General features: G+C 59.7%; 52 protein-coding genes and 1 pseudogene (1 of these 53 running past the window's edge). 40 read left to right on the top strand and 13 right to left on the bottom strand.

Annotated elements, in window-relative coordinates; genetic code table 11:
- Positions 1-1281, top strand: partial view of a hypothetical protein gene (locus tag AC2FIR_RS17025; RefSeq protein ID WP_496744853.1) — the 3' portion only. The gene continues 366 nt to the left of window position 1, outside the view; only the last 1281 of its 1647 coding nucleotides appear in the window; its start codon lies beyond the left edge, outside the window; the stop codon is at positions 1279-1281.
- A gap of 52 nt (positions 1282-1333) precedes the next feature.
- Here AC2FIR_RS17025 and AC2FIR_RS17020 read toward each other — a convergent pair whose 3' ends face one another.
- The 5 genes from AC2FIR_RS17020 to AC2FIR_RS17000 form a co-directional block, all read right to left on the bottom strand.
- The gene (locus tag AC2FIR_RS17020) at positions 1334-1717 is read right to left on the bottom strand and encodes a carboxymuconolactone decarboxylase family protein (protein WP_170613638.1); all 384 of its coding nucleotides are present in this window, start codon (positions 1715-1717) and stop codon (positions 1334-1336) included.
- 28 nt (positions 1718-1745) lie between these two features.
- Complete coding sequence (locus AC2FIR_RS17015) at positions 1746-2486, bottom strand: sulfotransferase-like domain-containing protein (RefSeq protein ID WP_496762784.1); 741 nt, start codon at positions 2484-2486, stop codon at positions 1746-1748.
- A 52-nt stretch (positions 2487-2538) separates the two neighbouring features.
- Positions 2539-3357: an aspartate racemase/maleate isomerase family protein gene (locus AC2FIR_RS17010; RefSeq protein ID WP_496744851.1), complete on the bottom strand. Its 819-nt coding sequence runs from the start codon at positions 3355-3357 to the stop codon at positions 2539-2541.
- A gap of 64 nt (positions 3358-3421) precedes the next feature.
- Positions 3422-4510 (bottom strand): aromatic ring-hydroxylating oxygenase subunit alpha, encoded by a 1089-nt coding sequence (locus AC2FIR_RS17005; protein WP_496744849.1) that lies wholly within the window; start codon positions 4508-4510, stop codon positions 3422-3424.
- On the bottom strand, positions 4507-5394 hold the full coding sequence (locus AC2FIR_RS17000) for a MurR/RpiR family transcriptional regulator (RefSeq protein ID WP_170613630.1): 888 nt from the start codon (positions 5392-5394) through the stop codon (positions 4507-4509). The genes AC2FIR_RS17005 and AC2FIR_RS17000 overlap by 4 nt, the downstream gene beginning before the upstream one ends.
- Positions 5395-5462: 68 nt before the next feature.
- Here AC2FIR_RS17000 and AC2FIR_RS16995 point away from each other — a divergent pair, with 68 nt between their 5' ends.
- The 10 genes and pseudogenes from AC2FIR_RS16995 to AC2FIR_RS16950 all read left to right on the top strand — a co-directional run bounded on the left by AC2FIR_RS16995 (position 5463) and on the right by AC2FIR_RS16950 (position 14857).
- Positions 5463-7916: an FAD-dependent oxidoreductase gene (locus AC2FIR_RS16995; RefSeq protein ID WP_480911682.1), complete on the top strand. Its 2454-nt coding sequence runs from the start codon at positions 5463-5465 to the stop codon at positions 7914-7916.
- Complete coding sequence (locus tag AC2FIR_RS16990; RefSeq protein ID WP_480440651.1) at positions 7916-8998, top strand: alcohol dehydrogenase family protein; 1083 nt, start codon at positions 7916-7918, stop codon at positions 8996-8998. Before AC2FIR_RS16995 ends, AC2FIR_RS16990 begins: the two co-directional genes overlap by 1 nt.
- Positions 8995-9573, top strand: a complete 579-nt coding sequence (locus AC2FIR_RS16985) for a dimethylsulfonioproprionate lyase family protein (protein WP_496744846.1) — start codon at positions 8995-8997, stop codon at positions 9571-9573. Before AC2FIR_RS16990 ends, AC2FIR_RS16985 begins: the two co-directional genes overlap by 4 nt.
- On the top strand, positions 9570-10676 hold the full coding sequence (locus tag AC2FIR_RS16980; RefSeq protein WP_480812568.1) for a mandelate racemase/muconate lactonizing enzyme family protein: 1107 nt from the start codon (positions 9570-9572) through the stop codon (positions 10674-10676). Before AC2FIR_RS16985 ends, AC2FIR_RS16980 begins: the two co-directional genes overlap by 4 nt.
- Entirely contained in the window at positions 10673-10957 is a 285-nt protein-coding gene (locus AC2FIR_RS16975) for a cupin domain-containing protein (RefSeq protein ID WP_170806027.1), read from the top strand. Before AC2FIR_RS16980 ends, AC2FIR_RS16975 begins: the two co-directional genes overlap by 4 nt.
- Entirely contained in the window at positions 10954-12060 is a 1107-nt protein-coding gene (locus AC2FIR_RS16970; RefSeq protein WP_496744844.1) for a mandelate racemase/muconate lactonizing enzyme family protein, read from the top strand. The genes AC2FIR_RS16975 and AC2FIR_RS16970 overlap by 4 nt, the downstream gene beginning before the upstream one ends.
- Positions 12057-13160, top strand: a complete 1104-nt coding sequence (locus AC2FIR_RS16965) for a mandelate racemase/muconate lactonizing enzyme family protein (protein WP_496744842.1) — start codon at positions 12057-12059, stop codon at positions 13158-13160. Before AC2FIR_RS16970 ends, AC2FIR_RS16965 begins: the two co-directional genes overlap by 4 nt.
- Position 13161: 1 nt before the next feature.
- Positions 13162-14433 carry an aspartate aminotransferase family protein gene (locus AC2FIR_RS16960; RefSeq protein WP_170613616.1) on the top strand — a complete coding sequence of 424 codons (1272 nt, stop codon included), beginning with the start codon at positions 13162-13164 and terminating at the stop codon, positions 14431-14433.
- Positions 14434-14475: 42 nt separating this feature from the next.
- Positions 14476-14652 (top strand): annotated as a pseudogene (locus AC2FIR_RS16955) (hypothetical protein); the annotation flags it as partial.
- A gap of 43 nt (positions 14653-14695) precedes the next feature.
- On the top strand, positions 14696-14857 hold the full coding sequence (locus AC2FIR_RS16950) for a hypothetical protein (RefSeq protein ID WP_496744920.1): 162 nt from the start codon (positions 14696-14698) through the stop codon (positions 14855-14857).
- An 18-nt stretch (positions 14858-14875) separates the two neighbouring features.
- Here AC2FIR_RS16950 and AC2FIR_RS16945 read toward each other — a convergent pair whose 3' ends face one another.
- Positions 14876-15709: a prephenate dehydratase gene (locus AC2FIR_RS16945; RefSeq protein ID WP_170613612.1), complete on the bottom strand. Its 834-nt coding sequence runs from the start codon at positions 15707-15709 to the stop codon at positions 14876-14878.
- 119 nt (positions 15710-15828) lie between these two features.
- On the opposite strand from AC2FIR_RS16945, the gene AC2FIR_RS16940 reads away from it, so the two are divergent.
- The 5 genes from AC2FIR_RS16940 to AC2FIR_RS16920 all read left to right on the top strand — a co-directional run bounded on the left by AC2FIR_RS16940 (position 15829) and on the right by AC2FIR_RS16920 (position 22200).
- Complete coding sequence (locus tag AC2FIR_RS16940; protein WP_170613798.1) at positions 15829-16338, top strand: c-type cytochrome; 510 nt, start codon at positions 15829-15831, stop codon at positions 16336-16338.
- A 174-nt stretch (positions 16339-16512) separates the two neighbouring features.
- A complete protein-coding gene (locus tag AC2FIR_RS16935; RefSeq protein WP_496744841.1) occupies positions 16513-18423 on the top strand; it encodes an extracellular solute-binding protein in 1911 nt (636 codons plus the stop codon).
- A 1-nt stretch (position 18424) separates the two neighbouring features.
- Positions 18425-19519, top strand: coding sequence for a microcin C ABC transporter permease YejB (locus AC2FIR_RS16930; RefSeq protein ID WP_496744839.1), 1095 nt, complete (start codon positions 18425-18427; stop codon positions 19517-19519).
- A complete protein-coding gene (locus tag AC2FIR_RS16925) occupies positions 19520-20626 on the top strand; it encodes an ABC transporter permease (protein ID WP_496744837.1) in 1107 nt (368 codons plus the stop codon).
- Positions 20623-22200: an ABC transporter ATP-binding protein gene (locus AC2FIR_RS16920; protein ID WP_496744835.1), complete on the top strand. Its 1578-nt coding sequence runs from the start codon at positions 20623-20625 to the stop codon at positions 22198-22200. Before AC2FIR_RS16925 ends, AC2FIR_RS16920 begins: the two co-directional genes overlap by 4 nt.
- Before the next feature lie 20 nt (positions 22201-22220).
- Here AC2FIR_RS16920 and AC2FIR_RS16915 read toward each other — a convergent pair whose 3' ends face one another.
- Together AC2FIR_RS16915 and hemN are read right to left on the bottom strand one after the other, a co-directional pair.
- On the bottom strand, positions 22221-24149 hold the full coding sequence (locus AC2FIR_RS16915) for an elongation factor G (protein WP_496744833.1): 1929 nt from the start codon (positions 24147-24149) through the stop codon (positions 22221-22223).
- A 181-nt stretch (positions 24150-24330) separates the two neighbouring features.
- Positions 24331-25686, bottom strand: a complete 1356-nt coding sequence (gene hemN, locus AC2FIR_RS16910; RefSeq protein WP_496744831.1) for an oxygen-independent coproporphyrinogen III oxidase — start codon at positions 25684-25686, stop codon at positions 24331-24333.
- 61 nt (positions 25687-25747) lie between these two features.
- On the opposite strand from hemN, the gene fnrL reads away from it, so the two are divergent.
- Positions 25748-26491: a transcriptional regulator FnrL gene (fnrL, locus tag AC2FIR_RS16905; protein WP_170613598.1), complete on the top strand. Its 744-nt coding sequence runs from the start codon at positions 25748-25750 to the stop codon at positions 26489-26491.
- 26 nt (positions 26492-26517) lie between these two features.
- Complete coding sequence (locus AC2FIR_RS16900) at positions 26518-26772, top strand: GlsB/YeaQ/YmgE family stress response membrane protein (RefSeq protein ID WP_170613596.1); 255 nt, start codon at positions 26518-26520, stop codon at positions 26770-26772.
- Positions 26773-26829: 57 nt separating this feature from the next.
- Here the strand turns inward: AC2FIR_RS16900 and AC2FIR_RS16895 are convergent, their stop codons facing one another.
- Positions 26830-27669 (bottom strand): universal stress protein, encoded by an 840-nt coding sequence (locus AC2FIR_RS16895; protein WP_170613594.1) that lies wholly within the window; start codon positions 27667-27669, stop codon positions 26830-26832.
- A 197-nt stretch (positions 27670-27866) separates the two neighbouring features.
- On the opposite strand from AC2FIR_RS16895, the gene ccoN reads away from it, so the two are divergent.
- The 10 genes from ccoN to nusG all read left to right on the top strand — a co-directional run bounded on the left by ccoN (position 27867) and on the right by nusG (position 36848).
- Positions 27867-29474 (top strand): cytochrome-c oxidase, cbb3-type subunit I, encoded by a 1608-nt coding sequence (ccoN, locus tag AC2FIR_RS16890; RefSeq protein ID WP_170619174.1) that lies wholly within the window; start codon positions 27867-27869, stop codon positions 29472-29474.
- Between the two features lie 14 nt (positions 29475-29488).
- Positions 29489-30217 carry a cytochrome-c oxidase, cbb3-type subunit II gene (gene ccoO / locus AC2FIR_RS16885; RefSeq protein ID WP_170613590.1) on the top strand — a complete coding sequence of 243 codons (729 nt, stop codon included), beginning with the start codon at positions 29489-29491 and terminating at the stop codon, positions 30215-30217.
- A gap of 12 nt (positions 30218-30229) precedes the next feature.
- Positions 30230-30415 (top strand): cbb3-type cytochrome c oxidase subunit 3, encoded by a 186-nt coding sequence (locus tag AC2FIR_RS16880; protein ID WP_170613588.1) that lies wholly within the window; start codon positions 30230-30232, stop codon positions 30413-30415.
- Positions 30412-31275 carry a cytochrome-c oxidase, cbb3-type subunit III gene (ccoP, locus tag AC2FIR_RS16875; RefSeq protein WP_321251211.1) on the top strand — a complete coding sequence of 288 codons (864 nt, stop codon included), beginning with the start codon at positions 30412-30414 and terminating at the stop codon, positions 31273-31275. The genes AC2FIR_RS16880 and ccoP overlap by 4 nt, the downstream gene beginning before the upstream one ends.
- Before the next feature lie 339 nt (positions 31276-31614).
- On the top strand, positions 31615-33042 hold the full coding sequence (gene ccoG / locus AC2FIR_RS16870) for a cytochrome c oxidase accessory protein CcoG (protein ID WP_496744829.1): 1428 nt from the start codon (positions 31615-31617) through the stop codon (positions 33040-33042).
- Positions 33043-33044: 2 nt separating this feature from the next.
- Positions 33045-33503 (top strand): FixH family protein, encoded by a 459-nt coding sequence (locus tag AC2FIR_RS16865; RefSeq protein WP_480526870.1) that lies wholly within the window; start codon positions 33045-33047, stop codon positions 33501-33503.
- Between the two features lie 4 nt (positions 33504-33507).
- A complete protein-coding gene (locus AC2FIR_RS16860; protein ID WP_496744826.1) occupies positions 33508-35685 on the top strand; it encodes a heavy metal translocating P-type ATPase in 2178 nt (725 codons plus the stop codon).
- Positions 35686-35689: 4 nt separating this feature from the next.
- Complete coding sequence (ccoS, locus tag AC2FIR_RS16855; protein ID WP_170613579.1) at positions 35690-35848, top strand: cbb3-type cytochrome oxidase assembly protein CcoS; 159 nt, start codon at positions 35690-35692, stop codon at positions 35846-35848.
- Between the two features lie 67 nt (positions 35849-35915).
- Positions 35916-36113: a preprotein translocase subunit SecE gene (gene secE / locus AC2FIR_RS16850; protein ID WP_050605011.1), complete on the top strand. Its 198-nt coding sequence runs from the start codon at positions 35916-35918 to the stop codon at positions 36111-36113.
- Between the two features lie 201 nt (positions 36114-36314).
- Positions 36315-36848 carry a transcription termination/antitermination protein NusG gene (nusG, locus tag AC2FIR_RS16845; protein ID WP_170407498.1) on the top strand — a complete coding sequence of 178 codons (534 nt, stop codon included), beginning with the start codon at positions 36315-36317 and terminating at the stop codon, positions 36846-36848.
- A gap of 131 nt (positions 36849-36979) precedes the next feature.
- On the opposite strand, the gene AC2FIR_RS16840 is transcribed toward nusG, so the two are convergent.
- Together AC2FIR_RS16840 and AC2FIR_RS16835 are read right to left on the bottom strand one after the other, a co-directional pair.
- On the bottom strand, positions 36980-37744 hold the full coding sequence (locus AC2FIR_RS16840; protein WP_496744824.1) for a hypothetical protein: 765 nt from the start codon (positions 37742-37744) through the stop codon (positions 36980-36982).
- Positions 37741-38601, bottom strand: a complete 861-nt coding sequence (locus AC2FIR_RS16835; RefSeq protein ID WP_496744822.1) for a hypothetical protein — start codon at positions 38599-38601, stop codon at positions 37741-37743. The genes AC2FIR_RS16840 and AC2FIR_RS16835 overlap by 4 nt, the downstream gene beginning before the upstream one ends.
- A 313-nt stretch (positions 38602-38914) precedes the next feature.
- Here AC2FIR_RS16835 and rplK point away from each other — a divergent pair, with 313 nt between their 5' ends.
- Together rplK and rplA are read left to right on the top strand one after the other, a co-directional pair.
- Positions 38915-39364, top strand: a complete 450-nt coding sequence (gene rplK, locus AC2FIR_RS16830) for a 50S ribosomal protein L11 (RefSeq protein ID WP_010440985.1) — start codon at positions 38915-38917, stop codon at positions 39362-39364.
- A gap of 1 nt (position 39365) precedes the next feature.
- Positions 39366-40064: a 50S ribosomal protein L1 gene (gene rplA, locus AC2FIR_RS16825; protein WP_170613573.1), complete on the top strand. Its 699-nt coding sequence runs from the start codon at positions 39366-39368 to the stop codon at positions 40062-40064.
- A gap of 95 nt (positions 40065-40159) precedes the next feature.
- On the opposite strand, the gene AC2FIR_RS16820 is transcribed toward rplA, so the two are convergent.
- Positions 40160-41137, bottom strand: a complete 978-nt coding sequence (locus tag AC2FIR_RS16820) for a phosphotransferase family protein (protein WP_170613571.1) — start codon at positions 41135-41137, stop codon at positions 40160-40162.
- Between the two features lie 422 nt (positions 41138-41559).
- Here AC2FIR_RS16820 and rplJ point away from each other — a divergent pair, with 422 nt between their 5' ends.
- From rplJ to AC2FIR_RS16790, 6 genes are all read left to right on the top strand, one after another.
- Positions 41560-42078: a 50S ribosomal protein L10 gene (gene rplJ / locus AC2FIR_RS16815; RefSeq protein WP_170613569.1), complete on the top strand. Its 519-nt coding sequence runs from the start codon at positions 41560-41562 to the stop codon at positions 42076-42078.
- A gap of 80 nt (positions 42079-42158) precedes the next feature.
- Complete coding sequence (gene rplL, locus AC2FIR_RS16810) at positions 42159-42536, top strand: 50S ribosomal protein L7/L12 (RefSeq protein ID WP_170613567.1); 378 nt, start codon at positions 42159-42161, stop codon at positions 42534-42536.
- A gap of 250 nt (positions 42537-42786) precedes the next feature.
- Positions 42787-46923, top strand: a complete 4137-nt coding sequence (gene rpoB, locus AC2FIR_RS16805; RefSeq protein ID WP_480490563.1) for a DNA-directed RNA polymerase subunit beta — start codon at positions 42787-42789, stop codon at positions 46921-46923.
- A gap of 50 nt (positions 46924-46973) precedes the next feature.
- Positions 46974-51215 carry a DNA-directed RNA polymerase subunit beta' gene (rpoC, locus tag AC2FIR_RS16800; protein ID WP_170613563.1) on the top strand — a complete coding sequence of 1414 codons (4242 nt, stop codon included), beginning with the start codon at positions 46974-46976 and terminating at the stop codon, positions 51213-51215.
- 205 nt (positions 51216-51420) lie between these two features.
- On the top strand, positions 51421-52200 hold the full coding sequence (locus AC2FIR_RS16795) for a methyltransferase domain-containing protein (RefSeq protein WP_170678405.1): 780 nt from the start codon (positions 51421-51423) through the stop codon (positions 52198-52200).
- Positions 52201-52433: 233 nt separating this feature from the next.
- Positions 52434-53303: a DMT family transporter gene (locus tag AC2FIR_RS16790; protein WP_170613559.1), complete on the top strand. Its 870-nt coding sequence runs from the start codon at positions 52434-52436 to the stop codon at positions 53301-53303.
- Here the strand turns inward: AC2FIR_RS16790 and AC2FIR_RS16785 are convergent.
- Positions 53288-54094, bottom strand: a complete 807-nt coding sequence (locus AC2FIR_RS16785; protein ID WP_170613557.1) for a putative rhamnosyl transferase — start codon at positions 54092-54094, stop codon at positions 53288-53290. The two genes, AC2FIR_RS16790 and AC2FIR_RS16785, sit on opposite strands and share 16 nt — an antisense overlap.
- A 368-nt stretch (positions 54095-54462) precedes the next feature.
- On the opposite strand from AC2FIR_RS16785, the gene rpsL reads away from it, so the two are divergent.
- The 4 genes from rpsL to AC2FIR_RS16765 all read left to right on the top strand — a co-directional run.
- On the top strand, positions 54463-54834 hold the full coding sequence (gene rpsL, locus AC2FIR_RS16780; protein ID WP_005621086.1) for a 30S ribosomal protein S12: 372 nt from the start codon (positions 54463-54465) through the stop codon (positions 54832-54834).
- Positions 54835-54849: 15 nt separating this feature from the next.
- On the top strand, positions 54850-55320 hold the full coding sequence (gene rpsG, locus AC2FIR_RS16775; protein ID WP_039529242.1) for a 30S ribosomal protein S7: 471 nt from the start codon (positions 54850-54852) through the stop codon (positions 55318-55320).
- A gap of 18 nt (positions 55321-55338) precedes the next feature.
- Positions 55339-57456, top strand: a complete 2118-nt coding sequence (fusA, locus tag AC2FIR_RS16770; protein WP_496715500.1) for an elongation factor G — start codon at positions 55339-55341, stop codon at positions 57454-57456.
- Positions 57457-57516: 60 nt separating this feature from the next.
- Positions 57517-57671: GTP-binding protein (locus tag AC2FIR_RS16765; protein ID WP_496747254.1), on the top strand; the 155-nt coding region annotated here is incomplete at its 3' end.

The following is a 57671-nucleotide window of genomic DNA, read 5'->3' as shown; positions in this document are numbered from 1 at the left end:
GCGGACTTTGCGCCTTGGAATGACGCCTTTGCCAATGCCATGCGCGAGGTCCATGCAAAACACCCAAACGATCCGGATATCTGCGCGATTTTTGCCGAGGCGATCATGAACCGCACACCCTGGCAGCTTTGGGATTTGCCGACAGGACAACCGGCCGAGGGTGCAGACACCGAAGAGGCCATCGCCGTTCTCGACAAGGCATTCGAAACGCTTCCGGGTGCCTGGGCACATGCCGGGCTGTTGCACATGTATATTCACCTTATGGAGATGTCCCCGCACCCCGAGCGGGCATTGCGCCATGGCGATGCGCTGAGCACTTTGGTGCCTGATGCGGGCCATCTGCTGCATATGCCGACCCACGTGGACGTGCTTTGCGGGGATTACATGAATGTGGTGCTGCGCAACGAAGCGGCAATTGTGGCGGACCGGAAGTTTCTGAAACGCGAGGGAGCGGACAATTTCTATTCGGTCTACCGGTGTCACAACTACCATTTTAAAATCTACGGCGCGATGTTTCTGGGTCAGCCCACTGCCGCGCTCGAAGCGGCCGATGAACTGATCGCGACCCTGCCGTCAGAAACGCTGCGCCCAATGGCAGACTGGTTCGAGGGTTTCATCCCGATGAAACAGCACGTGTTGATCCGGTTCGGGCGATGGCAGGATATTCTGGATCAGTCCTTGCCCGACGATGAAGAGCTGTACAGCGTCACGCGCGCTATGATGCGGTACGCGCGAACGGTGGCGCTGGCCAATACTCAGCGTCTGGACGAAGCAGAGACCGAACGAGACCTGTTCTATCAGGCGCTGGATCGGGTGCCGGACAGCCGGATGCTGTTCAATAACACCTGCCGCGATATCCTGAAGGTGGCCGAACGGATGATGCTGGGCGAGCTGGCCTATCATCAGGGTCAGTTTGAAACGGCCTTTGAACACCTGCGCAGATCGGTCGGGATCGACGATAACCTGCCATATGACGAGCCGTGGGGCTGGATGCAGCCGACCCGCCATGCGCTGGGCGCGCTGTTACTTGAACAGGGGCAGGTCGAAGAAGCCGAGGCGGTTTATCGTGCCGATCTGGGGCTTGATGCAACGCTCAGCCGGGCCTGTCAGCATCCGGGCAATGTCTGGAGCCTGCATGGTTTGCATGAATGTCTGACGCGGCGTGGCGAAACGGTCGAGGCAGCGCATATCAAGCTCCAGCTCGACAAGGCGGTCGCGCGTGCGGACGTTCCGATCCGCGCGTCCTGCTACTGTCGTCAGAAAAACCTGGCCGCCGCGTAAGAACCTCGGAGTCTAAGGTGCGGGGCAAACCGGCCCCACACCGTTGACGGCCTTAGCCTTGTTCAATGACCTTGCGCGCCACCCGGAAACACTCCAGCGCCTGCGGTACGCCGCAATAGATGCCGATCACGTGAATGATTGCCCGAATCTCTTCGGTGGTGACTCCGTTGTTGATGGCGCCCCGGCAGTGGATTTCCCATTCATGCATCTTGCCGAGCGCGCCGATCATTGAGAGGTTCATCATCGAACGCGTCTTTGCGTCGATGACGTCATCGCCCCAACCAAACCCCCAGCACCACGCGGTCATGGCTTCCTGAAAAGGGCGGGTGAAATCGTCGGCGGCTGCCAGATTTTTCTCGACATATTCAGCGCCCAGCGTTGCTTTTCGCTGTTCCAGTCCTATCAGAAAAAGGTCTTCGTCAAAGATGTTCGCCATTCGGAACCTCCGGTTGGTTTGGGTGAATTCAGGACTTCAGGCGATGCCTGTACAGGTGATCATAATGCGGCTTCATCCGGCGATGAACCTGCCGGACCATTTCGGGTGCATCTTCGATCGAGATGTGCTTGCGTGGTTGTGGCGCAAGGCCGGTGGAGTTGGCCAGATTGGCGTGAAACGATCCGCCATCCCACCAGCTATGGGCAGACGGATCGCCGCCAGCCTCCCAGGTCAGAGCGTCTTCAATGAATGGTATGCCTATGGAATCGCAAAACTTTTGCGTCATGCTGTGCGGATCTTCCAGCAAGTCGTCGCTGTCGATCACGGGCGGCGGGGTGCCGTTTAGCGCTGTCAGCAGATCAAAAAGGGCGCGTTGTTCGGGGAAGCCGACTTCGCCTTCGGCAAAGTCCGGCCATTGCCGGTACATGGAAGTGATCGTTTTAGCAGGATCGCGGATCAGGAAAGCGTGAGTGAAATGAGACAGCAGCTCAGCATCCCACATGTGGTTGATATAATGCGGAAAATCCTTGAGGAACACCGGCCCCTTGCGGGCGCGCGCCCGGACGTCTTCCCAGACACTTTCAAGGGTCAGGCCCGGCGTGGTCTTTTCGCCCGGCCGAAAGCGATGCCAAAGCGGTTCTTCGCCCTGATACCACGCTTCACCAAAGGGTTCGTGCAGGCAATCGAGATCGCCGCGCTGGCGCATCATCCACTCGAAGGCCGTCGAGGTTGACCGGGGTACAGCCCAGAGCGCGAAGATTTGGTGCATTTGAACGACCTTTCGACTGCCATTCTTGTCTTTGTACAAGGCAAAATCCCGGCTACAGACGCCGCAGAAGCTGCCCGTGAGGTGTTTGGGGTGCGATGCCAAGCGATTTGAAGATGCGCCAGTACAGCGCGATGTCGTGGCCGATCACGGGCTTGCCGATTGCGGCCTCGAGATCATCGGCCAGATGCAAGGGACGTTGCGGAAGACCGCCCGGACCGGTTCGGAAATTGCACATGCCGTTGATCAGGATCGCGTCGGCCTTCGGGGCTTTGTCGGCAACATATTCGAAACTGCGGCGGGCCAGATCGCCGTCGAACACCCAGCGATGACTGTTGACCTCTTCCTGGCTGGAAAACCAACCCTGATCGTGAAAATTGCCGGCCCAGACCACGTCAAACCCGGCCTCGCGCAGGAAGCCGACGGTGCCCTGCCACCATTCGGGCCAGTGATAGGCCGCGTTAAGGGCGACCTTCTCGATGTTCATGTCCCGAAGCGCTTCGACCATGGCATAGCCTGCCATGTGAAACTCCGTGCCGTGTTTGTCGGACAAATCAGCACAGTGCTGCCGCACCCCGTCGACGCCCAGCCCGCAGGCATGGACCCAGTTCGACCCGACCTGACCGCAGACATCCACGCCATTGCGTGACATGCAATGCACGAAATCTTCGAGCATGCCAAAGTTCTTTTTCCGCTGATCCAGCCCGTGGACGTAATCCGGGACATGCAGCATCCAGCCATGCACGCCGACGGTTTCGGGGCACATGCGCAGGAAGTCCGATGGCGCGGCATCGAAATCGAACGGCGGAGAGGTGAAGCCGACCTGATAAGGAAAAAGCTTGTGTTCAGGCCGCCATTCTCCGGGCATCAGCATAATCGGCCTGTCCTTTCGAAGGATGAGAAAACTCGACGCATTCCTTGGGACAAAGGCACCGGCGTCATTCGACGGCCTCGCGCATCCATTGTTGCAATTTGGCGATCGAATGTTCCGACATCACGCCGCAACCCGGGTCCAGCACCAGCGGGCCGGGACGATAGCCGCGCGACTTGAGCCCGCGGTGCACGGATTCGACAAGGCGGATGTCTTCCTCGACCGTTGTTTCACGATCCTGTACGGCCAGTTGCCGGATCACCGCGCTTTCCGACCCGCCTTCGGTGTACCAGCCCCGCCAGACGGTGCAGTGGTCGGCGTCGACCGCGCGCCAGTGATAGGTGTTCAGCACGTTGCCCGGGTAGCACTGGAACGAGAACATCGGCCACAGAAACCATGACTGGTAATCGCCCGCATGCGGTACTGACAGGTCAATAGGGTAGGTCATCTTTTCCAGGCTCTGACATTCGGTCGTGTGACGCAGCACATAGCCGCCGCTTGCGTCGGGTTGAATGTCATAGGTCTCGGGCTTGACCACGCCTTCGGCAAAGGTCGGGTGATTGGTCGGGCAGTGGTAGCATTCCGAGTAATTCTCGATACTGACCTTCCAGTTGCAGTTTTCCGGAATTTCCACCCATTCCAGCGGTTCCAGATTGTCGATGTTCGGAACAAAGGCGCGGATTTCTTCGCGCACACCGGGATACCATTCATCCATAGGTGCGGCGTCATCGTCGAGATTGACGAAGATAAAGCCGTTGAAGACCTCGGTGCGGACAGAGGTCAGGCAGATGGCGCTGCGGTCAAAGCCGGGGACGGATTTGATGTTGGGACCGGCGCGCAGTTGGCCGGACAACTCGTAGGTCCAGGCGTGATAGGGGCAGACGACGACGCGCGTGTTGCCCGCACCGGTGACCATCTCGTGCGCACGATGCTGGCAGACGTTGTAGAAGGTGCGGATTTCGCCATCGCGGCCGCGGATGCAGAACAGGCTTTGCCCGGCGATCTCGAAGGCGAAGTAATCCCCGGTCTCGCGGATCTGCGCGATGTGGCCCGCGAACTGCCACGTTCGGGCCAGCAGACCCTGCAACTCCTGCCCGAATATGGCGGGATCGGTATAGTATCGGGCGTCAAGGGAATGGGTCAGGGGGGCGTTCATTCGGGCTCCTCCGCGTAGAGGCCAAGTTGGTGTCTGCGTTGGTGAAACCGTTCCACCCGCTCGACGATCTCATCGCTGGACACCGCGATCACGAACGACAGCAGTGTTTCCAGCAAAGCGATGGTCGAAACGGAGGACGGGAAGAACTGTGGTGTGTCGGCGGCGACGACAAAACCGTGATGTGCGTTCAGGATCACCGGGCTGGCCGGGCTGTCCGAGATGCCAACGACGGTCAGGCCTTGCTGGCGGGCCAGCTTGATCGCTTCGATCACCTCGGTCCGGTAGGGGCGGCAGGTGATCGCGATCAAAACGTCCTGTTCATCGGCCCAGGCCAGATCATCCACCGGGGTCGAGCCGGGTCGCGGGATGGCGTGGAACTGTTTCATCCCTGTCGAGGCCAGATAGGTGAAATTGCGCGCGTTCGAGTTGTTGACGCCGACGCCCAGCGTGAAGATCTGGCGGCTGTTCCAGATGTCTTCTGCGGCAGCTTTCAGCTTTGTGGCGTCGATACCGGCAAAGGTTTCTTCGATGTTGCGAATCGCGGCGCCGACCATATCGGCGTAAAGCCCGCCCAGTTCGCCCGACTTGCCAATGTCCTGCAACCAGCGGGCACGGTCGGGAAACGACACGCTGCCCTTGCGAATCGCTTCGCGGAAGGGCGCGCGGAAATCCTCGTACCCATCGAAGCCGACCTGACGCGCCATGCGGACAAAGGTGTTGGGCTTCACTTTTGCCGCTTCGGCAATCTCGCGCACGGTCGAGACCCCAACGTCGCTTGGGTTTTCCAGCACATAACGCGCGGCTTTCTGCGCCTCGGGGGTGAGGGCGTCCCACTCCTGACTCAGGCGGTTCAGAACGATTGATGATACATTTGTGTCATTCATGATTGACGATGGTACATTTGTGGAATTAGCCTGTCGAGCAGAAACGCGACTCGGGAAGAGGAAAAATCATGTCCGGGAATGAATTGCCGTCACAGGCCCGTGTGGTCATCGTCGGAGGCGGTGTTATGGGGGTCGGTCTGGCCTATCATCTGGCGCATGAAGGGTGGGGCGGTGATACCGTCCTGCTGGAGAAGGCTGAACTGACCAGCGGCAGCACCTGGCATGCGGCGGGCCAGATCACGCATTCGACCTCGAGCTTTGGGCTGGGCAAATGCGTGGACTACAACATCGGCCTGTATTCCGGCCAGCTGGAGGCTGAGACCGGCCAACCCGTCACATGGCATGGCTGCGGCTCGTTCCGGCTGGCCTATACCGAGGACGAGATGGACTGGTTGCGCCACACGTTGTCGGTGGGCCGGTCGCTGGGGTTCAACATCGAGCTGGTCGGCCCCGAGAAGGTCGCCGAGCTGCATCCGTTCTATAATCTCGAGGGCGTTCTGGGTGCGCTCTATACGCCAGATGACGGGCATGTGGATCCGACCAATGTAACAATGGCGATGGCGACCGGCGCGCGTCAGAAAGGCGTGCGAATCTTCCGCAATTGCCGCGCCACCAACATCACGCAGGCCGAAAATGGCGAGTGGGTGGTCGAGACCGAGTTGGGCGCAATCACCTGCGAGCATGTGGTGAACGCGGGCGGTACCTATGCCCGGCAGATGGGTGAATGGTCCGGTTTGCAACTGCCGATGACCTCGATGACCCACCATTACTTCGTGACCGAGCCGGTGCCGGAGTTCCAGAACCTGGATAAGGAGCTGCCGGTGATCCGCGATGACCGCAAGGTCTCGGGCTATATCCGGATGGAGCAGCAGCGCGGGCTGATCGGGATCTATGAGAAGGAAAACCCGAACTCGGTCTGGCACGATCATTGCCCGTGGGAATACGAGAACTGGCTGTTCGACGCGGATTACGACCGGGTGATGCCGTGGCTAGAGGAAAGCCTGAACCGGATGCCGATTTTTGCCGAGCTGGGTATTCAGCGCGATGTGCATGGGGCGATCTCGCATCCGCCGGATGGCAACCCTCTGATCGGGCCCGCGCCCGGTGTTCGGAACTACTGGTGTTGCTGCGGGACCCAGATCGGGATCGGCTGGGGGCCGGGTCTGACCCGCGAACTGGCGCGCTGGATGGTGCATGGCGCTGCTGATATTTCGATGCGCGAGTATGACCCGCGACGGTTTGGCAGCTATGCCAACAAGGACTGGCAGGTGATCAAGGCGGAAGAGGACTATTGCCTGCGTCACGAAGTACCCTTTCCGCATTTCAACCGTCTGGCGGGGCGCCCGATCAAGCCGTCCCCTTTGTATGAGTTGCTGAAATCCAAAGGCGCGGTGCACGAGGAGGTCTATGGTTTCGAACGCCCCCGCTGGTTCGCGCGGGACGGCGTGGAGCAGCGCGATCACTATTCCTTCCGCCGTACACCTGCCGATGACATGGTCGCGGCTGAAGTCAAAGCGGTACGCGAGAGCGTCGGCATCATGGATGTCACCGCCTTCACCAAGGTCGAGGTCTCGGGGCCGGATGCTTATGCCCTGCTGGACCGGCTGACCGCCAACCGGATGCCGCAGAAGGTCGGCTCGATCACGTTGACCCATATGTTGAACCGGCGAGGGCGGATCGAGTTGGAGACGACCATTGTCCGCATGGCCGAGGATCGGTTCTATCTGGTCTGCGCGGCGTTCTTCGAACAGCGCCTGCTGGATCATCTGGCGCAACAGCGCGCAGTTGAGGATGTGCAGATCACCGCATTGTCCGCAGACTGGTCGGCCCTGTCGCTGAACGGCCCCCGCTCGCGGGACGTGTTGGCGCGTTGCACCGACGCCGATCTGTCCAATGCCGGGTTCCGCTGGCTGTCCGCGCAGGAAATCACCATAGCGGGCCACAAGGTCTGGGCCTTCCGTATGTCCTATGCCGGTGAGTTGGGCTGGGAACTGCACATGCCCAACGCCGCCTGCCTGGATGTCTACAACGCGTTGTGGGTGGCAGGCGAGGCCCATGGCATCACCGATTATGGCAGCTTTGCCATGAACGTGATGCGGATGGAGAAGGCCTTCAAGGGCGCGGGTGAACTGACCAACGAGGTCACGTTGGCCGAGGCAGGCGTGCTGCGCTTTGCCCAGACGGACAAGGACTATCTGGGTAAGGACAAGACCCTGAACACTGACCTGCCCTGGGTGTGTGCATATCTCGAAATCGAGCCGGATGGTGTTGCGGATGGCCATGGTGGAGAAGCTGTGGTGCTGGACGGGCGTGTCGTGGGGTCGACCGCTTCGGTGGTCTATGGTCACACAGTCGGTAAGATCCTGGCCTTTGCCTATGTCAAACCCGACGCGGCCGCGCCCGGAACCGCAGTAGAGGTCGTGATCCACGGCAAGCCCCGCGCGGGCCGGATTCTTGGTCAGCCGGCCTATGACCCCGAAAGCCTGTTGCCCCGCACAGACGCAATAATGGAGACCGCGTGATGAGCCTGCCCGATACGATGAAAGCCATGGTCACGATGGGTCACGGCGGGCTGGAGCAGATGGTGCTGCACACGGACTGGCCGCGCCCGGACCCCGCCGCCGGAGAAGTTCTGATCAAGGTCGCCGCCTGCGGTCTGAACAACACTGACGTGAACACGCGATCCGGCTGGTACTCCAAAACCGTCTCTGAGGCGACCACCGGAGGTGCTTTCGAAGAAGTCAGTGAGGACGACCCGACATGGGGCGGCGCGCCGATCACCTTCCCCCGCATTCAAGGGGCCGATATCTGCGGTGAAATCGTGGCCGTCGGTGAAGGCGTTGACCCTGCCCGTATTGGCCAACGTGTCATCACCGATGGCTGGTTGCGGGACCCTGCCGACCCGGAAAACATGGACAAAACCGGCTATTTCGGTTCGGAACGCGATGGCGGATTTGCCGAATACGCGACCACGCTTGCGGTTAACGCTGTGCCGATCAACTCGGGCCTTTCGGATGCCGAATTGGCGACGTTCTCGTGTTCTTACTCCACCGCCGAAGGCATGCTGACCCGCGCCAACGTGACCGAAAAAGACACGGTGCTGGTGCCCGGCGCGTCCGGCGGTGTTGGGGGCGCTTTGGTCCAGTTGGCCAAGCGCCGCGGTGCGCGCGTGATCGCGCTGGCGTCCGAGGCGAAGCATGCCGATGTGGCCGAACTGGGGCCCGATGTGATCCTGCCGCGCGCGCCGGAAAACCTGCGGGCGGCGCTGGGCGACGAGAAGATCACCGTGGTTGCCGATGTGGTGGGCGGGCCCTACTGGCCGACCCTGATCGACATTTTGGAACGAGGTGGTCGGTATACCTGTTCCGGCGCCATTGCGGGCCCGATGGTCGAGTTTGACCTGCGGACTTTCTATTTGCGCGACCTGACCTTTACCGGCTCGACCGTGATCGACCCGCAGGTAATGCGGAACCTCGTGAAGTATATCGAAGCCGGAGAGATCAAGCCCGCGCTGGCCGCGACCTTTCCGCTGGAAAAGTTGCGCGAGGCGCAGGCCGCCTTCATCGCCAAACAACACACCGGCAATATTGTGGTGATCCCATGACGCTTGATGACGTACTGGAAGCGGCCCGGTTGGTGCATCAGGCGCATCCTGATCTTGCCGCTTTCGGGGCCTGGCCCGATGATCTGACTCCCACAGGTCTGCAGCCTGCGCCGATACCGGCGACCGATCTGGTGCGTGACTTTGCCGAGGACGTCGGGGAGCCGACCCGCGATCTGGTCGCGGCGATCAAGGCGACGGCGCATCTGGCGCAGTGGAAGCTGACCTATACCGAAGAGGAGGTCGGCGCGGATTTCCTGAACCGCTTTGGGTACTACGAACTCTTTGGTCCGACAGGGCATTTCCACTCGACTCAGCTGCGGGGCTACGTCGCGTATTGGGATGCCGGCCTGAACTATGATTGGCATAGCCATCAGGCTGAGGAGCTGTATCTGACTCTGGCGGGCGGGGCGGTGTTCCGGGTCGACGGAAACGAGGCCTTCGTCGGCCCTAACGAAACGCGGCATCACGAAAGCTGGCAAAGCCACGCCATGACCACGACAGAACAGCCGATCCTGACCTTTGTCCTGTGGCGCGGCGACGGGATGGGCGATCTGCCCAGAATGGACGCTGCATGAAGATCAACCGTATCCGCGTCTTCCAGACCGGGCTGCCCTATGTAGGTGGCACGTATGTCTGGGGTGCGGGCAACGCGATTGAAACCGCTATTGCGTCGGTGGTCGTGATCGACACCGATGCCGGATTGCAGGGCTGTGGGGAGTTCACGCCCTGCGGCGAGAACTACATGGTGGCGCATTCCGAAGGTGTTCCTGCACTCGCACGTCTGGTGGCACCAAAGCTGTTGGGGGAAGACCCGCGTCAGGTCGGGCGGATCGAACGGCTTCTGGATCACCTGGTACAGGGGCATGGCTATGCCAAGGCCCCGTTCGATGCGGCATGCTGGGATATTCTGGGGCAGGCCTGTGATCAGCCGGTGTGGATGCTGCTGGGCGGTAAGCTGACCGACGGTGCGCCGATGTACCGGGTGGCCCCACAAAAGGCGGTGGACGAGACCGTGGCCGAGATGGATCGCTACCGGGATCAGGGCTATCGCCAGTTTCAGGTCAAAGTCGGCGGCGATTGGGTCACCGATATTGACCGTATCCGCACCACGGTGCCGCTGTTGGAGCCGGGTGAAAAGGCGATGGCCGATGCCAATCAGGGCTGGCGCGTGGACAATGCGATCCGGGTGGCGCGTGCCACGCGTGATCTGGATTTCATTCTGGAACAGCCCTGCCGCACCTATGAAGAATGCCAGCAGGTGCGCCGTGTCGCCGAGCAGCCGATGAAGCTGGACGAATGTCTGACCGGCATCCACATGGCGCAGAGGATCGTGGCGGATCGCGGGGCCGAGATCTGTTGCCTGAAGATCTCGAACCTCGGGGGGCTCAGCAAGGCGCGGCGCGTGCGGGATTATCTGTTAGATAACCGAATTCCGGTGGTCAGTGAGGATACCTGGGGTGGCGAGATCACATCCTCGGTCGTGGCGCATTTCGCGGCCTCAACCCCGGCAGAGTATCTGCAGAACACCACCGATCTGATGAACTACAACACGCGGTCGACCGGAATCGGCGGTCCGGTGTCGCGGGATGGCAAGCTTTACGCCTCTGATACGCCAGGTCTGGGCGTAACCCCTGATTTCGAAAGCCTCGGCGCGCCGATAGAGGAGTTCCGCCTATGAGACCACAAGCAACGGCAACTCAAATGATTGACGACGCCCGTGTTCGGGTGACGCGATTTGACTTTGCGCCCGGTGGGGAAACCGGGTGGCATCGGCACGAGATGGACTATGTCATCACCGCCATCTCCGATTGCCATATGCGGCTGGAATTGCCCGATGGCTCGGTCAATGACGTGACGGTCCCGGCCGGATCCGCGTATCGGCGCGATGAAGGGGTCGAGCATAACGTTATCAATAACGGGGACAGCCCCATGTCCTTTGTCGAAGTGGAACTGAAATGAAGATCACCCGGATATCGGTCTATCACGTCGATCTGCCGTTGGAGCATCCCTATTGGTTGTCCGGCGGGCGGCTCAAGTTCGAGGTGCTTGATGCAACGCTGGTCAAAGTCGAAACGGATGAGGGCCTGGCCGGCTGGGGCGAGGGCACTCCTTGGGGCCACACGTACGTGCCCGCACACGGGCCGGGTATCCGCGCGGGAATCGAGACGATGGCGCCCTTCGTTCTGGGCCTGGATCCGCGCAAAGTGTTGGATGTGGAACGTGCCATGGATCTTGCCTTACCCGGACATCTCTATGCAAAAAGCCCGATCGACATGGCCTGCTGGGACATCGCCGGTCAGGCGGCGGGCCTGCCCATTGCCGACCTTATGGGCGGCGGATCACGAACACCGCGTCCGATTGCTTCGTCCGTGGGTGCGAAGACCGTGGAGGAAACCCGCGCGGTGATCGAGCGCTATCGCAGCCGGGGCTACATCGCCCATTCGGTGAAAATTGGTGGAGATGTCGAACGCGACATTGCCCGTGTTCGCGATGTCGAAAGCATCCGGCGACCGGGTGAGATCATCCTTTATGACGTCAACCGGGGTTGGACCCGGCAACAGGCGCTGCGGCTGATGAGTGCCTGCGAGGACCTGAACGTCACGTTCGAACAACCCGGCGAGACGCTGGATGATATCGCCGCTATCTCGGGCCGTCATGCCTCGCCCGTGTCAGTCGACGAAAGCCTCGTCACCCTGCAGGACGCCGCCCGCATTGCCCGCGATGGCCTGGCCGAGGTGTTCGGGATCAAGCTGAACCGTGTCGGCGGCCTGACCAAGGCGGCGCGGATTCGTGATATCGCGCTGGCCCATGGTATCGACATGTTCGTGATGGCCACGGGCGGGTCGGTTCTGGCGGACACCGAAGCGCTGCATCTGGCCGCGACCATCCCGGATGACAACTGCCACGCGGTCTGGGCCTGTCAGGATATGATCACCCTCGACATCGCTGGCGGGCGCGGTCCGCGTAACATTGATGGCTACCTGCATCTGCCCGAAACGCCCGGCCTTGGTGTTTCGCCGGACGAGGATGCGCTAGGCGATCCGGTCGGAGCCTACCAATGAGGATCACCAAGATAACGCTCTGGTCTGTCGACCTGACAAGTCACGAAACCTATCACATGGCCGAGGGCAAGACCTGCGCGACAGTCAAAAGTCATATCCTGTGTCTGGAAACGGATACCGGCTTGAAAGGCTGGGGCGAGGTCTGCCCGATCCCGCATTACCTTCCCGCCTATGCCGATGGGGTTCCCGCAGCTGTGGCCGAGATGGGGTCGGAAATTCTTGGCATGTCTCCCTTCGGGGTCGATGCGCCCATGCGCAAGCTGGATGGGTTTCTGCAGGGGCATCTCTATGCCAAATCCATCGTGGATCTGGCGCTGTGGGACCTGTTTGGCAAGGCCTCGGGTCAGCCGGTCTATGCGCTGCTGGGCGGGCGGACACAGGCGGATATGCCGCTGTACCACTCGATTACCTGCATCGCGCCAGATGACATGGCGCGGATCGCCAAGACCGCTTACCAGACCGGCATTCGCCAGTTTCAGGTCAAGCTGGGCGTCGAAGGCGACTGGCAGGCTGACGCCGAGCGGCTGATCAAGGTGCGCGAGGCCGTGGGGCCGGGACCGCTGGTTTATGGCGACTGGAATTGCGGGGCATCGCGGCTGCAGGCGACGCGCACGGGCCGGGCGGTGGCGCATCTGGATGTGATGCTGGAACAGCCCTGCAAAACGCTAGAGGACTGCGCGGCGGTGCGCCAGGCCACCGGCCTGCCGATGAAGATCGACGAAAACGCTCATGATCTGGCCTCGCTGTTGCAGGCGCATGCGCTGGGCTGCATGGATGCCGTCGCTTTGAAAATCTCGAAATTCGGCGGGCTGTCGGCCATGCGCCGGGCGCGGGATCTGACCGTGCATCTGGGGGCCGAGATTTGCGCCGAATGCACCTGGGGGTCGGATATCGTGACGGCGGCAGCGCTGCATTTCGCGGCGTCGACACCGGCTGCGTCGCTGATGAATACCTGCGACCTGTCTTCCTATGTCTCCCCGCGCGTCTGCCCGGACGCACCAAACCGTGAAATTGGCCGGATTGCCCCGCCTGAGGGTCCGGGGTTAGGTGTTACACCGGACCCGGAGGTTCTTGGCTCCCCAATATTGGAGATCGTTTGAGATGCTGAAAATCAATACGCAATCCGAATGGATCGCCCGCGCGAACGAGGTTCTTCCCGCCGGCGGGTTTGGCAATTTCGATCCGGGTATCATCATCGCCCGCGGCGAAGGCAGCCGCGTCTGGGATGAGGATGGCAAGGAATATGTCGATTACCTGATCGGCTCGGGGCCGATGCTGCTGGGCCATGGCCACCCCGAGGTGATGGAGGCGGTGCTGGAGCAATTGCCCAAGGGTATGACCTTTTTTGCCAACAATGCAAAGGGTGTCGAGCTGGCCGAAGCGATTGTCGATGCGGTGCCGTGTTGCGAGCAGATCCGCTTTGTCGCCTCGGGCGGTGAGGCGGATATGTATGCGATCCGGCTGGCCCGCGCCTATACCGGTCGCGACAAGATCCTGAAATTCGAAGGCGGTTATCACGGTATGAGCGCCGAGGCGCAGATGAGCCTGGCCCCCAGCCGCGAGGTCAACTTCCCACAGGCCGTGCCCGACAGCGCCGGTATCCCGCAGGGCGTGGCCGACCAGATGCTGATCGCGCCTTTCAATGATCTGGAGGCGGTGTCGAACCTATTGAATGAACATGACGACATTGCGGCCATCATGGTCGAGCCGCTGCAGCGGATCATCCCGCCTGAACCGGGATATCTGCAGGGGCTGCGCGATCTGTGCGACAAGCACAGTGTTCTGCTGATCTTCGATGAGATCGTGACCGGGTTTCGTCTGGCCTATGGCGGTGCGCAGGAGAAATACGGTGTGACGCCCGATATCTGCACGCTGGGCAAGATCACCGGTGGCGGTTTTCCCCTGGCGGCTCTTGGTGCCAGCGCCGAGATCATGAAGCATTTCGACAAGGCGAAGGTGGGCGAAGAGGGCTGGCTCATGCAGTTGGGCACGCTGTCCGGCAATCCGATCGCGTCCGTGGCCGGTTTGAAAACCATGGAGGTTCTGCGCCGCGACGGTGTCTATGACAAGCTGCGCGCAACCGGAAAGGCGCTACAGACCATGCAGTCTGAAGCGCTGAGCGCCGCCGGTATCCCACACCGGATTTGCGGCGATGAGACACTGTTCGACATCTATTTCACCGCCAACACTTGCCGGGACTACCGCAGCGCGAAACATGATGATCCCCAGCGCAACGTCGTCTACAACGCCGCCTTGCGCGAGGCGGGTATCTTCAAGGCGCCGGGCAAGCTGTACCCGTCGCTGGCCGTGACCGAGGCTGATCTGGAACACACACGTGCGGCGGTGGCAAAGGCGGTTGCGGCCATCGTCTAAGGGTTTTGGCGCCCTGCGATCAGGTTTGCCCGGGCTTGCGCAATGGCCGGTGTTCTGCGCAAGTCGCATCTGAGTGGTGTCCCGGGATACCGCTCTTCAGGATCGAACCCAACAAGCTTGGTCCCCAGGAATGTCGCAGATCATATTCTGCACCCGCCGGACTGGGCCGAAGTCATGAAACAGGGGCTGAGACACCATGACATGCTGTTTGTCGGCGTGCACTGCCCGGTGCCTGAGCTGATCCGCAGAGAGGCAGCCCGCGGTGACCGTCCGCCCCGGCAGCGCGGAACAGGACCAGCGGACAATTCACAAAGGCCGGCAATACGATCTGGAGGTCGACGCGATGGACGGGGTGGATGCCAACGTGGACGCGATCCTTGCGGCGTGGCGCAGCGGCACGCGCAAATCAGAATTCGCGATCTAGCGTTGGGGGGCTTGACGTTTAGCCGCGCGGCTGTGCCGCCGGGTAGACGCCCAGAATTTCAACGTTGGTCGTGAAGTGTTCCAGCTCGTCCATGGCCAATTGCACGTTGCGGTCCTCGGGGTGCCCAACGATGTCGGCGTAGAACTGGGTCGCGGTGAACGAGCCGTCGATCATATAGCTTTCCAGCTTGGTCATGTTGATGCCGTTTGTCGCAAAACCGCCCATCGCCTTGTAAAGGGCGGCCGGGATGTTGCGCACCTGAAACACGAAGCTGGTGATCATGCCGTGATCCCCGCGTGGCGTCAGGTCGGACTGCCGAGACATGACCAGAAACCGGGTGGTGTTGTTGTCGCGGTCCTCGATATGGCGGGCCAGCACGTTCAGGCCGTAGATTTCTGCCGCAAGCTCGCTGGCAAGGGCCGCCGAATGCAGCTCGGCCTGTTCTGAAACCTCGCGCGCGGCACGGGCGTTGTCGGGGCTGACGCGGCCGCGAATGCCATGTTCCTTCAGAAATCCCGCGCATTGCGGAAGCAGCACCAGATGCGAATGCGCCTCGGTGATGTCTTCAAGCTTTGCGCCCGGAACGCCCAAAAGGTTGATGTGGACGCGCACGAAGGCCTCATCGATGATGTGCAGCCCGCTGTGCGGCAGCAGCCGGTGAATGTCGGCCACCCGGCCATAGGTCGTGTTCTCGACCGGCAACATCGCCAGATCCGCGTCACCGGCGCGAACCGATTCGATCACATCCTCGAAAGTGCGGCAGGGCAGGGCCTCCATATCGGGGCGCGCGTTGCGGCAAGCTTCGTGGCTGTAGGCGCCGGGCTCACCCTGAAATGCGATGCGATTGGTCATTTGGTCGATTCCGTGCAACAAGTTCTTGATTTGGGCGTTTAGTCGCGGTGTCTATACCTTGCCTCTTGCAAGGGGAAGCCTTAGACACCCCGCAGACAGCTGAAATGGACTCGCGATCAATGTTCGACACGATGACAGTTACCAAGGCCGCCGCAGGCCTGTTCGGCACCTTCCTGGTGCTTCTTCTGGCCAAATGGGGGGCAGATGTTCTCTATAGTGTAGATGCCCATGGCGCCGAAGCCGCCTATGTCATCGAAACCGAAAGCTCGGGCGAAAGCGCCGACGGCGAAGAAGTGGTATTCGAGGACATGCTGGCAGCGGCCGATCCTGAAAAGGGTGCGAAGGTATTCCGCAAGTGCACCGCCTGCCACAAGCTGGAAGACGGCGCCAACGGCACTGGCCCATATCTGTACGCGATTGTGGATCGTCCGGTTGCGTCCGCCAAGGGCTTTACCGGCTATTCCGCATCCATGCAGGCCCATGGCGGCAACTGGACGCCAGAGGCGCTGGATGCCTTCCTGACAAGACCCAGCAGCTACATTTCCGGCACCTCGATGAGCTTTGCCGGCCTGAAGAAGCCGCAGGAACGTGCCGACCTGATTGCCTATCTGCAGACCATCGGCAACTGATCGGCCGATCGGATGAACCGAATTCAAAGCCGCTGCCCCGTGCAGCGGCTTTATTTTTTGTCTAAGGACAACTTCACAATCCGTTCACGCGTTCTAAACTTGCAACTTACAGTTCTGGCCTTTTAGCTGTCGGTCACAACAATGAAGACGGAAACGACCAAGAGGATGAGCACCATGAAATCCCTTCTGTCCAGTAATCTCAAATTGCACGCCCGGTCCTGGGCTGCCGTTGTGGGGGTTTCTGCCGCTCTGGTCGTGGGGGCCGCGAATCTGGCCGGGGCCGTTGAGGAGGGCGTGACGCGCAGCCACGGGTATTCCTATTTTGGCAATCTCGACTACCCGCCCGATTATCCGCATCTGAACTATGTCAATCCCGAAGCCCCCAAGGGGGGCGAGCTGTCGCTGGCGGGGTCTGGCACCTTCGACTCGCTTAATCCTTATTCGCGCAAGGGCCGCGCCGGGGCGCTGACGTCGATCCAGTATGATGCGCTGATCGACAGCGCGTCAGACAGTGTGGGGCAGTATTACGGTCTGCTTGCACACAGCATGGAGTATGATGAAGGGCGCAATTACGTGATTTTCCACATGCGACCGGAGGCGACGTTTTGGGATGGAACACCGGTGACAGCCGAGGATGTGGTCTACAGCCATCGCCTGTTCATCGAGCAGGGGTTGCCATCTTATGCGCAGGCCGTCGGTCGCATGGTGACAGGGGCCGAAGCGCTGGACGATCACACGGTGAAATTTTCCTTTAGCCCGGAAGTGACGCGCCGCGGGCTGATCGAAACGGTCGGGTCGACGCCGGTATTCTCGAAAGCCTGGTTCGAGGCTGACGAATCCCGCCGTCTGGACGAGCCCCGGCTTGAGGTTGCCGTGGGGTCCGGGCCTTACAAGCTGGACAGTTACGACATCAACCGGCGCATCGTCTACAAACGCCGGGACGATTACTGGGGCAAGGATCTGCCGATCAACGTTGGCCGCAACAACTACGACACCATTCGTATCGAGTATTTCGCCGATCAGACTGCCGCGTTCGAGGGGTTCAAGGCTGGTGAATACACCATGCGGATCGAAAGTGACCCCAAGCTTTGGGCCTCGAGCTATGATTTTCCGAAGCTGACCCAAGGAACGGTCGTCCGCGATGAGATTGCGGATGGCAGCCCTCCGACGCCTTCCGGGTTTGTGTTCAATCTGGGTAAACCGCAATTCGAAGACAAAAAGGTGCGGAAGGCGCTGGCGCTGGCCTTTAACTTTGAATGGGCCAATGAATCGCTGATGTTCGGCTTGAACGCACCGCGCAATTCCTTTGTTCAGGACACCCATATTGAGGCCAAGGGGCCGCCGGAGGGGGCTGAACTGGCCTTTCTGGAAAGCCTTGGCGATATCGTGCCGGATGAGGTTCTGAGCGAACCGGCCCTGGTGATGCACGAGTCCAGTTCGGCGCGCCTGAACGATCGGCGAAACATGCGGGCGGCCTCGAAGCTGCTGGATGAGGCTGGCTGGCCGGTTGGAGATGGCAATCTGCGCCGGAACGAACAGGGTCAGACGCTGAAGGTGAACATTCCCTATTCTTCCAGCATTCCGACCTCGACCGCGACGATGATCGAGACCTTTGTGCAGAACCTGCAGGCCATTGGTGTGGATGCAACGGCGGAAAAGGTGGATCCGTCGCAATACACGCTGCGCCGGCGCGAGCGGGACTATGACATGATCCATTCCACACAGTATGGGGCGTTCCTGTCCACCGGCGGGGGGCTCAGCCAGATGTACGGCTCGAAAGAGGCTGCGTTCAGCCTTTTCAATCCGGCCGGTCTGGCCAGCCCATTGGTGGATGCGGTGATCGAAGCCTCGTTCGATACCACGAATCAGGCAGAACAGGACGCGGCGTTGATGGCGCTTGACCGCGTGTTGCGGTATGAGTTTTTCGTGATCCCGGATGGATACGTTGCGGACTATTGGACGGCTTACTACGACATGTATGAATACCCGGAAAACCTGCCTCCGTTCAGCCTTGGTTATCTGGATTTGTGGTGGATCAATCCGGAAAAAGAGGCGGCTCTGAAAGCGAAAGGCGCGCTGCGATAACATGGGCGCGTATATTCTAAGACGCCTGTTGCTGGTCATTCCGACCCTTCTGGGCATCATGATCGTCAACTTCACGCTGGTGCAGTTCGTGCCGGGCGGCCCGGTTGAACAGATCATCGCCCAGATCGAAGGGCAGGGCGATGTCTTTGCCGGATTTGCAGGCGGTGGCGATGCCGGGGCGGCCTCGGAACCTGCCGGGGGCGCCTTTGACGACAAATATGTCGGCGCGCGGGGGCTGCCGCCCGAATTCATTGCCGAACTGGAGAAAGAATTCGGCTTCGACAAGCCTCCGCTCCAGCGCTTTCTGAGCATGATGGGCAACTACCTGACGCTGGATTTCGGCGAGAGCTATTTCCGTTCCATCAGTGTCATCGAACTGGTGCTGGAAAAGATGCCGGTTTCGATCTCGCTGGGTCTTTGGTCGACCCTGATCGCCTATCTGGTGTCGATCCCGCTGGGCATCCGCAAAGCCATCAAGGACGGATCGACCTTTGATACCTGGACCAGCGGAACCATCATTGTGGCCTACGCCATTCCCGGTTTCCTGTTCGCCATCCTGCTGCTGGTGCTGTTTGCGGGCGGATCCTACTGGCAGATTTTCCCGCTGCGGGGGCTGACATCGGACAATTGGGACAGCCTCAGCCTGATTGGCAAGATTGCGGACTATTTCTGGCACATTGCCCTGCCGATCATTGCGCTGACGATTTCGGCGTTTGCAACGCTGACGCTGCTGACCAAGAACTCGTTCCTGGATGAAATCAAGAAGCAATATGTGATGACCGCCCGCGCCAAGGGCCTGAGCGAGCGCAAGGTTCTGTACGGTCATGTGTTCCGCAATGCGATGCTGATCGTGATCGCGGGCTTTCCGGCGGTGTTCATCGGGGTGTTCTTTGGCGGTTCAATCATCATCGAGACCATATTCTCGCTGGACGGGCTGGGCCGTTTGGGGTTCGAGGCCGCGGTGGCAAGGGATTATCCGGTGATATTCGGCACACTGTTTATCTTTGGTCTGATGGGGCTGGTGGTCGGCATCATCAGCGATTTGATGTACGTGGTGGTCGACCCGCGCATCGATTTCGAAAAGCGGGAGGGGTAAATGGCGCTGTCCCCTCTCAACCAGCGCCGCTGGCGCAACTTCCGGCGCAATGGTCGCGCGTTCTGGTCGCTGATCATCTTCTCGGTACTGTTCGGCCTGTCGCTGTTCGCCGAGTTCATCGCCAACGACAAACCGATTCTGGTGAAATACCGGGGCGAGTTCTTCACGCCGGTGTTCAATTTCTACGCCGAAACCGAATTTGGCGGGGATTTTCAGACCGAAGCCATTTATCGCGACCCCGAGGTGAGATGCCTGATCGACAGCGGTGGTCTTGATCAGTGTTTTGACGATCCCGAGCGGATCATCGAAGAGATCGATGCCGGCACGTTTCAGGCGGACGGGTTCGAGCGGGGCTGGGCGATCTGGCCGCCAATTCCGTACTCCTACAACACCAGCGTTGACCGGCCGGGTGCGGCACCCCTGCCGCCGAACGGGCAGAATCTGTTGGGCACCGACGACACCAAACGTGATGTTCTGGCGCGCGTGATCTACGGGTTCCGGCTGTCTATCCTGTTCACGCTGGTCGTCACCGGCGCGGCCAGCCTGATCGGGGTGTTTGCAGGGGCCATCCAGGGCTATTTCGGCGGCTGGCTGGATCTGATCTTCCAGCGGATCATCGAGATCTGGTCCGCGACACCGTCGCTCTATGTCATCATCATCATGTTTGCGGTTCTGGGGCGAAGTTTCTGGTTGCTGGTCGTCCTGATGATCCTGTTCAGCTGGACCGGGCTGGTGGGCGTGGTTCGGGCGGAATTTCTGCGTGCGCGTAACCTTGAATATGTCCGCGCTGCCAAGGCGCTTGGCGTTGGCAACATGACGATCATGTTCCGGCACATGTTGCCCAACGCGATGGTGGCCATGCTGACCTTCATGCCATTTATCGTGACCGGCACCATCGCGGGCCTGGCCAGCCTTGATTTTCTGGGCTTCGGCCTGCCGTCCTCGGCCCCGTCACTGGGCGAACTGACCTTGCAGGCAAAACAGAACCTGCAGGCGCCGTGGCTGGCCTTCACCGCGTTCTTCACCTTTGCCATCATGCTGTCGCTGCTGGTTTTCATCTTTGAAGGCGTGCGGGATGCGTTTGACCCCAGAAAGACGTTTTCATGAGCTTGTTGGATGTGAATAACCTCAGGGTCTCGTTCCGGCAGGACGGGCAGGTTTCCGCGGCGGTCAGGGGTGTGTCCTTCACCGTCGACCGGGGCGAAACGGTCGCGCTGGTTGGGGAATCGGGGTCGGGCAAGTCTGTAACGGCGCTGAGCACGGTTTCACTTTTGGGTGACAGCGCGATTGTCGAAGGTTCGGTCACGTATGAAGGTCAGGAAATGATCGGCGCGTCCGAGGACAGGCTGAAGGATGTGCGCGGCAACGATATCAGTTTCATCTTTCAGGAGCCGATGACCTCGCTCAACCCGCTGCACACGATCCAGAAGCAGATGGCCGAGTCGCTGGCCCTGCATCAGGGTGTAACCGGCGACGAAGCGCGCGAACGGATTGTGGAACTGCTGATCAAGGTTGGCATCCGCGACCCGAGGGATCGGCTGGACAGTTATCCGCACCAGTTGTCCGGCGGACAGCGCCAGCGGGTGATGATCGCGATGGCGCTGGCCAACAAGCCGGACATCCTGATTGCGGATGAGCCGACAACCGCGCTGGATGTCACAATTCAGGCGCAGATCCTGGAGTTGCTGGCTGACCTGCAGAAGTCCGAAAACATGGGGATGCTGTTCATCACCCACGATCTGGGTATCGTGCGGCGGATCGCCGACCGGGTGTGCGTGATGAAGGACGGCGAGATTGTCGAAACCGGCGTGACCGCCGAAATCTTCGACAACCCGCAGCACCCCTACACGCGCAAGCTGCTGGCGGCGGAACCGTCGGGCGAACCCGATCCGGTGGCCGCCGATGCCGAGGAAGTGGCGCGGACGAACCACCTGAAAGTGTGGTTTCCGATTCAGCGCGGGTTCTTCAAGCGGACGGTGGGCCATGTGAAGGCCGTCAACGATGCGACGCTGTCGGTACGCGCGGGTGAGACGCTGGGGATCGTGGGCGAAAGCGGGTCGGGCAAGACCACGCTGGCACTGGCGATCATGCGGCTGATTGCCTCTGAAGGCGGGATTACATTCCGCGATCAGGACGTGCGCCGCTGGTCCACGCGTGAATTGCGCCGCTTGCGCAAAGATATGCAGATCGTGTTTCAGGACCCGTTCGGCAGCCTCAGCCCCCGCATGACCTGCCAGCAGATCATTGCCGAGGGGTTGGCGATCCACAACGTTGATCCGCACCGCGCGCCGCGCGAACTGGTGGCCGAAGTTATGACCGAAGTCGGTCTGGACCCGGCGGCGATGGACCGGTATCCGCACGAGTTTTCCGGCGGTCAGCGTCAGCGCATCGCCATCGCGCGGGCCATGGTGCTGCGGCCCAAATTGCTGGTGCTGGATGAGCCGACCAGCGCGCTGGACATGACGGTGCAGGTGCAGATCGTCGATCTGCTGCGCGATCTGCAAAAGAAATACGGGCTGGCCTATCTGTTCATCAGTCACGACCTGAAGGTGGTGCGCGCCATGTCCCACAACGTCATCGTCATGCGAAATGGCGACGTGGTCGAGATGGGCCGGGCCGAGGACCTGTTCGAGAATGCCCAGACCGATTACACCCGAGAACTGATCGCGGCGGCGGGCTGAAAGCAGCCCGCCACGGTGCGTCAGGCGTTGGCCGTTTCACGCGATGCCGATTTCGGCACCGGTCCGCGCAGTTCCTGATAGTGATCGAAGCTGAGTTTGACCCAGCCGGTACCGCGCGTGGCACTGGCAAGGGTGCGGTGCAGCTCATCCTCGGCCACGGCGGGAAGCTGGGCGTTGAAGATCTCCCAGCCCGAGGCGTTGGGGTTGCCTTCGAAACCCAGAACCTGCCCCTGGAGCGAGCTGATCGTCGGCACCAGGTCGCCCACAAAATCCGACGGCAGGTGGATCTCGGCGTTCAGGATCGGTTGCAGGACAACGGGTTTGCCCTGCGGCAGTGCCTCGCGCACGGCATTCTTGCCGGCAGTACGGAAGGCATAGTCCGAACTGTCCACGTTGTGGTGCTTGCCATCGCTCAGCGTGACTTTGACATCGACAACGGGAAAGCCTTCGGGGCCTTCAACCAGCGCGTCTTTCGCGCCGTGTTCAACCGACGGAATGTAGTTCTTTGGGACCGCGCCGCCTTTGACAACCTCTTCGAACTGAAAGCCCGATCCGCGCGGCATGGGCGCGACCGTGATCACGACGTCAGCGAACTGACCGGCACCGCCCGATTGCTTGCGGTGTCTGTGACGATGTTCAACCGGTGTCCGGATGGTTTCGCGATAGGCAGTTTCGACCTGATCCGCCTCGATTTCGATCCCGAAGTCTTCTGCCAGCTTGGCGGTGACGCGCCGCATATGCTGAGGGCCCTGCGAGCCTAGAATCGCGTGACCGCTCAGTTCGTCCTGTTCGAGGGTCAGGCCGGGGTCGATTTCGACCAGGCGGCTCAGCGCGTTGGACAGGCGTACGTCGTCCCGTTCATGCGCCGGTGAGACGATCTGCCGATGCGCCGCGGGACGCGAGGTGGCCCAGTCTGGCAGAGGCGTGGCGGAGGAACTGTCGTAAATGTTGCCCGGATTGAGGTGATCGGACTTGACGGCGAGACCGATCTGACCGGCCTCAAGCGCGCCGATCTGGGTCTTGGCGTCCAGCGTGGTCAGGTTGCCGACGGTTTCGCCGCCCAACGCCTCATGCGCGGTGACGCCTTCGCCAAGGCCGCGCAGCACGATGATCTTGCCAATGTGTTTTTTCACGTCGGCGAACCCGGCAATGGCGCGGGCATTGTCTGCGGCATCATCCCGCCCGGCGGCGATGTCGAACTCGGGCGCTTCGTGGCGCAGGGCTTTCATCAGGCGGGTCAGGCCGTTGCCGTGGCTGGCGGCGCCCAGGCAAGCGGGGATCAGCTGGTGGTTCTGCAGAACCTGTGCGGCCAGTTCAAAAACCTCTTCGTTGGGGGGCTGCTTGTCCTCAATCAGCTGTTCCAGCAGCTTGTCGTCGAAGTCGGACAGGGTTTCTAGCAATTCCGTGCGCGCTTCCTGTTCGCGGTCCTCGACCGATTGAGGCAGTTCGATCAGGGCCGAGGGCTGGCCTTCCTGATATTTCCACGCCCGCTCGGATATCAGATCAACCGCGCCGATGATGGCCTCGCCGTCGCGAATGGGCACCTGCCGTAGCGCGATATGATGGGTGCAATAGGTTTGCAGGGCCGCGATGATATCGCGGATGCGGCCGTTGGGGTTGTCCATCCGGTTGATGAACAGGAAGCAGGGAATCCCGGCTTCTTCGACCAGTCTGAGATAGGGGGCGCACAGCACTGCGGCGTCCGGGTCGGGCGGAACCACCACAACCGCCGCGTCCGAGATTGCCATGGCAGGACCGACATAGGCCAGGGAATCCCCGCCGCCATCCACGTCGATGGCGCACCACGGCTCGTCCAAATAAGAAAAACCGTGCAGATGCACGGTTCCGGATACGTCGAATGTTGTTGGCCGACCATCAAGGCGGCTGATGGCCTCGACCAGGGTGGATTTGCCCGATTGACTGGGGCCGAGGACGGTGAAAACGCGCATGAGTGCTGTCCCTCTTTCAGGTTTAAGAACGACTGCGCGATATCGGCTGCCTTGCGCTGACGCGCAGGGGTCAATTGCCTGAAAACGGATCTGCCTCGGGGTTGGGGCGGCTTGCCGCCCGCGTTCTTAAGTTTGCGGAATACCCCCTGTCTGCGTCAACCCCCCCTCTGTCTGAAGTCAATCAGATGGCCGAACTGTGGCCTGCCTTGCTGAGGTCATAGGCGTCAAAGCTGCGGGCGATCATCCGGGTCAGGGCACGGGCCTCGGGCGGGATGAAAAGACCGTCCCCGGTCACCTGCAGCAACCCGTCGAACGCGTCGTTGGCCGTGTTGAACATGTCCTGCAATTCGCCGGCCGAGATGTCGTGGTCACGCAGGATTTCAGCCGAATCGATCCGGAAATCGCACATCAGAGCCTCGATCAGGCGGGCGCGCAGGATGTCCTGCCCCTTGAACAGGTGCCCGCGGGAGGTCGAGAACTGCCCGTTCCGGATGGCCTTGGTATGCGCTGACGTCGCTGGCGCGTTCTGGGCGTACCCTTGCGGAAACTTTGAGATCGAGCTGGCACCAACGCCGATCAGAACCTCGGCCTGATCGTCGGTATAGCCTTGAAAGTTCCGTTTGAGTTTTCCGGTCTGCAGTGCACGGGTCAGCCCGTCATCCTGTGTCGCGAAATGGTCGATACCAATCTCGGCGTAATCGTCCCACATGAACAGGCGGCGCGCGGTGTCGAACAGGTCAAGCCGCTGTTCCGGCGTCGGCAGCGCGTCCGAGGGGATAAGTTGCTGGCGTTTGGCCATCCAAGGCACATGGGCATAGCCATAGAGCGCAACGCGGTCCGGGCTGAGCGACAGCAGCTTTTGTACGCTTTCGGTCATCCGGGTCTTGGTCTGATGCGGCAGCCCATACAGGATATCGGCGTTCAGGCTGGTGATGCCGCGTGCGCGGATCATGTCGATTGCCTTGCGCGTGGTGTCATAGCTTTGGATGCGGCCGATGGTTTTCTGGATTTCGTCGTCGAAATCCTGCACCCCGATCGAGGCGCGATTCATGCCGGCCTCGGCCAGGGCGTCCAGCCGTGCTTCGTCGATTTCGTTCGGGTCGATCTCGACCGAGAACTCGGCGTCCGGGCCCAGCGGCACGATGTCCAGAATCCGCGCTGCCAGATCGCGCATCAAATCGGCGTTCAGCAGGGTTGGCGTGCCGCCGCCCCAGTGCAGCCGCGACAGGGTGACGCCCTCGGGCAGGCGCGCGGCCAGCAGATCAAGCTCGGCCTTCAGAACGTCAACATAAGCGATGACGGGGTTGTCGGTCTGTGTTCCCTGGGTCCGGCAAGCGCAGAACCAGCACAGTCTGCGGCAAAAGGGGACATGGATGTAAAGGGACACGGCGCTTCCGGGCTGAATGCCCGAAATCCAGTCGCCAAACATGCCTGATCCCACATCGTTGCTGAAGTGGGGCGCTGTCGGGTAGCTTGTGTAACGCGGAACTTTAGCGTCAAATAGTCCAAGCTGTGCTAATTGTGGTTTCACTATCATGGCGATACCGTTAAGGGACGGCCTTCAACAAGACCTTGACTGAGATCAAGTGGAAACGCGAATGAACCTGAATTCCCAATTTGACCACTCGAATTGTGCGGACTGCCCGATCCGGCACCGTGCCGTGTGTGCCCATTGCGAACCCGACGAGCTTGTGGAACTGGAAGAGATCAAGTTCTACCGCAGTTTCGAGGCCGGGCAGACAATCATCTGGTCCGGTGACCAGATGAATTTTGTCGGGTCCGTGGTTTCGGGCATCGCCTCGCTGACGCAGACGATGGAGGATGGCCGGACCCAGATGGTGGGCTTGTTGCTGCCCAGCGACTTTGTGGGCCGTCCGGGACGCGAAACTGCGCCCTATGACGTTCAGGCCACAACTGATCTGGTGATGTGCTGTTTCCGCAAGAAACCGTTCGAAGAATTGATGAGCACCACCCCGCATATCGCGCACCGGCTGCTGCAGATGACGCTGGATGAGCTGGACGCGGCCCGCGAGTGGATGCTTGTCCTTGGGCGCAAAACCGCGCGCGAGAAAATTGCCAGCCTGTTGTCGATCATCGCGCGGCGCGATGCTTCGGTGGCCCAGAAAAGCAACTCCGGTCCAATGGTGTTTGATCTGCCGCTCACGCGTGAGGCGATGGCGGATTATCTGGGGCTTACACTGGAAACGGTCAGCCGCCAGATGTCGGCGCTGAAAAAGGACGGCGTCATTACACTGGACGGAAAACGCCACGTGACCATTCCGGACATGGCGCGCCTCATGGATGAGGCCGGCGATGATGCGGACGGCGGTTTTCTGGTCTGACACCCGATACGCAAAAGGAGATTCGGATGGAGTTCACCAGCCTGCTTGCAATGTTGTTCATCGGCGCAATCGCCGGATGGCTTTCAGGCAAGATCATGGAAGGCCGGGGTTTTGGCCTGTTCGGCAATATCATCATCGGGATCGTCGGCGCGTTTCTTGCGGGCGCGATTTTCCCGGCCTTGGGCTTTTCGGTTGGCGGTGGGCTATTCTCGTCGATCTTTTTCGCAACCATCGGTGCGGTGATCCTGCTGTTCGTGATCGGCCTGATCCGGCGCAACTAGTTTAGAATACTGCCCCAATGAAAGGGGCAGTATCTGCAAGCCGCACGTCCCTTCGGATCAATGGGCCAAAAAGACCGGCACAACGGATTGTTCCAGCATGTTGCGGGTGGCACCGCCCAAAATGGCCTCGCGGAACCGCGAATGGCCATAAGCGCCCATGACGATCAGGTCAGCCTCGGTATCGCCAGCATGGCGGTTGAGGATGTCCGAGACGCGGGTCATGGTTTTGCTCAGCACGTCAATTTCGCATTTCACCCCGTGCCGGGCCAGCATTTGTGACAACAATCCGCCCGGGTCCGAGCGGTCTGGTCCGTGGCGCGGCGGATCGATGACGACGATGCGCACCAGGTCCGCCTGTTTCAGGAAGGGCAGGGCGCGGCGGATGGCCCGCATGGCCTCGACGCTTTCATTCCATCCGATCAGAACGGTTTTTGGTTTCTCGAACGGCGTCACATCATCGGGCACAACCAGAACCGGTGCGTGGCCTTCGAACATGGCGGCTTCAATGATGGGCTCGGCCTCGGCCGCGCGATCCTCGCCATATGGCTGCGGCAGCACAACCAGATCGGAAAACCGTGCGCGATGGGCCACGTGGCGGCCGATATCGGCAATCTGGGCCACGCCGTTTTCCGCGGACCAGCGGATCCCGGTTTTGCCCAGGTAGTTCTTTGCATACTCCAGAACAGCGTCGGAATCGGCATTGGCGCGGCTGAGCGTCTCCTGAAGGATCAAGGCGTTTGCGCCAGCGTAATAGTAGCCGGTCTGGCTACGATCAACGCCGAGACACAGCGCTTCGACATGCGCGTCCTGCGCGTTTGCCAGAGCTACAAGCTGGGCCAGTGCCGCGTTCGCCTGCTTTGTCTCTGTCATGACTGTTAGAAGGGATTTGTAAGCCATTTTGACCTCACTCGATGTGCGCGGGGGGCAAGCTGCGACCAGTTAACCCACTCAATTGTTTATCACTGCCACGGAAAACAGGCTATTGTCTTGACACAGATCAAAGCAGCTATGGCCCTTGTCAGACAGAACAGCGGCCAGTCAAATGGGTTTCGTGCGGCGTCAAGAATCGCACGGGGCATGCAAAGGGACGCAATATGTCAAATTACATCAAGCTGATCGTGCTTGGTCTGATCGTGATTTTTGCCGCGATCGGGTCCAACTATGCACGGGATTTGGCGTATCAGGTGCACGCGATTCTGGTGATGCTGATCGCCGTTGGATTGTTCATCTGGACGCTTCGAAACACAGATGAGCCAGATATTCTCGTAGACCGCTCGGCCGAGTACATGGATGACGTGATCCGCTATGGCGTGATCGCAACTGCCTTCTGGGGCGTGGTCGGGTTTATTGCAGGAACTTTCATTGCGTTTCAGTTGGCCTTTCCGGCACTGAATTTCGAATGGGCCCAAGGATATCTGAACTTCGGCCGTTTGCGTCCGCTGCACACATCGGCGGTGATTTTTGCCTTTGGTGGCAACGCCTTGATCGCAACCTCGTTCTATGTTGTGCAGCGCACCAGCGCCGCGCGCCTGTGGGGTGGTAATCTGGCGTGGTTCGTCTTCTGGGGCTATCAGCTGTTCATCGTGCTGGCGGCAACCGGCTATGTCCTTGGCGGTACGCAATCCAAGGAATACGCCGAACCCGAGTGGTATGTTGACCTGTGGCTGACAATTGTCTGGGTCGCCTATCTGGCCGTTTATCTGGGCACGATCATCAAGCGGAAAGAGCCCCACATCTACGTGGCCAACTGGTTCTATCTGGCGTTCATCGTCACTGTCGCAATGCTGCACCTGGTGAACAACATGACCATCCCTGTCAGCATCTGGGGTTCGAAATCGGTCATCGTCTGGTCGGGTGTTCAGGACGCCATGATCCAGTGGTGGTATGGCCACAACGCCGTGGGCTTCTTCCTGACTGCGGGCTTCCTGGGCATGATGTACTACTTCATCCCGAAACAGGCCGAGCGCCCCGTGTTCTCGTACAAGCTGTCGATCATCCACTTCTGGGCGCTGATCTTCCTGTATATCTGGGCCGGTCCGCACCACCTGCACTATACCGCGCTGCCTGACTGGGCGTCGACGCTGGGTATGGTGTTCTCGGTGATCCTGTGGATGCCGTCCTGGGGTGGCATGATCAACGGTCTGATGACCCTGTCGGGTGCATGGGACAAGTTGCGTACAGACCCGGTGATCCGCATGATGGTGATCTCGGTCGGTTTCTACGGCATGTCCACCTTTGAAGGCCCGATGATGTCGATCCGCGCGGTCAACAGCCTGTCTCACTACACTGACTGGACCATTGGTCACGTGCACTCGGGTGCGCTGGGTTGGAACGGCATGATCACCTTTGGTGCGCTGTACTTCCTGGTGCCTGTTCTGTGGAAGCGGGAACGCCTGTACTCGCTGCAGATGGTCAGCTGGCACTTCTGGCTCGCGACTATCGGCATCGTGCTCTACGCCGCGTCGATGTGGGTGACCGGTATCATGGAAGGCCTGATGTGGCGTGAAGTGGATGCCAACGGCTTCCTGGTGAACTCGTTCGCCGACACCGTGGCCGCCAAGTTCCCGATGTATGTGGTGCGTGCTCTGGGTGGCGTTCTGTTCGTCGCTGGCGCTGTGATCATGTGCTACAACCTGTGGATGACTGTGCGGAAAGCGCCGGCCAAAGAGGCCAGCCTGACCGTCGCGGTCCCGGCTGAATAAGGAGGGCCGGAGCTATGGCAATTCTCGACAAACACAAGATCCTCGAGACCAACGCGACCCTCCTGCTGATCTTCAGCTTTCTGGTCGTGACCATCGGCGGCATCGTGCAGATCGCGCCCCTGTTCTACCTTGAGAACACCATCGAGAAGGTGGAGGGCATGCGTCCTTACACCCCTCTCGAGATGGCGGGGCGCGAGATCTACATCCGCGAAGGCTGCTATACCTGCCACAGCCAGATGATCCGTCCGATGCGGGACGAGGTCGAACGCTATGGCCACTACTCGCTGGCGGCTGAATCGATGTATGACCATCCCTTCCAGTGGGGGTCGAAGCGCACCGGGCCCGATCTGGCCCGTGTCGGCGGCCGGTATTCGGATCAGTGGCAGGTGGACCACCTGCGTGATCCGCAGTCGGTGGTGCCGGAATCGGTGATGCCGAAATACGGCTTCCTCGAGCATCGCAAGATCGATGGCAAATACATTGGCGACATCATGAAAGCGAACGCGATGGTCGGCACGCCCTACACCGACGAGATGTTGGAAAACGCCGTGGCGGACTTCCGCGCTCAGGCCGATCCGGACAGCGACTATGACGGGCTGCTGGAACGCTATGGCGACAAGGTCAACGTGCGGAACTTCGACGGTCAGCCCGAACTGACCGAAGCCGATGCGCTGGTCGCCTATCTGCAGATGCTGGGAACGCTGGTCGATTTCTCGACCTTCACCCCGGACGCAAGCCGCTAAGGGAGGATCGTGATGGAAGAGTACACCCTTCTCAGGCAGTTCGCGGACAGCTGGATGCTGCTTGTGCTGTTTGTCTTCTTTGTGGGCATCATCATCTGGGTTTTCCGCCCCGGTGCCAGCAAGGAATACAATGACACCGCCAACATCCCCTTCCGGCATCAAGACAAACCCGCCACATCCAAGGAGGCGCGGCAATGAGCAAGACACCTGAAAAACAGCCGGGTGATCCGAACACCACCGGCCACAGCTGGGACGGGATTGAGGAATTCGACAATCCGATGCCGCGCTGGTGGCTGTGGACCTTCTACGCCACCATCGTCTGGGGTGTGATCTACACGATCATGTATCCGGCATGGCCTCTGGTACAGTCGGCAACCGCCGGTGTCATGGGCTGGTCTTCTCGGGCGCTGGTTCAGCAGGAGATGGTTGCGTTCGAAGAAGCCAATGCGCCCTGGAACGCGAAGCTGGTGGAAACGCCGCTGGAAGACATCGCCAAGGATGCCGAGTTGCAGCAATACGCCGTCAATTCGGGTGGCGCTGTGTTCCGCACGTGGTGCGCGCAGTGCCACGGCTCGGGCGCGCAGGGCGCGCCGGGCTTCCCGAACCTGCTGGATGACGCCTGGTTGTGGGGCGGTTCGCTTGAGGATATCGAGTACACTGTGGCCTATGGCATTCGAAACGAAGAAAGCGACGATGCGCGCTATTCCGAGATGCCTGCCTTTGGTGAAATCCTCGAAGCGGAAGAGATCACGCAGGTGGTTCAGTATGTCATGTCCCTGACCAACGCCCAGACCGACGATGCAGCGGCACAGGCTGGCAAGGTCGTGTTCGAGGACAACTGCGCGTCCTGCCATGGCGAGGACGGGACCGGCGACGTCACGCAAGGTGCACCGAACCTGACCGACGCGATCTGGCTGTTCGGCGGCTCGGAAGAGGCGCTGACAGAGACGGTTACCTACAGCCGCTTCGGGGTCATGCCCGCGTGGGAAAACCGCCTGACCGAGGCACAGATCCGCGCCGTGTCGGCTTACGTCCACCAGCTGGGTGGCGGTCAATAAAGATAAGTGAACACCTTCGGGCGGTTCGCCGCCCGAAGGCTTAGGCACCGGCTGTTCCATCTGTTCGCGCGTTTCCTGAACAGCCGGTGCCGACTTTCCCGAGAATAGAACCAGGACCTGCCCGGGTCCAGTTTCCGGTGTGGCCATCTTCGTCGGATGTCACCGATTAACCTGCCGGTTTTCCGCTTTGCGGCCTATCCTTTCTTCGCTGAAACCGACCGAAAATGTGCTAGGTGTGACAAAAGGTGTCTGCCCGATGCGCATTTGACACATGTCAAAGTTGGTCAGCGCATGATCTGGGAAAAGACGCCTGATCAAAGCCAGACGTGGAGCCTGCCCGTGAGCGATTCCGACCCTGCCCCCAGCCTTTATGCAGCACGTGAGCCGATTTTCCCGCGGCGCGTGTCGGGTCCATTCCGTAACCTGAAATGGATCATCATGGCTGTGACCCTGGGGATTTACTACATCACCCCATGGTTCAGATGGGACCGGGGTCCCAGCCTGCCGGATCAGGCCGTGTTGCTGGATCTTGCGAACCGGCGATTCTATTTCTTCTGGATCGAAATCTGGCCGCACGAATTCTATTTTGTCGCCGGTCTGCTGATCATGGCAGGGCTTGGACTGTTCCTGTTCACCTCGGCCCTGGGCCGGGTCTGGTGCGGATATGCCTGCCCGCAGACGGTTTGGACCGACCTGTTCATTCTGGTCGAGCGCTGGATCGAGGGCGACCGGAATGCGCGCTTGCGGCTGCATCGTCAGAGGAAACTGGATTTCCGCAAGGCCCGCCTGCGGGCGACGAAATGGGGGGCGTGGTTTCTGATCGGACTGGCCACCGGCGGGGCCTGGATCTTTTACTTCGCGGATGCACCGACACTGGCGCGGGATCTGGTGACGGGCAACGCGCACCCGATCGCCTACACAACCATGTTGATCCTGACCGGCACGACCTTTCTGTTCGGCGGGTTTGCCCGTGAGCAGATCTGCATTTACGCCTGCCCCTGGCCCCGTATTCAGGCAGCTATGATGGATGAGGACACGCTGGTCGTCGGCTACCGCGAATGGCGGGGCGAGCCGCGCGGCAAGGGCAAGCGGACCGCTGACACCGAACTGGGCGATTGTATCGACTGCATGGCTTGCGTGAATGTCTGCCCGGTTGGTATCGACATCCGCGACGGCCAGCAATTGGAGTGCATCACCTGCGCGCTCTGCATCGATGCCTGTGATGACATGATGGCCAAGATCGGCAAGCCGCGCGGCCTGATCGATTATATGGCGCTGAGCGACGAGGCGCATGAACGCTCGGGGCAGCCGGCCAAGAATGTTTGGAAGCACATCCTGCGCCCGCGCACGATCATGTACACCGCGCTGTGGGCGCTGGTTGGGTTCGGCCTGTTGTTTGCCCTGTTCATCCGTTCCGACATCGACCTGACCGTGGCGCCGGTACGCAATCCGACCTTTGTCACCCTGTCAGACGGCACAATCCGCAATACCTACGACGTGCGTCTGCGCAACAAACATGGCGAGGATCGGTTGTTTAAACTGTCCCTGACCGGAGACCCGGCCATGCGGCTGGAGATTGAAGGAACGATCATAGACACTGTGAATGTCAGCGCGGATACGGCACAATTGAGCCGCGTTTACATCACCGCCCTGAAGGACACCGACCCAGCCAACACCGACGCGACGCCGGTTCGTATCTGGGTCGAGGATCTGATCAGCGGTGAACGCGCGTACAAGGACACCACGTTCAACGGACGAGGGAACTGAGAATGGCAGAACGACAGTTTACCGGAAAGCACGCGCTGGCCGTGTTTGTCGCCGCCTTCGGCGTGATCATCGGTGTCAATCTTGTACTGGCCTACAGTGCGGTCAAAACCTTTCCCGGGCTCGAGGTCAAAAACTCGTATGTCGCCAGCCAGGAGTTCAACGAGCGTCTGCAGGAACAGCAGGCGCTGGGTTGGGACGTGCGGGCCGAGACCAAGGGCGGCTTGCTGATCCTGCACATCAACGACGCGCAGGGCGCGCCGGTCAGGGTCGATCAATTGCAGGCCGTTGTGGGGCGGGCGACCCATGTGCGCGAGGATTTCACCCCCGACTTTGTGTTTGACGGAACCGCATATTCCACCCCGGCGACCCTTGGCGAGGGCAACTGGAACATCCGGCTTGTCGCCAAGGATGGCGAAGGGGCCACTTTCTCGCAGCGTATTCCGCTTTACGTCAAAGGCTAGGCTGATGACGGCGCAACCCTCACCCGGAACCATGGCCTGTCCCGGCTGCGTCGCGGCCCCGGCCGAGCTTGCCCGTCCGGTTCCCGAGGATATCCAGATCGCCCTGTCCTTGCCGGGCATTCACTGTTCGGCCTGCATCTCGACGGTCGAGCGGGAACTGAACGCGCATCCGGGCGTCGAGGATGCGCGGGTCAACCTGACCCTGAAACGGGCGATGATTAAGGCCGCGCCTGACATCCGCGCCGCCGATCTGATCCCGGTGCTGGAACAGGCAGGTTTTGAGGCGCATGAGCTGGACACTGGTGCGCTGTCGGCCACGCAGACGGACAAGGCGGGCCGGGATTTGCTGATGCGGCTGGCGGTGGCCGGGTTTGCGTCGATGAACGTGATGTTGCTGTCGGTGTCGGTCTGGTCCGGGGCCACGGACGCGACGCGCGACATGTTCCACTGGATTTCAGCGGCCATTGCGTTGCCTGCCATCGCCTTTTCGGCGCAGCCGTTCTTCTCCAATGCCTGGAGCGCCCTGCGCGTGCGCCGTCTGAACATGGATGTGCCGATCGTGCTGGCCATCCTGCTGGCGCTGATCACCTCGCTTTGGGAAACTGCGCTGAGCGGCAAACATGCCTATTTCGACGCTGCGCTGACGCTGACATTCTTCCTGCTGGCCGGACGGTATCTGGATTATCGCACGCGCGCCGCTGCCCGGTCCGCGGCCGAGGAACTGACGGCGCTTGAGGTGCCGCGCGCCATCCGGCTGGTCGACGGCACAGAAGAGGAAGTGGCCGTCGCGACGCTGACCGTCGGTGACCTGATCCTCGTTCGGCCCGGTGGCCGTATGCCCGTGGACGGAGAGATCATTTCGGGCCGGTCGGAACTTGACCGCTCGTTGCTGACCGGGGAAACCCTGCCGGTTTTTGCCGAAGCCGGGCTGACAGTCAGCGCGGGCGAGGTCAATCTGACCGGCCCCCTGACGATCCGGGCGACAGCGGTGGGCGAAGACACTTCGCTGCACCGGATGGCCGATCTGGTGGCCATCGCTGAATCGGGGCGCTCACGATACACGTCGCTGGCGGACAAGGCGGCCAAGCTTTATGCGCCGGGGGTTCACATCCTGTCGGCGCTCAGCTTTCTGGGCTGGTACATCTATTCCGGCGATATCCGCACCGCACTGAACATCGCGGCGGCGGTTCTGATCATCACCTGCCCCTGTGCGCTGGGGCTGGCGGTGCCTGCGGTGACGACGGCGGCATCGGGGCGGCTGTTCCGCAAGGGAATGCTGATCAAGCACGCCACAGCGCTGGAGCGTCTGGCCGAGGTGGACACTATTGTCTTCGACAAGACCGGCACGCTGACATCGGGTGCGCCTGAACTGACCAATCTGGCGGATCATACCCGTTCCGATCTGGAAGTTGCGCTGGCGCTGGCCGAGGCGTCGGCGCATCCGCTTTCCGTCGCGCTGGCCAAAGCGGCGCGTGACGCGGGTATCAGGCCGGCCTGCCTTGACGCTGTGGTCGAAGTGCCAGGTTTTGGCACCGAAGGCGAACATAAAGGACAGCGCGTTCGGCTGGGCCGGGCGAATTGGGTCGGAGCCGAACCCGGCACCCAGACGTCAGCATGGCTTGCGGTCGGGAACTGTAAACCCGTGCCGTTCGTGTTCGCGGACGCTCTGCGACCGGGCGCGGCCAGCGCGGTTGAGGCATTCCGGAAAGCGGGCAAGGATGTGATCCTGATTTCAGGCGATACACGGGCTGCAGTGGAAAAGCTGGCTGGCAATCTGGGTATCGAAAACTGGGTGGCCGAGGCGCTGCCGCAGGACAAGGCGCAACAGATTCAGAAACTGCGCGACAACGGGAAAAAGGTTCTGATGGTGGGGGATGGCCTGAACGATACCGCCGCCCTTGCGGCGGCGCATGTGTCGATCTCGCCCGCCTCGGCGCTGGATGCGGCGCGGGTTGCCTCGGATATCGTGCTGTTGGGCAACGACCTGTCGCCCATCGCCGATGCCTGCGACACGGCCACAAAAGCGACCAGACGGATTCGTGAAAACTTCCAGATCGCAACCGTGTATAATGTCATCGCGGTGCCCCTGGCGGTGGCCGGGCTGGCGACGCCGCTGATCGCGGCGCTGGCGATGTCGACCTCGTCCATCACCGTGTCCCTGAACGCTTTGCGGCTGAGGTGATCTGATGGAAGTTCTGGCCTATCTCATTCCGATTTCGCTGCTTTTGGGCGGTGTCGGTCTTGTAGCCTTTGTCTATACCGTGCGGTCGAACCAGTACGACGATCCCGAAGGCGATGCCCGGCGGATTCTGAGCGACGAATGGGACGACAAGCCCAAGCCCTAACCGCCCTTGAAATTGCCGCAATGCCCGGCTATGTCGGGCGCATCCGCTAGCAGAGAGACAAAGCCTCATGGCCACCACAAACCCGATCCAGTTCATCCAGCAGGTCCGTGCCGAAGTATCCAAGGTCGTCTGGCCGACCCGGCGCGAGGTGCTGTTGACCACGGTCATGGTGTTCATCATGGCGGCGCTGACGGCCGTGTTCTTTGCGCTGGTGGATCTGGGCATTCGCGGCGGGCTGCAGCTGATTCTGGGCGCGTTCAGCTAAGACGGGACGGGCAGTGCGGAAACGCGGCTGCCCCCTTGCGCCGCGCGCAATGTCAGAGTAGTTCACGCGGAACTATCCGGAATGGGCGTGCGGCGATTCGGGCTGCGCGCCGCTTTTTGTTCCGGGTCTCGTGACAGAATTTCAATGACGGTACATCCGGATGTGCGGATGCGACCTAAGGCAAACAAGGACGGCAGGTTCATGGCGAAACGGTGGTACTCGGTCAGCGTTCTTTCGAATTTCGAAAAGAAGATCGCAGAGCAGATCCGCACGTCGGTGGCCGAGCAGGGCCTTGAGGACGATATCGACGAAGTTCTGGTGCCCACCGAAGAGGTGATCGAAGTGCGCCGGGGCAAGAAGGTTACGACCGAGCGCCGCTTCATGCCCGGCTATGTGCTGGTGCATATGGAAATGTCCGATCAGGGCTACCACCTGGTCAACTCGATCAACCGCGTCACCGGTTTCCTGGGTCCGCAGGGGCGCCCGATGCCGATGCGCGACGCCGAGGTGAACCAGATTCTGAACCGTGTTCAGGAAGGTGAAGAAGCGCCCAAGCTGATGATCACTTTCGAGATCGGCGAAAAGGTTAAGGTCAACGATGGCCCGTTCGAGGATTTCGACGGCATGGTCGAAGGCGTGGACGACGAGAACCAGAAGCTGAAGGTCTCGGTCTCGATCTTTGGCCGGGAGACCCCGGTCGAGCTGGACTTCACGCAGGTGACCAAGCAGAGCTGACAAGCTCGCCATGCAATTAGAAGCGCCGCGATGCCTTGGGCAACGTGGCGCTTTTCTGTTGTGCCGGTCCAGTGAAACTGGCCCAGGCAAAAACTGCAGGTTACTTCCCCGGCAATGAAAGCGCTTTTCGGTTATGGTCGGCCGGGTATCAGTTGTTGTTCCTGAAGAACCGTCAGAATGTCGAGAATGGTCGAAGGGCTGACATCCACCGATCCTTCCAAAAAAACACCAAGCCCGCCCTCTCCGATCTCCTTTGGACCGCCATTGTCGTAAGTAGGGTCAAGGGACGCGAGTTCGGGGGGTAATTCCGGGCACAAGGGGGTTTCGTTCAATACAAGGTCAACAGCGGCCAGCATAAGTTCCTTTGCCGACTCGAGCGTGTCATCCTCCAGAAGCTGTTCGCGCTGTTCTTCCGGGGCCGCAAGCGTCAGGTCGATGAGTTTGAAGTAGGCACAATTGTCACGCAGTTCGACGGTCGCTTCGGTGGACATGTTCGCCAGGATTGCCCTTTTCTGTTCACCCCGCTGAAAGTCGCGTTCACTGGTCCGGCTGCATTCGAAAATCGTGATGGTCACGTCGCCATCCAGATCGATCGCATCGTCCAGAGCTTGCAGGCTCAAATCGTCCAGGCGCACTTGCAGGCCACAGTTGTCGATTATGGCATTGTCCGCCAATCGCTCGGGCACCGTTTTCTGGATTTCGCGCAGATCGAGAAGGGCGCCCACCCCGATCCGAGTGGGCGCAACTGCGGTCAGGCTCAGATCAAGCTTGTATGGCAGTTCCGTTTCCCGGACCTGCTGGGTTGCATCGATGACAAAAGTCACTTCTTGTGCGCCGGACGAATGGGCACCCAGCGCTGCGGCCATCAGGGCCGGGAAAACCAACCAACGTCTCATTTGGCAAACTCCAATACGCCGAGGTCCTGCAGCCCACCAAGGACTTTGACGATGGTCTCTGCGCTGACATCAGCCGATCCGGTGATGGCTGCGCCCAGCCCGCCGGGCGCAATCTCGCGCGTGCCTCCGGATTCATAATTCGGGTCGAGAACCGTGAATTCCTCGGGCAAGGGCGGACAGACCGGGTTGGCAGCCAAAAACTCGCCACCCTTTTCAAGGACGGCTTCATTAATGCGGCTGGTCAGGCCGAAGAGGTTGGAGACAGCGCCGATGAACCCGCGCGGGTTCAGATCAATGTCTTCGATACTGAATGTAAGGCACTGGCCTTTTACCTCTGCCTTGGCGACGGCAACCGCGTCCACGGTTCCCCCGAAATAACGAAAGCCCGGTTCCTGGCGCCGGTTGCAGGTTGTAAATCGTGCACGGGCCGAGCCTTCGACCCTGACGGTGTCATCCTTGGCAGTGACATCCCGGATCTCGAGGTAGATTTGGCGTTTGCAGCTTTCTTCAAGCGGACCCGTCAGTATCTGGGGGGCCTTTTCCTGCAAGCCGCGCAAGTCCATGAACGCCCTCAACCGCAAGCGGGTAGGGCTGGCTTCTTCCAGGCCGCTGTAGACCGTGAAAGGCACCGGAATGTCGCGAACGGGGACTTCCTTGGTGAACTTGATCTGAAACCGACCGGCGTAACTGGCGGGGTCGATCCCTGTTGCGCCGAAGGACGCTGTGCTGTTGATGTCGTCGGTTTGGGTTGCCGATCCAGACCCTTCGCCCTGATCCTGAGCCCTGCTGCCACAGCCCGGCAGCATGGCAAAAAGAACGCAGATCAGTAATCCCTTGTTCAGCCGAGATGATCCCATCCCTGACCACCTCTTTTGTGTCCAAGTTTCACCAAGATACCCACCTGCGTCTCCGACGCAACTTATGTATTCAACAAAATCATTTTGTTCCGTCAGTTCCCTGGCCTCACCGAAGCCCGACTGGTATACAAATGGGTCACTTGGGAATAGGGTGCCAGCCACTTGCCAACCCCTCCGTTCCGCTGTACATGCCGCCTCTATCGTCTTCGGGCGAGATTCTCTCGTGGGAGATTGCAGGGATCGCGATCCCGGATCGGACCACGCAACATAATCTGGGTGAGACGCGTTTCACCTAAGTTGAAAGGAAAACCAAATGGCCAAGAAGCTTGCTGGTACAATGAAGCTGCAGGTTCCTGCAGGTCAGGCGAACCCGTCGCCGCCAGTTGGTCCGGCGCTGGGTCAGCGCGGCATCAACATCATGGAATTCTGCAAGGCGTTCAACGCCAAGACCGCAGACATGGAGCCCGGCGCTCCGTGCCCGACCGTGATCACCTACTATCAGGACAAGTCCTTCACCATGGACATCAAGACGCCGCCCGCGTCTTACTACCTGAAAAAAGCGGCTGGCCTTAAGCCGGTTGGCAAGCGTAACCGTCCCCGCGGCGCGGAAAACCCAGGTCGTGAGACCGTGGCAACCGTGACCTCGAAGCAGGTTCGTGAAATCGCCGAAGCCAAAATGAAAGATCTGAACGCCAACGATGTCGAAGGCGCAATGCAGATTATCCTGGGCTCGGCCCGCTCCATGGGCATCGAGGTGAAATAAGATGGCAAAACTCGGTAAACGTACCCGCGCTGCGCGCGAAGCTGTCGCCGGCAAGGAAAACCTGTCGGTCGAAGAAGCCGTTGCCCTGGTCAAAGGCAATGCAACCTCGAAATTCGACGAGACCATCGAAATCGCTCTGAACCTGGGCGTTGACACCCGTCACGCAGACCAGATGGTGCGCGGCGTTGTCGGCCTGCCGAACGGCACCGGCAAAGACATGCGCGTTGCTGTTTTCGCTCGTGGCCCCAAGGCTGACGAAGCGAAAGAAGCAGGCGCAGATATCGTCGGTGCAGAAGACCTGATGGAAACCATTCAGGGCGGCACCATCGAATTCGACCGCTGCATCGCAACCCCGGACATGATGCCGATCGTTGGCCGTCTGGGTAAGGTTCTGGGTCCTCGCAACCTGATGCCGAACCCGAAGGTCGGCACCGTGACCATGGACGTGAAAGCGGCCGTGGAAGCAGCCAAGGGCGGTGAAGTTCAGTTCAAGGCGGAAAAAGGCGGCGTTGTGCACGCCGGTGTTGGCAAAGCTTCGTTCGACGAAGCCAAGCTGGTCGAAAACGTCCGCGCATTTGTCTCGGCTGTTGCCAAAGCCAAGCCGTCGGGCGCCAAAGGCACCTACATGAAGAAAATCGCGCTGAGTTCGACCATGGGCCCGGGCGTGACTGTTGATGTTGCGCAGGCTTCGGGCGAATAAGCCTCAGCCTCTGCAAAAACACGAAATAACCCGGGTGGTGCCAGCCATCCGGGTTCTTTCGTTTTTGGGTCGCTTGAATTCCAGTAGATGCCGGATCAACCTGAACTTCGGGGCAGGTTGAATGCCTGTTTCAGCCGTATCACCAGCCGGGTGCGCCGGTGGTCTTCGAATTCGCTGCAAACATGGCTTGGCTGGCTAAGAAACAGCCAGTCCTTGAGCAGGCGTCCGCGAATGCAGAAATCCAGAATGTCCATATTGATTGGATGGCGGTACTGGCGGAAGAACATGTCCTTGTTTCGTTTCAGTATGCCGCTGCGATCCACATCTGACGGCTGACTGTCGCGGAATATGTCGGCCTTCAGGAAGTCGACGATGTCGTATACGGCCAGCTTTTCGCGTGCCTCGGTGAAATCCAGCCCGATGGTTTTCCCTTGCCCCATGATCAGGTTGAGACCGTGAAAATCGCCATGCGCGAACACCTGAATATCCGGCGTCCCTTTCAGGCGCGCGGCCTCGGCCAGCATCGTGTTGATCATTCGCTGACTTGTGCCGGCAAGATTGGCGGGCAGGTTTTCCGACAGGTCCCGGATGCTGTCGGTCATCCATTTGGGCCGGAACCCATAGTCTTTTGGCGGGCGAAACCCGTGCAGATCGTTCAGCCATGCTCCGGCGCGGCGATAGACCTGGGCGACCTGATCGTTGTCGGGGCTGTTGTAGATCAGATCGACGGCGGTGGGGCGTTTGATGTATTCGGTGACCATGAAGTCACCTGCGGAGGAGAGGTAGATCGGACGCACAACCTGCGACGTCTTCTTGTCGTCGAAGTATTCGGCAAGCTGACAGAGCAAATTATACTCCTTGCGTAGCCGGTCGGTTATGGGGGCTTGGGTGTCGGCCTTCAGCGCGTACATCGCCCCTTGGGTTTCAAGCTTAAGAACAAGCCGTGTTTCGGGGAAATCGTGAGACCGGTAGATACAGGAATGTTCGCGGATGGGGTCGATCTTGCCACTTCGGGAAAGCTGATCCAGATATTGGGATGTCCGGTCGCGCTCTTGTTGAGAAAGGATCAGCATTTTAAGGACGCGCGCCAGTTCGGATCGGGATCGGGGTTATAGACTTTGACAGGACCGCAGTGCGTCCTTGGTGTCAATGTGCGGTTGGCGCGATTTATCCTTGTTAGAACCGGTGCAGACACGCCCGGGAAACCCGTTTTTCGTGCAATTTACCTCTTGGAAACCGAGCGTGTCTGCCCTAAGTAGGACTACGAAGTAAAGCGTGCGATTCGTCGTGCGCTTTATTTTGTTTCGTCCAAGACGGTGGGTGGGGCCATACGGTTCCTTAATTCCCTGCCTGAGACGGGTAAGACCAAAGAATTCTGAGGGTCCCACCCTCGGGCGAGTTTTGGCCAATCCCGTAACAACGGACCTGAACGCCGGGGCGCAAGCCGCGGCAAATATGAGCCGGGATGTCTGACATCCCTAACTTGGAGAGAACTGTGGATAGAGCCCAGAAAGAGAAAGTGGTCGAGGAACTCGGCCAAATCTTCGAAAGCTCTGGCGTCGTAGTGGTTTCGCACTACGCCGGTCTGACAGTTGCCGAGATGCAGGACCTTCGCGCACGTGCTCGTGACGCGGGTGGCTCCGTGCGTGTTGCCAAGAACAGGCTCGCCAAAATCGCCCTTGAGGGTAAGCCGTGTGCAAGCATGGCCGACCTGCTGACAGGGATGACCGTTCTGACCTATTCCGAGGACCCCGTGGCAGCAGCCAAGGTGGCCGAGGACTTCGCCAAGGATAACAAGAATTTTGAAATCCTCGGCGGTGCAATGGGCGAGAACGCTCTGGACCGCAAAGGCGTTGAAGCCGTTTCGAAAATGCCGTCGCGTGAGGAGCTTATTGCTTCGATCGTGGGCTGCATTGGCGCACCTGCTTCGAACATCGCCGGCGCGATTGGCGCACCTGCAAGCAACATCGCAAGCATCCTTTCCACCATCGAAGAGAAGGCGGAAGCTGCGTAAGCGGTTGGCACTGAATGATCTGCGTGGGGCATTTGCCCTGACGTTGGAACACACACTGTAAAACGGAAAGAGCTAATACAATGGCTGATCTGAAAGCACTCGCAGAAAGCATCGTGGGTCTGACCCTGCTGGAAGCACAAGAACTGAAAACCATCCTCAAAGACGAGTACGGCATCGAGCCCGCAGCAGGCGGCGCAGTTGTCATGGCAGCTGGTGGCGACGCCGCCGGTGGCGCAGCTGAGGAAGAAAAAACCGAATTCGACGTCGTTCTGAAGAACGCCGGCGCTTCGAAAATCAACGTGATCAAAGAAGTTCGCGGCATCACCGGTCTGGGCCTGAAAGAAGCCAAGGAACTGGTCGAAGCCGGCGGCAAGATCAAAGAAGGCGTGTCGAAAGACGAAGCCGAAGAAGTCAAAGGCAAGCTGGAAGCAGCTGGCGCAGAGGTCGAACTGGCCTAAGCCCTTTGTCTGGTGCGTCGCTGATGCGCCTGAAAATTTGGCTGGGTCCGGAGAAATCCGGGTCCAGCCGAACCTGTCTTAGAAAGGGCCTCATGGGTTGGGGCGTTTTCTAAGACACGGTTGTCGGATCGGGAGGCCGCCTTCGGGACGGTGGCCATGAATTGATCCGGACGTGTCGTCTCGAATGTGCAAGATGCCGGGGCCCGACGGTGTCTTTGCCCGCTGAGAACATCGAAAGGTGACATCTGACATGGCTCAAACGTTCCTTGGCCAGAAACGTCTTCGTAAATATTACGGCAAAATCCGCGAAGTGCTGGAGATGCCGAACCTCATTGAGGTCCAGAAATCTTCTTATGATCTTTTCCTGCGCTCCGGCGATGCAGAACAGCCCACAGACGGCGAAGGCATCAAAGGTGTGTTCCAGTCGGTTTTCCCGATCAAGGATTTCAACGAAACCTCCGTTCTGGAGTTCGTGAAATACGATTTGGAAAAACCCAAATACGACGTCGAAGAGTGCATGCAGCGCGACATGACCTACAGCGCTCCGCTGAAGGTAACCCTGCGCCTGATCGTGTTTGATGTCGACGAGGACACTGGCGCCAAGTCGGTCAAGGACATCAAGGAACAGGACGTGTTCATGGGCGACATGCCCCTGATGACGCCGAACGGAACGTTCATCGTGAACGGTACCGAGCGTGTGATCGTGTCCCAGATGCACCGTTCGCCCGGTGTTTTCTTTGACCACGACAAGGGCAAGACCCATTCCTCGGGCAAGCTGCTGTTTGCCTGCCGCATCATCCCGTATCGCGGCAGCTGGCTGGACTTCGAGTTCGACGCCAAGGACATCGTGTTCGCCCGTATCGACCGTCGCCGCAAACTGCCTGTGACAACCCTGCTGTATGCGCTGGGTCTGGATCAGGAAGCGATCATGGACGCGTATTACAACACCGTGTCCTATAAGCTGGACAAGAAAAAGGGCTGGATCGCGCCGTTCTTTCCCGAGCGTGTACGCGGTACCCGTCCGACCTATGACCTGATCGACGCGAAATCCGGTGAAGTGATTGCCGAAGCGGGCAAGAAAGTCACGCCGCGCGCGGTCAAGAAACTGATTGACGAGGGCGCCGTCACCGACCTGCTCGTTCCGTTCGATCATATCGTTGGCAAGTTCGTCGCCAAGGACATCATCAACGAAGAAACCGGTGCGATCTATGTCGAAGCCGGTGATGAACTGACCCTGGAATATGACAAGGACGGCGACCTGATCGGCGGTACCGTCAAGGAACTGCTGGATGCGGGCTTCAAAGACATCCCGGTTCTGGACATCGACAACGTCAACGTCGGCCCCTACATGCGCAACACCATGGCGCAGGACAAGAACATGGGCCGCGAAAGCGCGCTGATGGACATCTACCGCGTCATGCGTCCGGGCGAGCCGCCCACCGTCGAGGCTGCGTCGGCCCTGTTCGACACCCTTTTCTTCGACAGCGAGCGTTATGACCTGTCCGCCGTCGGCCGTGTGAAGATGAACATGCGTCTGGCACTGGACGCGCCGGACACCCTGCGCACCCTGCGCCGCGAAGACATCGTGGCCTGCATCAAGGCGCTGGTTGAACTGCGTGACGGCAAGGGCGACGTGGACGATATCGACCACCTCGGCAACCGTCGTGTGCGTTCGGTCGGCGAACTGATGGAAAACCAGTACCGCGTCGGTCTGCTGCGTATGGAGCGCGCGATCAAAGAGCGTATGTCGTCGGTCGAGATTGACACCGTCATGCCGCAAGACCTGATCAACGCGAAACCGGCTGCGGCTGCTGTTCGTGAATTCTTCGGCTCGTCGCAGCTGTCGCAGTTCATGGACCAGACCAACCCGCTGTCGGAAGTCACCCACAAACGCCGTCTCTCGGCGCTTGGCCCCGGTGGTCTGACGCGTGAGCGTGCAGGCTTTGAGGTTCGTGACGTACACCCGACCCACTATGGCCGGATGTGCCCGATTGAAACGCCGGAAGGTCCGAACATCGGTCTGATCAACTCGTTGGCTACCTTTGCCCGCGTGAACAAGTATGGCTTCATCGAAACACCGTACCGCGTCGTCAAAGACGCCGAAGTGACCGATGAGGTTCACTACATGTCCGCGACCGAGGAAATGCGCCACACCGTGGCGCAGGCGAACGCGACGCTGGATGAGAACGGCAAGTTCATCAACGATCTGGTTTCGACCCGTCAGGCCGGTGACTACACCCTCGCCCCGCGCGAGAATGTGGACCTGATCGACGTGTCGCCGAAGCAGCTGGTCTCGGTCGCTGCATCGCTGATCCCGTTCCTTGAAAATGACGACGCCAACCGCGCTCTGATGGGCTCGAACATGCAACGTCAGGCGGTTCCGCTGCTGCGCGCTGAGGCGCCGCTGGTCGGTACCGGTATCGAGGAAAAGGTTGCGATTGACTCGGGTGCTGCGATCCAGGCGAAGCGCGCCGGTATCATCGACCAGGTCGATGCCCAGCGTATCGTTATCCGTGCCACCGAGGATCTGGAACTGGGCGACGCTGGCGTTGACATCTATCGTCTGCGCAAATTCCAGCGTTCGAACCAGAACACCTGCATCAACCAGCGTCCGCTGATCAAGGTGGGTGACACCGTCCAGAAGGGCGAGGTCATTGCCGATGGTCCGTCGACCGATATGGGTGAACTGGCCCTTGGTAAAAACGTGGTCGTCGCGTTCATGCCGTGGAACGGTTACAACTACGAAGACTCGATCCTGATCTCGGAACGTATCGCGCGTGATGACGTCTTTACCTCGGTCCATATCGAGGAGTTTGAAGTCGCTGCCCGTGACACGAAGCTGGGCCCGGAAGAGATCACCCGCGACATCCCGAACGTCGGTGAAGAAGCGCTGCGCAACCTCGACGAGGCGGGCATCGTTTACATCGGTGCGGATGTTGAGCCGGGCGATATTCTGGTCGGCAAGATCACTCCGAAGGGCGAAAGCCCGATGACCCCGGAAGAAAAGCTGCTGCGCGCCATCTTTGGTGAAAAAGCATCTGACGTGCGCGACACCTCGCTGCGCGTGAAGCCGGGCGATTACGGTACGGTCGTTGAGGTTCGCGTCTTCAACCGTCACGGCGTCGAGAAAGACGAGCGTGCGCTGCAGATCGAGCGTGAGGAAGTCGAACGTCTGGCCCGCGACCGGGACGACGAGTTGGCGATCCTTGACCGCAACATCTATGCGCGTCTGCAGGGTCTGATCCTGGGTAAAACCGCTGTCAAAGGCCCGAAAGGCGTCAAGGCAGGGTCGGTGATCACCGAGGACCTGCTGGAAACCCTGACCCGTGGTCAGTGGTGGCAGCTGGCACTGGAAGGTGAGCAGGACGCACAGATCGTTGAAGCTCTGAACGAGCAGTACGAAGTGCAAAAGCGTGCTCTGGACGCCCGTTTCGAGGACAAGGTCGAGAAAGTCCGTCGTGGCGACGACCTGCCGCCGGGTGTGATGAAGATGGTCAAGGTCTTCATCGCCGTGAAGCGTAAGCTGCAGCCGGGCGACAAGATGGCCGGTCGTCACGGGAACAAAGGTGTGATTTCCAAGGTTGTACCGATGGAAGACATGCCGTTCCTGGCCGATGGTACGCCGGTTGACTTCTGTCTGAACCCGCTGGGCGTGCCTTCGCGTATGAACGTTGGTCAGATCCTTGAAACCCACATGGGTTGGGCCGCGCGCGGTCTGGGTCTGAACATCGATGATGCTCTGGGTGAATACCGTCGGTCCGGCGATCTGACCCCGGTTCGCGAAGCGATGAAGCTGGCCTATGGCGAAGATGTCTACGAAGAAGGCATCACCGGTCTGGACGAGGATGGCCTGATTGAGGCTGCGGGCAACGTGACCCGCGGTGTTCCGATCGCAACCCCGGTCTTCGACGGTGCCAAAGAGGCTGACGTCAACGACGCGCTGGTGCGTGCGGGCTTCTCGGAAAGCGGTCAGTCGGTTCTGTTCGACGGTCGCACCGGTGAGCAATTTGCACGTCCGGTGACCGTGGGCATCAAGTACCTGCTGAAACTGCACCACCTGGTGGATGACAAGATCCACGCGCGTTCAACCGGGCCGTACAGCCTGGTTACCCAGCAGCCGCTGGGTGGTAAGGCGCAGTTCGGTGGTCAGCGCTTTGGTGAGATGGAGGTTTGGGCTCTGGAAGCTTACGGCGCCGCCTACACCCTGCAGGAGATGCTCACCGTGAAATCGGATGACGTCGCCGGCCGGACCAAGGTCTATGAGTCGATCGTCAAGGGCGAGGATAACTTTGAAGCGGGCGTACCGGAATCGTTCAACGTTCTGGTTAAAGAAGTCCGTGGCCTCGGCCTGAATATGGAACTCCTGGATGCGGAGGTTGAGGAGTAAGGGCGCTGCCCTTTCTCCCGTCCCCCCTTCCGCAAGATTTGAGGTAACAAATGAACCAGGAAATCACCAACAACCCGTTCAACCCGCTGACGCCCCCGAAAGTCTTCGACGAGATCAAGGTCTCGTTGGCGTCGCCCGAGCGGATCCTGTCTTGGTCCTATGGCGAGATCAAGAAACCCGAAACCATCAACTACCGGACGTTCAAGCCCGAGCGTGACGGCCTGTTCTGTGCGCGTATCTTTGGCCCGATCAAAGATTACGAATGTCTTTGCGGCAAATATAAGCGGATGAAGTATCGCGGCGTTGTCTGCGAGAAATGCGGTGTGGAAGTCACCCTGCAGAAAGTCCGCCGTGAGCGTATGGGCCACATCGAACTGGCCGCGCCTGTTGCACACATCTGGTTCCTGAAGTCGCTGCCGTCCCGCATCGGTCTGATGCTGGACATGACTCTGCGCGATCTGGAACGCGTTCTGTACTTTGAAAACTATGTCGTCATCGAGCCCGGTCTGACCGACCTGACCTACGGCCAGATGCTGACCGAAGAAGAGTACATGGATGCGCAGGATGCTTATGGCATGGATGCGTTCACCGCGAATATCGGTGCTGAAGCCATCCGCGAGATGCTGGCCCAGATCGATCTGGAAGCCGAAGCCGAGCAGCTGCGTGCTGATCTGGCCGAAGCAACCGGCGAGCTGAAGCCCAAGAAAATCATCAAGCGTCTGAAGGTTGTTGAATCCTTCCTCGAGTCGGGCAACCGTCCCGAGTGGATGGTGATGACCGTGATCCCGGTTATCCCGCCGGAACTGCGTCCGCTGGTTCCGCTGGATGGTGGCCGTTTCGCGACCTCGGATCTGAACGATCTGTATCGCCGCGTCATCAACCGGAACAACCGTCTGAAGCGTCTGATCGAACTGCGTGCACCTGACATCATCGTCCGCAACGAAAAGCGGATGCTGCAGGAATCCGTGGATGCTCTGTTCGACAACGGCCGTCGTGGCCGCGTGATCACCGGCGCCAACAAGCGCCCGCTGAAATCGCTGTCGGACATGCTGAAAGGGAAACAGGGCCGCTTCCGTCAGAACCTTCTGGGTAAACGCGTCGACTTCTCGGGCCGTTCGGTCATCGTGACCGGTCCGGAACTCAAGCTGCACCAGTGTGGTCTGCCCAAGAAGATGGCGCTGGAACTGTTCAAGCCGTTCATCTACTCGCGCCTTGAAGCCAAGGGTCTGTCTTCGACCGTGAAACAGGCGAAGAAACTGGTCGAGAAAGAGCGTCCCGAAGTGTGGGATATCCTCGACGAGGTGATCCGCGAACACCCTGTCATGCTGAACCGTGCGCCGACGCTGCACCGTCTTGGCATTCAGGCGTTCGAGCCGGTCCTGATCGAAGGTAAAGCCATCCAGCTTCACCCGCTGGTCTGTTCGGCCTTTAACGCCGACTTTGACGGGGACCAGATGGCCGTTCACGTCCCGCTTAGCCTTGAGGCCCAGCTGGAAGCCCGTGTTTTGATGATGTCGACGAACAACGTTCTGTCGCCTGCAAACGGCGCACCGATCATCGTTCCGTCGCAGGACATGATCTTGGGTCTGTACTATGTGACCCTGGAACGCGAAGGCATGCCGGGCGAAGGCAAGGTCTTTGGTTCGATCGACGAGGTTCAGCATGCGCTGGACGCGGGTGAAGTGCACCTGCACTCGAAAATCACCGCGCGGATCACGCAGATCGACGACGAAGGCAACGAAGTTCAGAAGCGCTATGAAACCACTCCGGGCCGTCTGCGTCTGGGTGCGTTGCTGCCGATGAACAACAAGGCGCCGTTCGAGCTGGTCAACCGCCTGCTGCGGAAGAAAGAAGTGCAGCAGGTGATCGACACCGTCTACCGTTACTGCGGTCAGAAAGAGTCGGTCATTTTTTGTGACCAGATCATGTCGATGGGCTTCAAGGAAGCGTTCAAGGCGGGCATCTCGTTCGGTAAGGACGACATGGTCATCCCGAACGACAAGTGGGGCATCGTTGATGACACCCGCAACCAGGTGAAAGACTTTGAACAGCAGTACATGGACGGCCTGATCACTCAGGGCGAAAAGTACAACAAGGTTGTCGATGCCTGGTCGAAGTGTAACGACCGCGTGACTGAGGCAATGATGAGCACCATCTCGGACGTCGCCAAGGCCGAAGACGGGTCGGACATGGAGCCGAACTCGGTCTACATGATGGCCCACTCGGGCGCGCGTGGCTCGGTCACTCAGATGAAACAGCTGGGCGGTATGCGCGGCCTGATGGCCAAGCCGAACGGTGACATCATCGAGACGCCTATCATCTCGAACTTCAAGGAAGGTCTGACCGTTCTTGAATACTTCAACTCGACCCATGGTGCCCGTAAGGGTCTGTCGGATACCGCTCTGAAGACGGCGAACTCGGGTTACCTGACCCGTCGTCTGGTGGACGTGGCGCAGGACTGCATCGTGCGCGAGATCGATTGCGGCACCGACCGTGCGATCACTGCCGAAGCGGCCGTCAACGATGGTGAGGTCGTCGCCTCGCTGGCCGAGCGTATTCTGGGCCGTGTGGCCGCTGACGATATCCTGCGTCCGGGTACGGAAGAGGTGATCGTGGCTGCTGGTCAGCTGATCGACGAGCGTATGGCCGACACCATTGATGAGGCCGGTGTTCAGTCGACCCGCATCCGCTCGCCTCTGACCTGTGAGTCCGAGGAAGGCGTTTGTGCCACCTGCTATGGTCGTGACCTGGCGCGCGGTACGATGGTGAACACTGGCGAAGCTGTCGGCATCATCGCAGCCCAGTCCATCGGTGAACCCGGTACGCAGCTGACGATGCGGACCTTCCACATCGGTGGTGTTGCGCAAGGTGGCCAGCAGTCGTTCCAGGAAGCCAACCAGGAAGGTGTTGTCACATTTGAGAACCCGCAGATTCTGATCAATGCCGCAGGTGAAAGCCTGGTCATGGGCCGGAACATGAAGCTGGTGATCAACGACGAACATGGCGAAGAGCGTGCCAGCTTCAAACTGGGCTACGGCTCGAAGCTGTTCGTCAAGGACGGCACCAAGGTGGCTCGTGGCGACAAGCTGTTCGAGTGGGATCCGTACACCCTGCCGATCATCGCCGAGAAAGCCGGTACTGCAAAATACGTCGATCTGGTTTCGGGCCTTGCCGTCCGCGACGAGACCGACGAAGCAACCGGCATGACCCAGAAGATCGTGATCGACTGGCGCGCGGCCCCCAAAGGCAGCGACCTCAAGCCCGAGATCATTCTGGTCGGTGAAGATGGCGAGCCGGTCCGCAACGATGCGGGCAACCCGGTTCACTATCCGATGTCGGTGGATGCGATCCTGTCGGTCGAAGATGGTCAGAAGATCGAAGCCGGTGACGTCGTTGCGCGTATCCCGCGTGAAGGCGCCAAGACCAAGGACATCACCGGTGGTCTGCCGCGTGTGGCCGAACTGTTCGAAGCCCGTCGTCCGAAAGATCACGCGATCATCGCAGAAGCCGATGGTTACGTGCGCTTTGGACGCGACTACAAGAACAAGCGCCGCATCAGCATCGAACCGGCTGATGAGTCACTGGAGCCGATCGAGTACATGGTGCCCAAGGGCAAGCACATCCCGGTTGTGGAAGGTGACTTCGTCCAGAAGGGTGACTACATCATGGACGGCAACCCGGCACCTCATGACATCCTGTCCATTATGGGTGTCGAGGCTCTGGCGAACTACATGATCGACGAAGTGCAGGACGTTTATCGTCTGCAGGGCGTGAAGATCAACGACAAGCACATCGAGGTTATCGTGCGCCAGATGCTGCAGAAGTGGGAGATTCTGGATTCAGGCGACACCACCCTGCTGAAGGGCGAGCATGTCGACAAGCAGGAGTTCGACGCGGCGAACGAGAAGACCATCGCCCGCGGTGGTCGTCCGGCACAGGGCGAGCCGATCCTCTTGGGGATCACCAAGGCCTCGCTGCAGACGCGTTCGTTCATCTCGGCGGCGTCGTTCCAGGAAACCACCCGCGTGCTGACCGAAGCCTCGGTTCAGGGCAAGAAGGACAAGCTGGTTGGCCTGAAAGAGAACGTCATCGTCGGCCGCCTGATCCCGGCCGGTACCGGTGGTGCCACCCAGGCAGTGCGTCAGGTTGCCCAGTCGCGCGACAATGTCGTGATCGAAGCCCGCCGGGAAGAGGCCGAAGCGGCCGCTGCCCTGGCAGCGCCGATGATCGACGACGACATGGTTGGCGACGAGCTGGACGTGCTGGTGGAAACACCGGAAAGCCGCGAGTGAGCGCCATAAAATGCTGAAGATCAGGCCCCGCGAAATCGCGGGGCCTTTTTCTTTGTGAGGCCACCACCGCCATTTTTCTTAAGTCTCAAGAACGCGTCGGGCTTTGGCGCTGGCAAAATTTTCCTAAGTTTTGGGTGGTCTTGCAGATATTCAATAAGGCCGCGCTGCAATGTGGTAAGCTTAAGACTTGATGCTGGGGGCGAAAATGCTCAAGTTTGACCGGGAAACCGCCAAGATATTGGACGTTGCCTATCAGGGTGCCGACATTATTCGAAGAAGACGCGCTTCTTTTGATGCTCTCAATCCAAGTCCGGGCGAGACCATCTTGGATATTGGTTGCGGAAATGGTCTGCTGACCGCAGAGCTCGCGCGCGCAGTTGGCCCGTCGGGTCGGATCGTGGGCGTGGATCCAAGTAAAGATATGCTGGCGGTCGGAAAGAACAGATGCCTGGATTACTCCTGCGTTGAGTTTCTTGAAGGTGTTGCCGGTAATCTGCCACTAGCGGATGAAATCGCTGATAAAGCTGTTTCTGTTCAAGTATTTGAGTATGTTGAAGATATAGGGGCGGCCTTCGGCGAGGCGATGCGTTGCCTCAAACCTGCAGGGCGGTTTGTGATCAGCGATCTTCATTTCGGCAGTCTCATTTGGTTCAGCGATGAACCGGAAAGAATGCAGCTTGTGCTTTCCATCTGGAACGAACACTTCGCCAGTGGAACAGTTCCGGAACGACTGCCAGCCCTAATCAGGGAAAGCGGGCATAGTGTGGAGGATGTCGTATCGATCACGATGACGGATCATCAGTTAAAGCCGGATGGGATTGCTATCATGATGATGCATCTCATGAAGCAATTTGTAGTGAACAGTGCAAAAATTGAGTCAGCTGTCGCACAAGCTTGGTTCGACGAACAAGTCAGACTTGCGGAGCAGGGTCGCTTTTTCTTTTCGGTTACGCAGTTTGTTGTCGTGGCGCGGAAATCAAGCTGAACCGTGAAATTGAGTGCGAGCGCGCGCGGTCGTCGCATGAACATGAACTTCGATAAGCGGCCGCCAACTTTGGGCTGCAATCAATTGGTGTGTTTTTCAAGCCTCCGCAGGGGAATGCTGAACCCTGGTTGCCAACGCAGCCCGATGACCTTTCGGCGTCACTGGTATGAGTTGACAAAACTGGTCCCAAAAGCGCCAATGCCTCGATTGATTTGAGACCGGGCCTGATTGAAATGACCCCAAACCTAAAAGGCGCCTTGCTGATGATGGGCAGCATGGCCGCGTTTACCGTGAATGACACGCTGGTGAAGGTGGCGCTTGATGATTTGCCGCTGTTTCAACTGGTTGCGTTGCGCGGGTTGCTGGCCTCGTGTCTGGTGTTCATTCTCGCCCGGCATCTTGGGGCGTTGCACCTGAATTTCTCGCACCATGACAAGTGGCTGGTCGCGCTGCGCTGTCTCAGCGAATTGTCGGCAACGTTCTTTTTCCTGACCGCGCTGAAGCATATGCCGCTGGCGAATGTCACTGCCGTGCTGCAGGCGCTTCCGCTGACGGTCACCCTGGGTGCCGCGCTTTTCTTTTCCGAACATATCGGTTGGCGGCGTATTACCGCGATTGCCATGGGCTTTGCCGGAATGTTGCTGATCGTCCGTCCCGGCCCGGACGGGTTCAGTATCTATGCGCTTTATGCGCTGATCGCTGTTGCTTCGGTCACGGCGCGCGATCTGATCACGCGGCGTATGTCGGCGGATGTGCCATCGATGGTTGTGACATTGGCGACATCGTTTTCGATCACGACCGCGGCCGCGGTTGCTTCGGTCGTTGAAGGATGGGTGCCAGTCACGGCCGGCTCTGGCCTGCTGGTTGCATCGGCCGCGGTGTTTGTTCTGATGGGGTATTTGTTGAGCGTCATGGTGATGCGGGTTGGTGAGGTCGGATTTGTTGCGCCCTTCCGGTATTCCAGCCTGATCTGGGCGCTGGGGTTAGGCTGGACCGTTTTCGGCGACTGGCCGGATGCCGTGACAATGCTTGGCGCGGCTTTGGTCGTGGGCGCGGGCCTGTTTACACTGTTCCGCGAGCGGTCGCATCAACCGGCGGAATGAACCCTCCGAACGACGTTTTGGTCAATGGCAAAGCGCGCAATGAACTCGCCTTCCTGTTCGGGGCTGAGGTCTGACAGACCGGCCTTGCTGTTGCGGGTCTGGGGCGAGTCGTTGAACTGATTCAGTGAACGCACCCACATGGGCGCGTCCGGATAGCTGACAACGGGCATGCGCCGAGCGATCTTGTTGTGGGCGAAATTCATGATCGTCAGCGGGCAACCGCCCTGAACGTGCATTCCCAATCCGGCGGTGACGAGATCGCTGTATACATTCAACGCCCGAATACCTATCGCGTCCATGCGGGCCAGAAATCCGTTGTTGAAATCAATGCCGACCGCAGGGTTGTTTTCAAAAAGTACCCGGCAATCCTGCGCCGCAAGACGAAGCCGTTCGACGAAGTCGACGGAAACGGCGTCATCGTCATCATGGCGAAACTGCAGGCAGGGTTGGTCCGGGTCCTGACGTGCAGCGTTCAGGATATCCTGCATGACCCTGCGATGTCGGGCAGGCTTTCTTTCGATGATCCGGACCTGACGAATGTTGGCCGTCAGGTCTTGCAGCCGGTCACGGTCCTGTGTGGGCATGCAGTCCCCGATCACGATCAGAAGCTGGAAATCTTCATCGGTCTGTTCCCGAAAACAGGGCAGGGTGCTGGATTCGAACAGCCTGAACCGTTCTTCCAGCCGCCTGGGACTGTAAAGATAACGCCGCCTGTCCTCCGGGGTCTTGTGTTCGATCTGAAAACCGCCGAGGGCAGGATAGGAAAAGCGGCACAGGCCGATGACTTGCATTGGATGTCCGGAAGCTAGGGTCTTGCCGGGACTATGCCCCTGCATTAGGTGCATCGCAAGCGGCAGACCGCTCCTTTGTCGCGGCCGCGAAAGCCGGTTTGACAGGGCACTGTTGACACTTGGGCCGACTCCCCCTATTACGCGCGTCATCTCGGTACCGGGGGCCGCCCCATAACCGATTTCAGTAATGAACTGGTCAAGGCCCGGACAATTTTGCAGTTCGCGCCCTCTGATAACAAACCGCGACGTTCACCTCGGAATGGGAACGCTCGCGGGTTTTGCGCTTGTGGACGCATGAGTGCAGCAAGTTTAACCGCACGCAACGCGCGTGCATGTCATGTGTGTTGCAAAACGGGGAAGAAACCGGAATGCCAACTATTCAACAGCTGATCCGCAAGCCGCGGCAGCCGAAAGTAAAACGCTCGAAGTCCATGCACCTGGAGCAGTGCCCGCAGAAACGCGGTGTCTGCACACGTGTTTACACCACCACACCGAAGAAGCCGAACTCGGCTATGCGTAAGGTTGCCAAGGTGCGCCTGACCAACGGGTTCGAGGTCATCTCGTACATCCCGGGTGAAAGCCACAACCTGCAGGAGCACTCGGTTGTTCTGATCCGTGGCGGCCGTGTGAAAGACCTTCCCGGTGTGCGTTACCACATCCTGCGCGGTGTTCTGGATACTCAGGGCGTCAAAGATCGTAAGCAACGCCGTTCGAAATACGGCGCGAAGCGTCCCAAGTAAGAAGGAGAGGCTGATATGTCACGTCGACACGCCGCCGAAAAACGCGAAGTCCTGCCTGACGCCAAATTTGGCGACAAGGTGCTGACCAAATTCATGAACAACCTGATGATCGACGGCAAGAAGTCGGTCGCAGAGCGCATCGTCTACAACGCGTTTGACCGCGTTGAGAACAAGATCAAGCGCGCCCCGGTCGAAGTGTTTCACGAAGCGCTCGACAACATCAAACCGTCGGTCGAGGTTCGCTCGCGCCGGGTTGGTGGTGCAACCTATCAGGTTCCGGTCGAAGTGCGCCCCGAGCGCCGCGAAGCTCTGGCCATCCGCTGGCTGATCACCGCCGCCCGTGGCCGCAATGAAAACACCATGGAAGAGCGCCTTGCAGGCGAACTGTTGGACGCCGTTCAGTCCCGCGGTACCGCCGTCAAGAAACGCGAAGACACCCACAAGATGGCCGAGGCGAACAAAGCCTTCAGCCATTACCGTTGGTAATCCCAGAGGCTTATCCAAATGGCACGCGAATATCCGCTCGAACTATACCGCAACTTCGGTATCATGGCGCACATCGACGCAGGTAAGACCACCTGCTCGGAGCGTATCCTGTATTACACTGGTAAATCCCACAACATCGGTGAGGTGCACGATGGTGCAGCCACCATGGACTGGATGGAGCAGGAGCAGGAACGCGGCATCACCATCACTTCGGCTGCGACCACCACCTTCTGGGAGCGCACCGAGGACGGTCAGACCGCCGATACCCCAAAGCACCGCCTGAACATCATCGACACCCCCGGCCACGTTGACTTCACCATTGAAGTTGAGCGTTCGCTGGCGGTTCTCGACGGTGCCGTCTGCGTTCTGGACGCAAACGCCGGTGTTGAGCCCCAGACCGAAACCGTGTGGCGTCAGGCTGACCGCTACAAGGTTCCGCGTATGGTTTTCGTCAACAAGATGGACAAGATCGGCGCAGACTTCTTCAACTGCGTTCGCATGATCGAAGACCGCACCGGCGCACGCGCTGTTCCGGTTGGTATTCCGATCGGCGCCGAGTCCGAACTGGAAGGCCTGATCGACCTGGTCACCATGGAAGAGTGGCTGTGGCAGGGTGAAGACCTTGGCGCAAGCTGGCTCAAGGCCCCGATCCGTGACAGCCTGAAAGACATGGCCGATGAATGGCGCGGCAAGATGATCGAGGCGGCCGTCGAAGAAGACGACGACGCGATGATGGCCTACCTGGAAGGCGAAGAGCCCGATGTTCCGACCCTGCGCAAACTGCTGCGCAAGGGCACGCTGGCGCTGCACTTCGTTCCGGTTCTGGGTGGTTCGGCGTTCAAGAACAAAGGCGTTCAGCCGCTGCTCAACGCTGTGATCGATTATCTGCCCAGCCCGCTGGACGTTGTCGACTACATGGGCTTCAAACCCGGCGACGAGGAAGAAGTTCGTAACATCGCACGTCGTGCCGACGACAACATGGCCTTCTCGGGCCTGGCGTTCAAAATCATGAACGACCCCTTCGTCGGTTCGCTGACTTTCACCCGGGTCTATTCGGGTGTCATGAACAAGGGCGATTCGATCCTGAACTCGACCAAAGGCAAAAAAGAGCGCATCGGTCGTATGATGATGATGCACTCGAACAACCGGGAAGAGATCGAAGAAGCGTTTGCAGGCGACATCATCGCGCTGGCGGGTCTGAAAGACACCACCACCGGTGACACCCTGTGTGACGCGAAGGATCCGGTGGTTCTGGAAACCATGACCTTCCCCGATCCGGTGATCGAGATCGCGGTCGAGCCCAAAACCAAGGGCGACCAAGAGAAGATGTCCCAGGGTCTGGCCCGTCTGGCCGCCGAAGACCCGTCCTTCCGCGTGGAAACCGACCTGGAATCGGGTCAGACCATTATGAAGGGCATGGGCGAACTTCACCTGGACATCCTGGTGGACCGTCTGAAGCGCGAGTTCAAGGTCGAGGCGAACATCGGTGCGCCGCAGGTGGCCTACCGTGAAACCATCTCGATGCCTGTCGAGCACACCTACACCCACAAGAAACAGTCGGGTGGTTCGGGTCAGTTCGCGGAAGTCAAGCTGGAAATCCAGCCGACCGAGGCGGGCGAAGGCTATTCGTTCGAAAGCCGCATCGTTGGTGGTGCCGTTCCGAAGGAATACATCCCCGGCGTTGAAAAAGGCATCAACTCGGTCATGGACAGCGGCCCGCTGGCTGGCTTCCCCGTGATCGACTTCAAGGTTGCCCTGCTGGACGGTAAGTTCCACGACGTTGACTCGAGCGTTCTGGCGTTCGAAATCGCATCGCGGATGTGTATGCGTGAAGGCATGCGCAAAGCCGGCGCGAAACTGCTGGAACCGATCATGAAGGTCGAAGTGATCACTCCGGAAGAATACACCGGCGGTATCATCGGCGACCTGACCTCGCGTCGTGGCCAGGTGTCTGGACAAGAGCCGCGCGGCAACGCAATCGCGATCGACGCGTTTGTTCCGCTGGCGAACATGTTCGGCTACATCAACACCCTGCGTTCGATGTCGTCGGGCCGTGCCCAGTTCACCATGCAGTTCGACCACTACGATCCGGTTCCGCAAAACATCTCGGACGAGATCCAGGCGAAATACGCATAAGCGAAGATTTGAGGGAGCTCGGGTAACGGGCTCCCTTCATTACCGAAAAAGGAGGCCATCATGGCAAAGGAAAAATTTGAGCGTACAAAACCGCACGTCAACATCGGCACGATTGGCCACGTTGACCATGGTAAGACCACGCTGACGGCGGCAATCACCAAGTATTTCGGTGACTTCAAAGCGTATGACCAGATTGACGGTGCGCCGGAAGAGAA

This window comes from Ruegeria sp. CDSB136 (assembly GCF_059610965.1).
The sequence above is the reverse complement of the archived record's forward strand: the minus strand, read 5'-3'. Positions and strand labels throughout refer to the sequence as shown.

Bases quoted from the DNA above. Each gene is read 5' to 3' on its own strand.
- ccoO (WP_170613590.1), top strand. From the start codon at position 29,489: ATGGCAATTCTCGACAAACACAAGATCCTCGAGACCAACGCGACCCTC.
- AC2FIR_RS16980 (WP_480812568.1), top strand. From the start codon at position 9,570: ATGAAGATCAACCGTATCCGCGTCTTCCAGACCGGGCTGCCCTATGTA.
- AC2FIR_RS17005 (WP_496744849.1), bottom strand. From the start codon at position 4,510: ATGAACGCCCCCCTGACCCATTCCCTTGACGCCCGATACTATACCGAT.
- secE (WP_050605011.1), top strand. From the start codon at position 35,916: ATGGCCACCACAAACCCGATCCAGTTCATCCAGCAGGTCCGTGCCGAA.
- AC2FIR_RS16880 (WP_170613588.1), top strand. From the start codon at position 30,230: ATGGAAGAGTACACCCTTCTCAGGCAGTTCGCGGACAGCTGGATGCTG.
- AC2FIR_RS16785 (WP_170613557.1), bottom strand. From the start codon at position 54,094: ATGCAAGTCATCGGCCTGTGCCGCTTTTCCTATCCTGCCCTCGGCGGT.
- AC2FIR_RS16915 (WP_496744833.1), bottom strand. From the start codon at position 24,149: ATGCGCGTTTTCACCGTCCTCGGCCCCAGTCAATCGGGCAAATCCACC.
- AC2FIR_RS16975 (WP_170806027.1), top strand. From the start codon at position 10,673: ATGAGACCACAAGCAACGGCAACTCAAATGATTGACGACGCCCGTGTT.
- AC2FIR_RS16840 (WP_496744824.1), bottom strand. From the start codon at position 37,744: ATGAGACGTTGGTTGGTTTTCCCGGCCCTGATGGCCGCAGCGCTGGGT.
- AC2FIR_RS16970 (WP_496744844.1), top strand. From the start codon at position 10,954: ATGAAGATCACCCGGATATCGGTCTATCACGTCGATCTGCCGTTGGAG.
- AC2FIR_RS16965 (WP_496744842.1), top strand. From the start codon at position 12,057: ATGAGGATCACCAAGATAACGCTCTGGTCTGTCGACCTGACAAGTCAC.
- AC2FIR_RS16990 (WP_480440651.1), top strand. From the start codon at position 7,916: ATGAGCCTGCCCGATACGATGAAAGCCATGGTCACGATGGGTCACGGC.
- AC2FIR_RS17020 (WP_170613638.1), bottom strand. From the start codon at position 1,717: ATGGCGAACATCTTTGACGAAGACCTTTTTCTGATAGGACTGGAACAG.
- AC2FIR_RS16940 (WP_170613798.1), top strand. From the start codon at position 15,829: ATGTTCGACACGATGACAGTTACCAAGGCCGCCGCAGGCCTGTTCGGC.
- AC2FIR_RS17000 (WP_170613630.1), bottom strand. From the start codon at position 5,394: ATGAATGACACAAATGTATCATCAATCGTTCTGAACCGCCTGAGTCAG.
- AC2FIR_RS16900 (WP_170613596.1), top strand. From the start codon at position 26,518: ATGGAGTTCACCAGCCTGCTTGCAATGTTGTTCATCGGCGCAATCGCC.
- AC2FIR_RS16865 (WP_480526870.1), top strand. From the start codon at position 33,045: ATGGCAGAACGACAGTTTACCGGAAAGCACGCGCTGGCCGTGTTTGTC.
- nusG (WP_170407498.1), top strand. From the start codon at position 36,315: ATGGCGAAACGGTGGTACTCGGTCAGCGTTCTTTCGAATTTCGAAAAG.
- AC2FIR_RS16985 (WP_496744846.1), top strand. From the start codon at position 8,995: ATGACGCTTGATGACGTACTGGAAGCGGCCCGGTTGGTGCATCAGGCG.
- AC2FIR_RS16895 (WP_170613594.1), bottom strand. From the start codon at position 27,669: ATGGCTTACAAATCCCTTCTAACAGTCATGACAGAGACAAAGCAGGCG.
- rplK (WP_010440985.1), top strand. From the start codon at position 38,915: ATGGCCAAGAAGCTTGCTGGTACAATGAAGCTGCAGGTTCCTGCAGGT.
- fnrL (WP_170613598.1), top strand. From the start codon at position 25,748: ATGAACCTGAATTCCCAATTTGACCACTCGAATTGTGCGGACTGCCCG.
- AC2FIR_RS16930 (WP_496744839.1), top strand. From the start codon at position 18,425: ATGGGCGCGTATATTCTAAGACGCCTGTTGCTGGTCATTCCGACCCTT.
- rpsL (WP_005621086.1), top strand. From the start codon at position 54,463: ATGCCAACTATTCAACAGCTGATCCGCAAGCCGCGGCAGCCGAAAGTA.
- AC2FIR_RS16795 (WP_170678405.1), top strand. From the start codon at position 51,421: ATGCTCAAGTTTGACCGGGAAACCGCCAAGATATTGGACGTTGCCTAT.
- ccoS (WP_170613579.1), top strand. From the start codon at position 35,690: ATGGAAGTTCTGGCCTATCTCATTCCGATTTCGCTGCTTTTGGGCGGT.
- rpsG (WP_039529242.1), top strand. From the start codon at position 54,850: ATGTCACGTCGACACGCCGCCGAAAAACGCGAAGTCCTGCCTGACGCC.
- AC2FIR_RS16960 (WP_170613616.1), top strand. From the start codon at position 13,162: ATGCTGAAAATCAATACGCAATCCGAATGGATCGCCCGCGCGAACGAG.
- AC2FIR_RS17010 (WP_496744851.1), bottom strand. From the start codon at position 3,357: ATGCTGATGCCCGGAGAATGGCGGCCTGAACACAAGCTTTTTCCTTAT.
- rpoB (WP_480490563.1), top strand. From the start codon at position 42,787: ATGGCTCAAACGTTCCTTGGCCAGAAACGTCTTCGTAAATATTACGGC.
- AC2FIR_RS16790 (WP_170613559.1), top strand. From the start codon at position 52,434: ATGACCCCAAACCTAAAAGGCGCCTTGCTGATGATGGGCAGCATGGCC.
- rpoC (WP_170613563.1), top strand. From the start codon at position 46,974: ATGAACCAGGAAATCACCAACAACCCGTTCAACCCGCTGACGCCCCCG.
- AC2FIR_RS16935 (WP_496744841.1), top strand. From the start codon at position 16,513: ATGAAATCCCTTCTGTCCAGTAATCTCAAATTGCACGCCCGGTCCTGG.
- AC2FIR_RS16920 (WP_496744835.1), top strand. From the start codon at position 20,623: ATGAGCTTGTTGGATGTGAATAACCTCAGGGTCTCGTTCCGGCAGGAC.
- AC2FIR_RS16820 (WP_170613571.1), bottom strand. From the start codon at position 41,137: ATGCTGATCCTTTCTCAACAAGAGCGCGACCGGACATCCCAATATCTG.
- ccoN (WP_170619174.1), top strand. From the start codon at position 27,867: ATGTCAAATTACATCAAGCTGATCGTGCTTGGTCTGATCGTGATTTTT.
- rplA (WP_170613573.1), top strand. From the start codon at position 39,366: ATGGCAAAACTCGGTAAACGTACCCGCGCTGCGCGCGAAGCTGTCGCC.
- rplL (WP_170613567.1), top strand. From the start codon at position 42,159: ATGGCTGATCTGAAAGCACTCGCAGAAAGCATCGTGGGTCTGACCCTG.
- AC2FIR_RS16995 (WP_480911682.1), top strand. From the start codon at position 5,463: ATGTCCGGGAATGAATTGCCGTCACAGGCCCGTGTGGTCATCGTCGGA.
- AC2FIR_RS16860 (WP_496744826.1), top strand. From the start codon at position 33,508: ATGACGGCGCAACCCTCACCCGGAACCATGGCCTGTCCCGGCTGCGTC.
- AC2FIR_RS16835 (WP_496744822.1), bottom strand. From the start codon at position 38,601: ATGGGATCATCTCGGCTGAACAAGGGATTACTGATCTGCGTTCTTTTT.
- AC2FIR_RS16925 (WP_496744837.1), top strand. From the start codon at position 19,520: ATGGCGCTGTCCCCTCTCAACCAGCGCCGCTGGCGCAACTTCCGGCGC.
- hemN (WP_496744831.1), bottom strand. From the start codon at position 25,686: ATGATAGTGAAACCACAATTAGCACAGCTTGGACTATTTGACGCTAAA.
- ccoP (WP_321251211.1), top strand. From the start codon at position 30,412: ATGAGCAAGACACCTGAAAAACAGCCGGGTGATCCGAACACCACCGGC.
- fusA (WP_496715500.1), top strand. From the start codon at position 55,339: ATGGCACGCGAATATCCGCTCGAACTATACCGCAACTTCGGTATCATG.
- AC2FIR_RS16945 (WP_170613612.1), bottom strand. From the start codon at position 15,709: ATGACCAATCGCATCGCATTTCAGGGTGAGCCCGGCGCCTACAGCCAC.
- AC2FIR_RS17015 (WP_496762784.1), bottom strand. From the start codon at position 2,486: ATGCACCAAATCTTCGCGCTCTGGGCTGTACCCCGGTCAACCTCGACG.